We start from the raw sequence: 57,671 nt of genomic DNA on the forward strand, positions 1-57,671 counted from the left end.
TTCGCCCGTACCCACCGGCTGCGGCTGGTGGTCAAAGGCGGTGGGCACAGCTACCACGGCACGTCCTGCGCACCGGATTCGCTGCTGGTCTGGACCCGCGCGATGAACCAGGTCGAGCCGCATGACGCCTTTGTGGCCCACAACGCCCGCCCGGGCACGGCGCCGCAGCCGGCGGTCAGCGTGGGCGCCGGGGCCATGTGGATCGATGCCTACGATGCGGTCACCACCCACGGTGGCCGCTATGTCCAGGGCGGCGGCTGCACCTCGGTGGGGGTGACCGGCCTGGTCACCGGCGGCGGCTTCGGCAGCTTCTCCAAGGCGCATGGCACGGCGGCGGCCAGCCTGCTCGAGGCCGAGATCGTCACCGCCGACGGCCAGATCCGCATCGTCAACGCCGACAACGACCCGGAACTGTTCTGGGCCCTCAAGGGCGGCTGTGCGGCGAGCTTCGGGATCGTGACCCGGATGACGCTGCGCACCCATGCCCTGCCCGACACGTTCGGCGGCGTCTCCTGCCAGATCCAGGCCAGCGACGACGCCAGCTGGCAGGCCCTGGCGGCGGAGATGCTGCGCTTCTACCGCGACACGCTGTGCAACGCGCACTGGGGCGAGCAGATCACCTTCACCGACACGCGCCGGCTCTCGGTCTCGATGGTGTTCCAGGGGCTGTCGCGCGACGCGGCCGAAGCCACCTGGTCGCCGTTCCTGGCATGGGTGCGTGCAAGGCCGGCCTACACGATCACCGACCCCCTGCAGGCCCTGGCGATGCCGGCCCGCGATTTCTGGGATGCCGATTTCTTCCGCCAGCATGCCCCCGGGTTCATCGCCGAGGACACCCGCGCGGGTGCCTCGCCGCGGCACATGCTGTGGAAGGGCGATCAGGGTCAGGTCGGCTGGTTCCTGCACGGCTACGCCTCGGCCTGGCTGCCGTCAGGCTTGCTGGATGATGCGCGGCGTGAGCAGGCGGCGGCCGCGATCTGCGCTGCGGCCGAGCACATGGATGTCGGCCTGCACTGCAACAAGGGCCTGTTCGGCGCCCCGGCCGCTGCGCTGGCGGCCAGCCGTGACACCGCCACCCACCCTGCGGTGCTGGATGCCTTCGCGCTGGCCATCATCGGCAACGCCGGCGGACCGGTCTTCCCGGGCCTGGGCCTGAAGGTGGACGAGCCCCGTGCACGCCGGGGGGCCTTGAACGTGGCGCGGGCCTACCAGGCGCTGAGCGCGGTGGCCCCGTCCGCACCGGCCTACGTCTCCGAGAGCGACTACTTCCAGAAAGACTGGCAGCAGGCGTTCTGGGGACCGAACTATCCTCGCCTGCAGGCGGCCAAGCGCCGTTACGATCCGCAGGGGCTGTTCGTCATCCACCACGGGGTGGGCAGCGAGGACTGGAGCGCGGACGGCTTCGAGCGCATCCGCGGCTAGGCCAGCACGTGACGCAACGCCTGCTGCGCGCGCCGGTTCTCCGCCGGCGTGCCGATGGTGATCCGCACCCAGGTGTCATACGGAGCGAACACCCGCGCGATGCGCACGCCCTGCTGCAGCAACCCGGCTGCGACGGCTGCATGCGGGCGCCCGGTGTCGACGAACACGAAATTGCCGGCGGCCTCGGTAGAACGCAGGCCCAGCCCGGTCAGCACCTGCTGCCAGCGCTGCCGCTCCAGCGCAACGCTGCGCCGGACCTGGGCCACGTGGGCGGTATCGGCCAGCGCCGCCGCTGCCGCGGCGAGAGAGAGCTGGTTCTGCGCGTGCGCTCCCCCTACCCCGCGCTGGCGCAGCGCGCCGGCCAGCCCGGTCTGGGCCAGCGCATAGCCGACCTGCAGACCCGCCAGCGCGTGGATCTTGCCCAGCGTGCGGAACACCACCACGTTCTGGCCCTGCCGCAGCAGGCGCACCGCGCTCAACGCGGCCGCATCCTCTCGATAGTCCAGGTAGGCCTCATCGACGATCACCAGCGTGCGCGCCTGCGCGGCGCTCACGAAACGATCGAAGTCCGCGCCCGGGCTGAGCGTGCCCGAGGGATTGTGCGGATTGACCACGAACAGCGCGCGGGTGTCCGGCGCGATCGCCGCCAGCAATGCGGGCAGGTCATTCTCCAGCCGCGCGTTCAACGGCACTTCCACCGCCCGCCCGCCAAAGGGCCTGGCCGCGTCCACCAGCGCGCCATAGCCGGGCACCGAGTAGATGAAGCCACCGGCACCTTCGCTCAGCGCCAGGTGCTGGCCAAGTGCTTCCAGCACTTCACCGACGATGACCTGCTCCGGCGCGACCCCTTCCAGCGTGGCGATCTGCACCTGCAGGGCCTGCAACTGGGCGGCGCTCACGTAGCGCGGCGCTTCCACCAGCGCACGCTGCACGGCCGGCCCCACCTTCGGCGAGGGACCGTAGCTGCTTTCGTTGAGGTCCAGCCGCAGCACATCGATAGCGGTGTCGGCGGCGACGGACGGTGCGGCCGCAGCGGCCGATCCGGCCACCGGCGCCAGCGCGGCTACCGCCGCCGTGGTCAGGCCGGCACGCAGCCAGTGCCGGCGCTGCGGGTCGGCAGGTAGCGTGCCTGTCATCGTGGGACGGGTCATTGGAAACGGGCCTCCAGGCGGGCGTAGTAATACGTGCCACTCCAGCCGAACGGCGACAGTTCGCTGTACGGGAACACGCCAAAGGTATCCGCACCGGAGACCTGCGGGGTGGTGGCGATGTTGCGGGTGGGATAGGTATTGAACAGATTGTTCGCGCCCACCACCAAGGTGACGGTGTCGGTGGCGCGGAAGGCGATGTCCAGATCAGTGACCCAGCGCGCCTCCAGCGTCTGGATCACGTCGAGATTGCCGGCCGTGCCGGCTTCGGTCGGCAGCGTGCGGAAGCGGGTCGAGCCCTGCGCGAAGGCAGCGACGTTGGCCGCGCTCTGGTTGGTCGCCGCCACCCCTTCGATCTCACCGTAGCGGTGCGTGCCCAGGTGCAGGCCCCAGCGGCCGACGTCCCAGCCCAGCGCGAGCGTCAGGTTGTCGCGCGGCTGGCCCTTCTCCACGCGGGTGCGCTCGGTGACATCGAACAACGGCGTGCGCACGCCGAGCGCGGTGAGCTGCGCCGGGGTCGAGGCGACGTGGGTCAGCTCGGTCTTGTTGCGGTTGTAGGCGACGGTCGCGGTCAGCCGGCCATGATCGGCAAGGTCCCACAGGTAGCGCGCCGACGCATCCACGCCGGTGGTGCGGGTATCTGCGGCATTGCTGAAGTAGCGCACACTGGTCACCCCCGGTGAACCCAGCGCCGCGAGGTAGTCGCGGATCGCGGTGGAGCCGGCTGCATCGACGAAGTTGCTGGAAAGGAAGATGCGGTCATCGATATCGATCCGGTACACATCCAGTGATGCGCTGAGCCCGCCGATGCCCCAGGTGAGGCCGGCGGTGAGATTGGTGGCCTGTTCCGGCTCCAGCGACCGCGCGCCCAGCGCGCGGGCCTCCACGGTATCCACCGGCGCGGTGCGCACCAGCACGTACTCCGGCACCCCGGTGACGGCATTGTTGAGCGTGCGGCTGCTGGTGGAACTGAAGTACTGCTGGGCCAGTGCGGGCGCATGGAAGCCGCTGCTGACCGAGGCGCGCAGCGCGACCCCGCCATCGAGCTGGTAGCGCAGTGCGAGCTTGCCGTTGGTGGTGCTGCCGAAATCGCTGTAGTCCTCCCAGCGCCCTGCCAGCGAGACCAGGAAGCGGTCGGTGACGTCGGTCTCGGCCTCGGCATAGGCCGAGATGTTGTGCCGATGGTGGTTGCCCGCATCGGCCGGCTGGATGCCGGCAAAGCCCTGCGAGCCGATGGTCGGCACGCTGCCGGCGGACGGGCCGTCGAGCACGCGTGCCGGCCCCCACACATACGAGTTCAGTTCGCCCGGCGAAATGCCGTAGGTATCGCGGCGGAACTCCGCACCCAGCGCGAGTCGCAGCGGCGCATGCCAGCCCAGCTCGATACTGTTGCTGGCATCCAGGTTGGTGGTCCACTGCGAGGCCTCCAGCGCGCCGTTGTAGAACGCGGTCGGGCTGTCGGCACCCAGCGTGGCGTTGAGCGTGTTGCGGGTGCGGTAGACCAGCTTGTTGCGTCCGTAGACGCTGCTCAGGTCCCAGTGCCAGTCACCGAACAGGCCCTTGATGCCCGCACCAAGCGACGCATTGGTGCTCTGGGTATCGACCCACGGCAGGAATCCGTCCGGGTAGATCGCACGCACGTTCTCGACCTGGCCGGCGCGGCGCAATGACGCATTGGAGCTGCCTTCGCTCACCCCATAGCCGCCGAAGGCGTAGGCCTCCAGGCCCTCGGCCCAGGCCAGCGGCTTGCGCAGATTGCCGAACACGGTCTTCTCGACGGTGTCGGCCGAATCGGCGAAGCGCCACAGCGCATCGCGATCGATGGTGGCCTCACGTGGATCGGCGACCGCACCGGCGGCCGCACCGCCGATCGGGGCCAGGCCGGTGCCGGAGCCGAAGGTGCTTGATGGTGCCACCGGCACCCCGTTGCGGCCGATGCCGAAGTACTGCTGGCGGGTATCGGGCAGTGCGCGGTTGGCAGCCTTGCGGTCACGATAGTCCCAGGTCAGGTGCAGGCCACCGCCCTCGGCAAAGGCCACGCCGGTATCGAGCGCGACGGCCGTCGTACCACCGCCGCCATCGCGGGTGGTACCGCGGCTGACGCGACCTTCAAACCCGGCATCCTCGCGCAGCACGATGTTGATCACCCCGGCGATCGCATCGGACCCGTACTGGGCGGACGCCCCATCGCGCAGCACCTCCACCCGCTCGATCGCGCTGACCGGGATGGCATTCAGATCGGTGGAGACCGCGCCCTTGCCCACCGTACCGCCGGTATTGACCCAGGCACTGGCATGCCGGCGCTTGCCGTTGACCAGCACCAGGGTCTGATCCGGCGACAGCCCGCGCAGCGTTGCCGAGCGGATATGGGTGTTGCCGTCCGGCGTGGTCGGGTGCGGGAAGTTGAACGAGGGCAGCAGCGACTGCAGGATCTGGCTGATGTCGGTGTAGCCGCTGCTGCGGATGTCCTCGGCGCCGAGCACGTCGATCGGGACCGGGGACTCCAGCACGGTGCGTGCCTGGGTGCGGCTGCCGAGCACGGTGAGCTGGTCGAGCTGGGTGACCACCGGGGCGTCGCCGGGTGATTGGGCGTGGACCGGCAGGGTGGAGAGCAGGCTGGCAAACACGGCGACGGACAGACGGCGACGTCGCAGCACGGTGGCGCGAGGATTCATGGCAACTTCCGCAGAGATCGGGCGAGGCCCGCAAAAGACGATGGAGCGCGGCGCAGGTGGCACGTCAACGGCGACATCGCCGTGGCAGATGGAAGGCAGGCAAGACAGGCTCCCCCGGGTGACCTGCGGCCCATGTTGCAAACTTGCTGCAGAGCGTCAATCCACCCCGCCGGGCGTACCCTCGCGCGCCTGGACGCCTCCGCCATCGCCTTCGCTCAAGTCACTGATTTCACTCGATGGCGGTGGCGGCGCAGCGACCAACGCCCTTACCGATGGGCATATCCACATAGCCGACGGTGTTTGCCGCCCGACGGCCAGCGACCGCCCGATACCGCCGCCTGCGCGGCAATGACGATCCGCAGATGCAGGCACACACGCGCAGGCGTAGCCTTCGCGCCGCCTGCCCCCAACGGAGATCGCCCCGTGTTTCCGATCACGCCCGCCCGCGTTGCCCCTGCCCTGCTTGCCCTCGCCATCGCTGGCGCGGTGGCCCTTCCCGTCCCGGAGGCGCGTGCACAGACGCCTGCGAACTCACGTGCCGTTGCCCCCGCCTCGTTCAACGCACTGCTGGATGCGCAGACGATGGCCGCGATCAACGCCGATCCCGAACTGCGCACCATGCTGGGCATCAGCGGCGACGCAGCGGGTGATCTGTCCGACCAGTTGACCGACGTCTCGCTGGCGCGGCGCGAGGTCAACCGCCGCGCGATGGCCGACAACCTCGCCCAGATCAAGGCCTGGCACGGTGCGCCGCTGGATCCGCAGCAGCGTCTCAGCGACGGGCTCGCGCGCTGGTTCTACCAGGCCCAGATCGATCTGATGGCGGTGCCCTGGGCCGCGGCATGGTTGCCGGTTGGCGGCAGCACCTACGCGGTGGATCAACTGTTCAGCCTGCCGGTCAACCTGCCGCAGTTCATGGACAACCAGCACGCGGTGACCGATGACACCAGTGCACGCCACTACATCGCGCGGCTGCGGGCCATGGGGCCCAAGCTGGACCAGGTCCGGGCCAACATGGACATGCAGGCCCGCCAGGGTGTGGTGCCGCCTGAGGTCGCGCTGGAGGGGGCGGCCAACCAGTTCCGTACGCTGCTCGCGCCTGCACCGGAAAACAGCCTGTGGGTGCAGTCACTGCAGCGCAAACTGGACAAGGTCCCCGCCATCGCCGCCCCGCGCCGGGCAGAGCTGATCGCCGAGGCGACCACCGCCGTGCGCGACGCCGTCAATCCGGGGTACCAGCGCCTGCTCGATGACGTGCAGGCCAAGCTGGCCACCCATCCCGGCAACAAGGGGGTGTGGGCCCTGCCCGAGGGCAAGGCGTATTACGACGCGGCACTGCGCTGGTACACCAGCACCGATCTGGATGCCGATGCGATCCACCAGATCGGCCTGAGCGAAGTCGCGCGCCTGGACACGGCCATGGATGCACGCCTGAAGCAGCTGGGTCTGCGCGACGGCACGGTTGCCGCGCGGATCGAGACGCTGCGCAAGGATCCGCGCTACCTGTATCCGGACAGCGATGCCGGCCGCCAGGCGCTGATCGGCGACATCCAGCAGCGGCTGAGCGACCTGGGCCCGATCCTGCCCACCTACTTCGGCCACGTGCCGGCGCAGAAAGTGGTGGTGCAGCCAGTGCCCACACACATGCAGGCCACCTCGCCGGGCGGTTACTACTACCCCCCGGCGATGGACGGCTCGCGGCCGGGCACGTTCTTCATCAACCTCGGCGATATTACCTCCAATACGCGCTGGAGCATTCCCACCCTCACCTATCACGAGGGCTCGCCCGGCCATCACTTCCAGATCTCGATCGGCCAGACCCTCACCGACCTGCCGATGCTGCGCCGCAGCCTCAACCCGAGTGCGTTCAGCGAGGGCTGGGCGCTGTATGCCGAACAGTTGATGGCCGAGGCCGGCGTGTATCGGGACGACCCGGCCGGTGACCTCGGTCGGCTGCAGGCCGAAATGTTCCGCTCGGTACGGCTGGTGGTGGATACCGGCCTGCACCGCAAGCAGTGGACCCCCGAACAGGCGATGGCCTACATGCAGGCCAAGACCGGGATGACGCCGGGCGATGTCCGCATCGAGGTCTATCGCTACCTGGTGCAGCCCGGCCAGGCCTCGTCCTACAAGATGGGCCAGCTGCGCCTGCTGGAACTGCGCGAGCACGCCCGCAGGCAACTGGGCGACCGCTTCGACATCCGCGCCTTCCACGACCTGATCCTGGGCAATGGGGCGATGCCGATGACGGTGGTCAGCCAGGCGGTCGAGGACTGGATCGCCGCCGGCGGGCCACCCTCCGCCCGCGCCCCCTGAGCGCACCGCGCAGGCGCCGGTGTGCGGCCGGCGACTGCGTATAAATACCTAGCGGCTTACCGTGTAACTCCGGTTGTCCGCGGCGTGGGCGGTGCGCAGAGTGTCAACAGGGTCGGCCGGTCGCGCGGCCCATCGACGACACTCTGGAGACCGTCATGCCGCGCACCCCGTCGCGCCTGCTGTTGGCCCTGGTCCTGGCCGGACCGCTGCTGTTGTCACCGCCGCCGCTTGCCGCGCAGACCGCGCCGGCGACGATCGATGCCGAGGCGATCCAGGCCCTTGCCCGCATGGGCACCGCCCTGCGCGCCCTGCCGCACTTCTCACTCAGCGCCACGACCAGCACCGAGTATGTGCTCGATGATGGCCAGAAGATCGCGTTGCCTGGCACCGTCACGTATCGCGTGCTTGGACCGGACCACTTCTTCGCGGAAATCCAGAGCGACCAGCAGCACCGTCAGCTCTTCTACGACGGCAAGGCCCTGACGATCTACTCCCCGCGCCTGAAGTACTACGCCACGCTGGATGGATTGAACAAGAGCAGCCAGGCGCTGCTGGCCGAATCGGCCACCACCTATGGCATCGAACTGCCGCTGGCCGACCTGTTCCTGTGGGGCACACCGGCGTTCCCGACCGATCAGTTCCAGTCGGCACTGCTGGTCGGCAGTGCCCGCATCGGCGGCGAGGCCACGCACCATTACGCCTTCCGGCAGCCCGGCGTGGATTGGCAGGTCTGGATCTCCGATGCCACCCATCTGCCGCGGCAACTGGCCATCACCAGCCACAGCGATCCGGCGCTGCCCACCTACCAGGCCACGTTGAACTGGGACACGCGGCGCGCGGTGACCGCGAAGGAACTGGCCTTCGACCCCAAGGGGGCCACCAAGATCGTGTTCGTTCCGGTCGCGCTGGCCGCGCAGACCACGCCTGACGGGGAGAACTGAGCATGGACCGTTCCACCACGCTTCGCGCCGCACTGGCGCCCGCCTTGATCACCCTGCTGCTGGGCAGCGCGTTGCTGCCGGCCGATGCCCAGGCACGGCCGGGCCTGCGCGGCTTTGCCCATCCCTCGATCGCCCATGCCGGCGGTTTCGGTGGCGGAGGCTTCGCGCACGGCGGTGGCGGCTTCGCGCCGCATCCGCCGGGGCCAGGCCCTTCGCCACATCCCGGTCCTGGGCCCCGCCCCGAGCCGGGTCCGCATCCTGGTCCGGGTCCCGGTCCCCACCCTGCTCCGGGGCCGGGACCCGGGCCGGGACCTCATCCGCCAGGTCCGGGTCCGGGTCCGCATCCGCCTGGGCCTGGTCCAGGTCCTGGCCCGCACCCGCCGGGTCCCGGGCCGTACCCGCCGCCGCCTCCGCCGCCGTACTGGGACCACCCGTTCTGGGATGCCGCGGCATTCACCGCCGGCGTCGCGGTCACCTCGGCGGTGATCGGTTCGGTGGTGTACTCGCTGCCGGTGGACTGCAGCACCGTCATCGTCAACGGCCTGGGCTACCAGCGCTGTGACAATGCCTGGTACCAACCGCGCTACTCCGGCACCACCGTGCAGTACGTGGTCGTGGATGCACCGCAATGATCTGCCGCCGCCCAGCGCTGTCCCGGCTGGCGCTGCTCGCCGGCATCGCCTGCGCGGCGCCACTGGCCGCGCAGGACGCGCCGGCCGGCCCGGCGTCCTCCGATGACATCGCCCGCAAGCTCGCCGACCCCGGGGCGGCCCTGATCTCGGTGCCGTTCCAGTACAACTACCAGGGCTCGGTCGGGCCCGGGGGCGACGTCCACAATCAGCAGTTGAAGATCCAGCCGGTGATTCCCTTCGTCGGTGAGAACGGCAAGTTCATCCTGCGCCCGATCCTGCCGTTGAGCTGGAATCAGTTCCCGGAAGACAAGCACGGGACCGGCGATCTGTTCGTGCAGGGGTACTACATCCCCAAGACCGCCTCGGAGGCACATGGCACCGAGGTCGGCTTCGGCTTCGCCGCGCTGCTCGATACCGCCTCGCACGACAGCCTGGGCACGGGCAAATACTCGCTCGGCCCCGCCTTCATCGTGGTGCACAAAACGCAGAAGTGGACCGTCGGTGCACTGGCCAACCATGTCTGGTCGGTGGGCGGTGACAGCGACCGCGAGGATGTCAGCAGCACCAGCGTGCAGCCCTTCCTCACCCGCAACCTGCCCCAGGGCTGGTCGCTGAGCTTCACCTCCGAGACCAACTACAACTGGAAGGCCGACAGCGGCGACGCATGGACGGTGCCGCTGGGAGCGACCGTGTCCAAGGTGCTGCGGCTGGGCCACACGCCGGTGAGCATCGGAGTGGGCGGCTTCTACAACGTTGACCGCCCACAGTACGCCAGCCGCTGGACCGCGCGGATGATGGTGACCCTGGTCTTCCCCGAATGATGCCGACGCGCGCCACCTGGTGCGCGCACTGAAGAGGACATGAGCATGCGACTGCTGCGCACCGCCACCGCCCTGGCGATCGCCGGGGCGATCCTCGCCCTGGTCGCCGCCTGCAGGCCGGCGCCATCGAGCCAGGCCACGACCGCACCGAGTGAGCCGCCCGCGGACGCCGCCGCCGATACGCGCGCGATCGCCCGCGATGCGTATGTGTACGGCGTCCCGATGCTGGGCGAGTACCAGACGATGCACACCTTCAGCATCGACACCGCCAACCCGCAGTACAAGGGGCCGTTCAACACCATCCTCAACATCGCCCGCGTGTTTACCCCGGCCGACACCGCCTTCGTGACGCCCAACTCGGACACGCCCTACTCGTTCGCCGGGCTGGACCTGCGCGCCGAGCCGGTGGTGATCACCGTGCCGAAAATGGAAGCGGAGCGCTACTTCGTGTTCCAGCTGATGGACCTGTACACCTACAACTTCGCCTACATCGGCAGCCGCACGACCGGCAATGAGGGCGGGCACTATCTGATCGCCGGCCCGGACTGGCAGGGCGCCGTTCCCGATGGGATCACCCAGGTGATCCGTTCGGAAACCCAGCTGGTCAGCCTGGTCGGGCGCACGCAGCTGTTCAACCCCGCCGACCTGGACAACGTCAAACGCATCCAGGCCGGGTACAAGGTGCAACCGTTGTCGGCGTACCTGGGCACACCTGCGCCACCGGCGCCGGCCGCGGTGGACTGGCCCACGCCGCTGTCCGGCAGCGAGGCACGCACCTCGCCGGCCTTCTTCGGCCAGCTGGCGTTCCTGCTGCAGTTCGCCCCGCCGCATCCCAGTGAAGTGGACCTGCGCGCGCGCTTTGCCCGGGTCGGCATCGTGCCGGGGCAGCCCCTGGACGTGGCGGCGCTGCCGCCGCCGACGCTGCAGGCGTTGAAGGACGGGATGGCCGATGGGCAGCATGACATCGACGCGCGCCGCAGCGCGCTGGGCGGGAAGATGGACACGCTGTTCGGCACCCGCGAATTCCTCAAGAACGATTATGTCGCGCGCGCCACCGGCACCCAGATGGGCATCGGCGCCAACTCGCGCGACGAAGCGCTGTATCCCATCTACGAAAAGGATGCCGACGGCGCCCCGCTTGACGGCAGCCAGCACCGCTACGTGCTGCGCTTCGGCAAGGACGGCCTGCCGCCGGTGAACGCGTTCTGGTCGCTGACCATGTATGACCTGCCTGGCCAGCTGCTGGTGGCCAACCCGATCGACCGCTATCTGATCAATGCCGCGATGCTGCCCCAGCTCAAGAAAGACGCTGATGGTGGCGTCACGCTGTACCTGCAGCACGACTCGCCGGGGCCGGACAAACAGAGCAACTGGCTTCCGGCGCCCAACGGCCCGTTCATGGCCGCGATGCGCTACTACTGGCCCAAGCCTGCGCTGCTGCAGGGCCAGTGGACCTCGCCGCAGATCGAGCGGGTGCAGTGACCGCTGTTCCTTCCGGAGGTGCCGTGATGAAACTCTGCCTACCCGTGTTGGCGCTGGCCCTGGCCAGCGTTCTTGTTGTCGGCTGCAGTTCCAGCGCACCCGCGCGCAGTGATGCGCCGCCATCAACGGAAAAACGCGAGGCGCAGAACCAGGCGCGCACCGCCACCGCCGCCGTGTTGTCGCGGCTGTACGCGGCCCAGCCCGGCGCCCGCCAGGCGGTGGAACAGGCCGCCGGGTATGCGGTGTTCCGCAGCTTCGGGGTCAAGGTGCTGATCGCCGGCGGCGGTGGTGGGCATGGCGTGGCCATCGACAACCGCAGTGGACAGGAAACCTTCATGCGCATGGTCGAGATCCAGGCAGGCCTGGGATTCGGCGCCAAGACCTTCGATCTGGTCTGGGTGTTCAGGACACCCGAGGCATACCAGGACTTCATCACCCGCGGCATCGAGATCGGCGGCCAGGCCACGTTGGCCGCAAAGGTCGACAAGGCCGGCGGCGGCCTCACCGGCGCCGTGCAGGTCTCCGACAACGTGTGGGTCTACCAGATGACCGAGAGCGGCCTGGCCGCGGAACTCACGGTCAAGGGCACCCGCTACTACCCCGATAAAGCCCTGAACTGAGCCAACAGGCCAAGGAGCTTCCATGCACGGCCATCCGCTGGTCTGGATCGTCAGTCTGTTCGTGCTGCCGCTGGTGGCCGCGCTGGTGCTGAGCCTGTTCGTCCGCCACCGCGGCCTCAGTGCCAATGCGGTGCTGGCCTGGTTCGTGATCGTGTGCTGGTGCGGCGCGCTCGGGGTGATCCTCTCGCAGGTGTGGTGAGCAGTGACGGCCGCTGGCCGGCATCACAGTGACTGCCCGAGCTCGATGAACACCACGTTCTCGCCGCCCTCGCGGAAGCCCATGCCGAAGATCAACGGGCCGATCCACGAGTCGAAGCCGAGGAACACGCTGCCGTTCCATATCCCGTCGCTCAAGGACATGTCGCTGCGGCGCTGCCAGGCGTTGCCGTACTCCACCGTGCCACCCACCTGCGCCGAGCGGCCGAGCAGCTTGCCCAGCTCGTAGGTGTAGCCGGCAAAGCCGAGGGCGTAGTCCTGCCCGGTCAGCTGGTTGTGCTGGAAGCCGGCCAGCCGCCAGCGCCCGCCGAGCCGGTACAGGTTCTGCACCGGCGCCGTGCCGGAGGATGTCACGTGATAGCGCAGCCCCAGCTGCAGCGCGTGCCGGCCGAACGACCGGGCCGCCACCGCATCCAGGTCCAGCTGGCCAAAACGCGCATCGGCACCCAGGCTGGGGCTGGACTGGTACGTGCCGGCATTGACCAGGTAACCATCGCGCGGGAAGTAGACACTGTCGATGTCGTCCAGCGTCGCCTGCGCGATCCAGGCGCCCTCCTCGAAGTTCACGCGCGGAATGGCTGGATCACCGACCTCCACCTCGGCGTTGCCGGTATAGCGCTCCACCCCGACCGACAGCGCAAGCACATTGGACACATTGCGCACCAGCGCCAGCGTGCCGCCGGTACGGCGCACCCGGTAGCGCGCGATCTTGTCACCTTCTTCGTCATACAGATTGAAGCTGCGGGTCTGGAAGCCGCCGCCGGCCTGGAAGGCGTAGCGGTTGTGCAGATCGAAAGGACGGTAGTACTGCCCGGTCAGCCCCGGCTCGCTGCCGATCTGCAGGGCGATGCGCGCCTCGGCGCCATAGGGCGACAGCGGCGAGAACAGCAGTCCCGCGCGCAGGTTGCTTTCGTGGTTGCCCTCCAGATCGTTGCTCAGGCTCAACCCGGCCTCCAGGTAGATGGGGCCGTTCGGTTTGGGATAGGCCGATACGAACACACCCGTGCGGCCATCGCGCTCGCGCACGTCGTAGTTGATGCTGGCCAGGGTACCCATGCCGTAGGCGCGCAGGACACCGGCCTGCATGCCCTTGATGTCCAGCGGCTCGCCGATCTGGACCGGCAGGTAGCTCAGCAGCAGTGCATCGGCGTAGCCGGTGTGGTTCTCCACCTCGACGAACTCGATCCGGTCCGTGCCGACGGGACGTTCGCGCTGCACACGTTGCGCGGCCAGCTGCCCATATACCTGCGGGCTCTGCGCGAAGGCGCGCAGCGCCGGGGCGGCCTGTTCGGCAGCGAGCTGGCCGATCCGCAGCGCTTCGGGCGCCTTGTCGAAATCGCCGGTGGCAACCTTGCCGGTCAGGTCCGGCGAGATCAGCAGGTCCTGCGTGCCCAGGCTGTCCAGCTGGGTCTGGGCGCTGCGGGTGGTCAGGAAGCCGCTCAACTGGCTGATCACATCCACCAGGCTGGCATCGCGATCCAGCGGCTTGAGCGGCGTGCCCACGTCGACCGCGATCACCCGGTCGGCACCCATCGCGCGCACCACGTCGATCGGCACCTGGTTGGACAGTCCGCCATCGAGCAGCACGTGCCCGTCGATCACCACCGGCCGGAAGATGCCAGGCAGGGACATGCTGGCGCGCATCGCCATCGGCAGGTTGCCCTCGGACAACACCACCGGCTGCCCGGTGTTGATATCGGTGGCGACTGCGCGGAACGGGATGGGAAGATCGTCGAAGCGGCCGCTCACCCGGCTGCCGCCGGTGGCACGCTCGAACAGCGCGATCAGCTTCTCGCCCTCGGATACGCCGCCGGCCAGCGCCACCGCCTTGCCTTCGCCGCCCAGTCCGATGCCGATCGGGGCCAGCTGTGCGTAGTCGTCTGCCTTGCGCCGCAGGGACCGGTCGCGGCGCGGCAGGGTATCGGTGAACAGGCTCAACCACTCGGTGCTCAGCACCACCTGCTCGATCTGCTCGGGCGTGGAGCCGGAGGCATACAGCGCGCCGACCAGGGCGCCAGCGCTGGTGCCGGCGATGCAGTCCACCGGAATGTACAGCGCTTCGAGCTGTTTGAGGATGCGCACATGCGCAATGCCGCGCGCGCCACCGCCGCCCAGCGCCAACCCGATGCGCGGGCGGGTATCGCCGGGACCGCGTACGCCGCAGTGGCTGCCCTGGCCGGCCACCACGGCCGACGCGACCGGCTCGGCGGCCTGCAGTGGTGCAGGTGCACCGGCCGCACACGCCCCTGCAAGCAGCAGCGATGCTGCACGCGGAAATGTCTGGGGGTGGCCTATCAACGCCATGCGCTGCCGACCTGGATGTAGAACGTGTCGTCCTCCGGGCCCCACGCATAGTCCACGCCAACGTGCATCCCCAACTGGCGGGCGATCAGATAGCGCACGCCCGCGCCTTTGGAGACCTGGCTGGCGCCGTCGCTGAAACGGTTGTGCCGCCCCCAGGTGCGTCCCGCGCCGACGAACCCGATCAGCGCCCAGCGCTGGGTCATGTTCCAGCGCAGCTCGCTCTCCAGCACCGCCGCGCGCGTGTCCTGGTAACGGGCCGAGCCGATGCCGCGCAGGTCGATGTAGGGCAGCCGGTAAAACGGGATTTCACCGTTGGCCCAGCGCGCATCGGCGCGGCCGCCGAGCACGAAGTACCTGCCCATCGGCCAATAGCCGTAGGCGTGCCCGCGATAACTCTGGAAGGTGGCATCACTGCCGATGCCCGGCAGGTAGAAGTTGCCCTCGACCATGCCCAGCCAGCCCCTGGAGGGCGTGAACGGATTGTCGCGGGTGTCGTATTCCAGCGACAGGCCGAGGCCGGAGCTGCGCTTGGACAGCTCGTGCGGCTGGAACCGGTCACTGTCGGAGGCAACATCGAAGCCGATGTCCAGGTCCATGTAGACCCAGGCCAGGCCCAGGTACAGGTCGCGGTCGCCAAGGCGACGGAACCCCTGCTGGAACGACATCAGGCCATCCATGTTGTATTCGATCTTCTGCGCGGGCAGCAGCGTGCCCGGGGTGTAGAAGCCCAGGTTGAACGAGGTCTTGGCCACGCCGCCCCGGTAACGCCAGCGGTCATCGTCGAAATGCAGCGACGCGCCCACGCCGTAGGCTTCACTGCCGTTGGACGTGCGCATCGCCCCGCCGCCATAGATGTCCGGCGTCACCATCTTCGGTGCACCGCCTTCCCCTGGCGAGCCGGAAGCCGCAGGGCGATGGAAGAACGCCAGCGCCACACCGCCCCCGTTGCCGACCGCCGGGTCGGTCACGATGATCGGTACCGGCAGGAAGCCGCGGTGCTCGAGCAGCCAGCGCGACATGTCGAAATGGCCATCTTCGGCGTCACGGAACAACGAAGCCTTCGCGGTCGACGCCGGCGCGGGCACGGGGGTCTGGACCGGCGCCGCAACAGGCTGGGGCGCTGCCTGGGTGCCCTGCTGGGCAACGGCGCTCCAGGGCGCAAGGACGCCCAACAGCACTACCAGGCGTACGGCATGGCCGATCGACACGCGGCACCTCGAGGGATGGGAAGCAGGACGGCCGGTCAGTTCAAGTGCGTGGGCCCGTGCCGGTGGGAGGGGGACAGCCCGGCACGGGCCCGCGCGGTTGAACGCGTTTGCATCTTCGGCGCAGCACTCAGCGTGCGGCGGTCGCACCCGGCGGGAACGCAGCGAACAGTTTGTCCAGCCCTGCTTCCACCGCCGCATTGACCTTGTCCGGCGACGTCGGCACCGTGCCGCTGGCCGTACCGCGCCACACGGCCTGTTTGGTGCGGGCATCGAACATGTCCACCACCAGGGTGCCCACGTCATATGTATGCACCGTGGTCGTGGCGTTGCCCATGGCCATGCCGCCGCCCCAGCCACCGCCGCGCCAGCCCCACCCGCCCATGCCGGTGCCGCTGTAGAAGGTGTCCAGGGTCTGCTTCTGGCTGTTGGCGATGTGCGCGGCCAGCGCGATGTCGCCGTTGGGGGCTTCGCGCAGTCCCTTGGCCTGCAGGCGGGCGTTGATGCCGTCGATGATGCGTTGCTGCACCAGCGGCGAGCTTGCCTCGGGCTTCATCGCCCAGGTGTAGGTCTTGTAGGAGCTGAAGCTGGCCGACGGATCGAAGTCGGTCTTGACGGTCGGGGTGGAGGCGCAGGCGACCAGGGAGGTGGCCAGGACGGCGATGGCAAAAGCTTTCATGACGCGAGTCTCCAGGGGCAGGATGGAAAGACGCGCTGCGTGTGCAGCCGTCCTGTGGGCTGGCAGAACGACGAGGCGCGTTCAGCGCGGCGGGTTGATCACCACGTACTGCACGGTGGTGCCGGCATAGCGCGGCTCGTACCAGACATTGCCACACTGCTGGTAGGCCATGCCGTTGATCACGGTGGTCACGCAGCTGGGCGGCACCGAGTTGACGATCGAGCCGATCACCGCCGAGGTCACCGCCACACCGGCGGTCACCGCTGCGGCGGTCGCGAATGGATGGTCGTCCCAGTGGTTCCAGTGATCGTCGTGGTAATCCACGTTGACGTTGACCTTGCGATCGACATTCCGGTTGACGTTGCGATTGACGTTGCGGTTTGCATCGATGTTGCGATTGATGTTGCCGCCACCGCCGCGATTGATGTTGCCGCCCTGCGGGCGCTGCACGGGCCGGTTGATGCTGGTGTGGGCGCTGGCACGTGCACCACCATGGAAGCCGCCGCCGCGCTGGGCACTGGCTGGCGCGGATACCGTCAGCAGGAGTACCAGGAGCAGGCCGGCGGCCAGGGAGGTCACCACGAAGAAACGATTGATCACGGTCCGCATGTCAGTTCTCCTGCCCGGCAGCGTCGATCACCACCGCGACCGGGACCAGCTTGATCCGCGCCGCATCGGCCGGTGGCGTGAACTGGAATGCAGTGGCCGCGACCGGCGTGCGGGTATCCCAGCGAAGCTGGGCGCGATACTGCGGCAGCGCCGGATCATCCAGCGAGGTGATCACCAGCTTCCTGGGCAACGAAGTCGCCTTGCTGACCCACAGCTGCCAGTCCACCGCGTCCTGCTTGAACGCGTACTGCTCGATGGCCTCGCCATCGAGGGTGCCGCCGCCGATATGCAGCGCGCCGCGGATGGCGGTCTTCGGGGCTTTGTCGGTGCCCCAGAGGAACATGTCGGCCAGCGGCATGTCGATGCCGTAGCGGCTGGCGGCGTCTTCGACGAGCTCGCCGAGCGTGGCGCTCACGCCATCCACCTGGGCGTAGTACTTCAGGCGTGGGGAGTACAGCGACAGCGACTTGCCGTCGTAGAACAACTGGCGAAGCTGGCGATCGCTGCGCAGTTCCAGGAACAGCTGGTTCGGCGTCCTGACCTTGTAGGTGACCACGCCGTCCAGCTCGACCTTCTGGCCGTCATCCAGGACGATTTCCGTACTGGCCTGGGAGGTCAGCGAGAACTGCTTGAGGGCGCGCAGCGCCGCGCCCATGCGGTCCAGCGCGGCCAGCGCCTCTGGATCGCGCTCAAGGCGGTCGGCCGGCGCAGACGCCGGGGCGGCAGCCGCGGCGACGCGGGTGGCCGCGGCTGCCGCAGGCGCCAGCGCGGCCAGCAGCAGGCACGCCGACCATGCAACGGGGGGAATGGCAGAGGGCATGACCGTTACTCCACAGGACGGAAGACAGGCAGCCGCGCTTGCGCGGCCGGAATCAGAAGCCACCGCTGATCGAGAGGCTCCAGGGATCGCCCTCGAACCGGTTCTTGACGCTGAATTCGCCGACATAGCGGAAAGAAACATCCAGATGCTCGCCGCCGGACCACTTCCTGCCGTAGGTCAGCACCGGGCCGAGGCCGAACGAGCGCCCCTTGAATCCATCCAGGCGGTCTGCGGTGTCGCCCTTGTCGTCCTGCAGCTGCTGGATCCAGCCGCCGGCCGCGCCGAAGCCCCACCCGCTGGCGGTGCGCTTGACCAGCAGCACGTCCGCACGGGCGACCACGCCGTTCTTGTAGTCGGTGTCGTCGTTGCGGGTGTACCAGTCGGTGGCGCCCAGCACGCTGAATTCCAGCGTGCCCTTCTGGAACAGGTGCGTGTACCCCACGCTGGGCGAGAACGTCCAGATGTTCATGCCCGGGTTGGCCAGCCGGTTGGGGTCGTACTTGGCGGTGGGTGCATACACATACACGCCGAAGGACAGATGCTCCACCTCACTGATGTGGTACCCGGCGATCACCGGGGCGAAGTACACATCGAACAGGTTGGACGCGTGATCCTTGGCCTGGAAGCGGTTGCCGAGCGGCCCCGCGAGGTTGGCGGTGACGTCGGCGTCGATGTAGGGCACGGTCAGCATCGAGGCAAAGTTCCAGCGCCCGGCCTTGGTCGGCCAGACATACACGCCGGTGGCGGCAGTCAGACTGACGTCGGCTTCCAGGCCCAGAGAGATCTGGCCGGCGATCGGTGCCGGGCGGTTGCCGCTGATCTTGCCGTTGTACTGGATGTAGCTCAACGACCACTGCATGCCCGGCTCGGGCGGGATGACACCAGCGTAGGAGGTGATCTGCATGCCGGTGATCGAGCGACCCAGCGCGCCTTCAGTGGCTGCGGCGGGAGCGCTGCCCAGCGCCAGCAGTCCGCCCAGACACAGGGCCAGCGGGCCGCGCGGCCGGGACCGGGGCGTGGTGGGTGCAGGGGTGTTCATGGCATCGGCCTCCGGGGCGGAAGGGGAATCGCAGTGCGCGGGATCAGGACGGGTCCGGCGTGGGCCGCGGTGCGTGCTGCCGCTCGCGCACCTCCTCGATGTCGCGCTCCAGGAAATAGTTCAGGAAGGTCCGTATCACGGCGATCGCGGCCAGTTGACCGATCGCGTCCCAGTCGGTGTAGATCGAGGATTCGATGATGTCCGCCGCTAGCTGCATGGTCAGCCCGGCCACCAGCCAGCGGCCATACGCCAGCCACACCGCGCGCCGCTCCACGTTGGTGGGGTGACCGCGCAGCGCCAGCCGCAGCGCCTGCACGAACACCACCGCCGTGGCCAGCGCGATCAGCACCAGTGCCATTGCATCGATGATGACAACGACCGGCTCGGTGATGGCGATCAGCCATGCCTTCAGAGGCGTCATGCGGGATGCTCCGGTATCGCACCTGGCGGTGGCAGAGGCGGCTCATCCGCGCTCCACGCAACGAAAGCCAAGGTGGCAGGTGGAGGTGTCGATCGGCTGCGCCATCCGGGCCGCCGGCCGGTAGCGCCGGCAGTAGTTGGGCGCACACAGGTGCGAGCCGCCCTTCATGACCCGGCGCGGGATCGCACTGCGGTCGCGCGGGTCGTGGCTGCCTTCGCGCGCGCCGCCACGGGGGTTGTCGATCGCGCAGCACGGCTTGCTCTGCAGCTGGTCGTGCTGCTGGTACCAGTCGCCGGTCCATTCCCAGACATTGCCGATCATGTCGTACAGGCCGTAGCCGTTGGGCGGAAAGCTGCCCACTGGCGAGGTCCAGCGGTACCCGTCCTCGTCCAGGCTGTGCCACGGGAATTCACCCTGCCAGGTATTGGCCTGATGGCGGCCCCCCGGAACCAGGCTGTCGCCCCAGGCGAACTCACCGCCCTCCTGCCCGCCGCGCGCGGCGAACTCCCATTCGGCTTCGGTGGGCAGGTCCTTGTCCGCCCAGCGCGCATATGCCAGTGCATCGGCGACATTCACGTGCACCACCGGGTGATCGTCCAGGCCCTGCAGCGACGAGCCCGGGCCACGGGGATGCCGCCAGTCGGCGCCGGCCACGTAATGCCACCAGTTGTGCGTATTGGACAGATCGACCGGGTGCGCAGGCTGCACGAACACCACCGAGGACGGCACCAGCAGCGCCGGGTCCGCGCCGGGGTAATCGGCCGGGTCCGCCGGGCGCTCGGCAGCCGTCACGTAGCCCGTTTCGCGGATGAACCGTGCGAACTCCCGGTTGGTCACCGGGTAACGGTCGATCCGGAACGGTGCCACCCGCGCCTTGTGCGCCGGCCGTTCCTCGGGATAGTGATCGTTGGATCCCATCACGAAGACGCCGCCGGCGATATCGATCATGGTGTCGGCGACGACGCTCATCATTGATTGCCCGCGCAGGCTTCGCTGAGCTTGGCCAGCGCATCATCGATGGTGAAGGTGTTCGGCTTCTGGACCCGCGGGAAATCCTTGAAGGTAGCCGCGAACCTGTCGGCGATCGCATAGGCCCCGAACAGGATGTAGTCGTGGTGCAGGAACCAGTCGTAGTACGTATTCGAGGTGATGTCGGCGAACTCGTACGGGTCGGTCCTGAGGTTGTAGACCTTGGGCAGGCGCAACCGGATCAGCGGCTCGGACCAGACCTGCAGCGTGCCCTCGCAGCGCTGCTCCATGAACGAGACTTTCCAGTTGTCGTAGCGGATGGCCATCACATCACCGTCGTCGCTGAAATAGACGAACAGCTTGCGCGGGCTCTCCTTTTCCTTTCCGGTCAGGTAGCCGGTCAGGTTGACCCCGTCGATGTGGTTCTTGTACGTCCGCCCGATCGCCTTGTAGCCCTTCTTGAGTTTCTCGCTGACATCCGGGTCGCCGGCCATCGCCAGGAAGGTCGGCAGCCAGTCGTGATGCTGCACGATCCCGTTGGCAATGGTGCCCGCGGGAATGTGGCCAGGCCAGCGCACCACCATCGGAATGCGGAACGCGCCTTCCCAGTTGGTGTCCTTCTCGCTGCGGAACGGCGTGGTGCCGCCGTCCGGCCAGGAGTTCCGGTGCGGACCGTTGTCGGTGGAGTACATCACGAAGGTGTCCTCGGCGATGCCCAGCTCGTCGAGATAGTCCAGCAGTTCACCGACGTTGCGATCGTGGTCGATCATGGTGTCGTGGTACGGCGACTGCCAGCGCCCGGCCTGGCCGAGGCTTTCCTTCTTGGTGTGGGTGAACAGGTGCATGTGGGTGAAGTTCACCCAGACGAAGAACGGCGTGTCGGCGTCATGCTGGCGCTTGATGAAGTCCTTGGCGGTGGCCGCGAAATCCTCGTCGCAGGTCTCCATCCGCTCCGGCGTCAGCGGCCCGGTGTCTTCGATCTTCTGCTTGCCGATCCTGCCCCAGCGTTCCTGTTCGGTGGCATCGTCCTTGTCTGTCGCCCAGCTGCGGATGACCCCGCGCGGGCCCATGGTTTTCCGGAAGTTCGGGAAGTCCTCCTCCGGAAAGTAGTCGTACATGTCCGGCTCTTCCTCGGCATTGAGGTGGTACAGGTTGCCGTAGAACTCATCGAAGCCGTGGTTGGTCGGCAGCATGTGGTTCAGATCGCCGAGGTGGTTCTTGCCGAACTGGCCGGTGGCATAGCCCTGGTTCTTGAGCAGCGCGGCAATGGTCACCAGCTTCTCGTTCATGCCGGTCGGCGCGCCGGGGATGCCGACCTTGGACAGGCCGGTGCGGTACACGCTCTGGCCGGTGATGAACGACGAGCGGCCGGCAGTGCAGGACTGCTCGCCGTAGGAATCGGTGAACAGCGTGCCTTCGTTGGCGATGCGGTCGATATTGGGCGTCCGGTAGCCCATCAGGCCCTGGCTGTAGCAGCTCAGGTTGCTGATGCCGATGTCGTCGCCCCAGATCACCAGGATGTTCGGCCGCTTGCCGTTCTTGCCGGCCTTCGTGGTTGCGGACGTTTTGGGGGATGCTGCCGCTTTTGCTGTTGCCATGACACTCTCCAGGGGGATGCGTGTTGGGTTCCGGCGTCGTGCCGGCATGCGGGAACGGCCGTCAGGCGAATGGCGAGACGTTGAAGGTCATGCTGACGATCGCCAGCAGGCCGAGCAGCCACAGCAGCCCGGCGGTGATCAGGGTGAGGGAGATGGGATAGTGGCTTTCGCCATGGACCAGGCCTTCGCCGATCATGATCCGGCGCTCGGTGCGCAGGCCCTGCATGTAGCGCACGTGATAGACGATGCCCAGGGTCAGCAGCACCAGCCCGAGCCCCACCAGGGCGATGCCGAAGTTGCGCGGCGCATGCGGACGCAGCGCGGTGCCGGTCTCGAGCATGTGCCCGAAGAACTGATAGATGGTGAAGCCGAAGCCGATCAACGACAGCGCCGTGCGGATGATCGACATCAGCGTACGGTCCGCGCTCATGCGGGTCCGCTGGAACGACATCCCGGTCCGCCGCGAAGACAGCTCGATGGATGCCTCGTCGCTGCCGCCCAGCAGTTCCTTGGCGCGCGCGATGCTCAGGGCACGCTCGCTGAGTCGTTTGGTCGGGTCGGTGTCGTTCATGGAGGGCTCGTGGCGTGGAAGGATCGGGAGTCAGTGACGGCGGCGCAGCCAGTGCGATGCGATGCGGGCGATCGGTCCACGCAGGACCAGGTACGGCAGGAAGCCGAGCACCACCGCGATCACGAACGCTTCCAGCGGGTACTTGAAACCGCCGAACATGCGGAACTGGTAGATCACGTCCATGCCGACGCCCAGCAGCAGGATCCGCGTCGTGGCGGTGACGCCCTGCCGCCAGGCGACCTTGCGCTCGCCGGCCGAGCTGTGGGTCAGAAGCCACGCGTAAGGGGTCCTGCCCGCCTTGGCGTCCCTGATGCCGTCGATCAGGGCGGTGATCAGCGCCATCGTCGGCTGCAGGAAGAAGCGGAAGGTCATGGGACCGTCGGCGCGATCGATCATGTCCGTCCAGAAGCGCGTAAGGAAATCGATCACCAGGAGCATGGCGGGATCCTTGGGTCAGGGCTCCAGCTTGGGCGGACGGCGCAGGCCGCACAATCGAGTTAGTACTGCATGCACCACAGTATTTTTACTGCGCCCGCGGCCCACGGTGGCGGCGGTATGCTCCGTGCCAGCGCGCTGCGACGCTGTGCGCCCCCTCCTCCACTGCCCGGTCAGCCATCCGATGCGCAAGGACCAGGACCCCTATTCGCTGATGCGCGGCGGGCTGGTGCACCGGCTGCTGCATGCCAGCGGCGCGCTGCACGGCACCTCGCGGCTGTCGCTGTGGATCGCGCTGGGTATCGTCGTGGTCACGTTCGGGCCGATGCTGCTGCTGGCCGCCCGTGCCGGTACGCTGTGGCCCGCGCCGCCGTCGATGTCGCTGCTGGGCGACTACGCCACGCTGGCCCGCCTGCTGCTTGCCGTGCCATTGCTGGTGCTCGCCGCGCCCCGATCGGATGCACTGCTGCGCAATGCCCTGCGCCAGCTGACCCACGCCAGCCTGGTCCACCCGCGTCACCCACAATCGCTCGACGGGCTCTTGGCCAGGGTGCGGCGCTGGCGCGACAGTTGGCTGCCCGAAGCGCTGTGCGTGGTGATCGCCTGGGCGCCGCTGCTGTTCGGCAGCGATACGGTTAGCCTGCTTCCCGGCATCGCCGACTGGCGGCTGGACCAGGGCAGCCTGACCGCCGCCGGGCGCTGGTACGAATGGGTCGGTGTGCCGCTGTTCCGCCTGGTGGCACTGCTGTGGCTGTGGCGCTTCGTGCTGTGGACCTGCCTGCTGTGGCGGCTGCCACGCGCCGACCTGGTGTTGCATGCCGAGCATCCGGACGGCGCGGGCGGGCTGGGGTTCCTGGGCATGGCACAGGAGCGCTTCGCCATTCTTGCGCTGGCCGGCGGCGTGCTGCTGGCCGGCGCCTGCTTCAACCACATGCAGTATCTGGGCGGGAGCCTGTATGGCCTGCGTCATCTGCTGGCCGGGTATGTGATCGGCGCGACCCTCCTCCTGGCCGCGCCGCTGCTGCTGTTGATGCCGATGATGCTGCGCGCCAAACGCCACGCGCTGTATCGCTTCGATGCGCTGGGCAACCGGGCCGCGGCGGTCTTCGATCAGCGCTGGCAGCGCACGGTGCAGGACGCCACCGCCGCCGACACCCTGCTCGACCATGGCGATGCCTCGGCCTTCGCCGATTTCAGTGGCGTCTACAAAGGGCTGAGCAGCATGTCGGTGCTGCCGCTGACACGCTGGAACCTGCTCTGGATCGCGCTGCATGCCATCGTGCCGCTGCTGCCGCTGGTACTGCTGGCCATGTCCGTGGACGAGCTGGCACAGAAGCTGATCGGCATCCTGGTGTGATTCCCGGCCGAACTCAGCGGCCGTCGCGGCGCAGGCCGCGCAGGGAGCGCGAGACGAACCTATCGCCCTTCAGCGCAGCGCCCACCGCCGACACCAGATCGTCCCCTGCGTCGGATTTGAGCACATAGCTGCAGGGTCCCAGCGCCATCGCGCGGGTCACCATCTGCGGATCGGCATGCACGGTGATGAAGACCACGCCCAGTACCGGGCGCTGCAGGCGCAGACGACGGACCGCCTCCAGCCCATCCATCTCGGGCATGGCGATATCGGTCACCACGACATCAGGCAGCATGCTCTGCGCGGCCTGGACCAGCGAAGCCCCGTCCTGCACCAGGCCGATCACCTGGTATTGCTGGGACAGCAGCCCACGAAGCTGGCGCCCCATGGCACACCCGTCTTCGGCCAGCAACACACGAACCGGATTCATCGCACTCGCCCGTTGGACGCCTGTGCCATGGTGCGGGGGGGGTTGCGCGGGCGACAAGGGGAAAACAACCGTGGCCGGGCAAGTAAAACTACTTGCCCGACCACGCCCGCGTGTTCCTAGTGACGGATGAGGCCTTCCTGCTCGGCCTTGCGCACCAGCTCGAGCGTGCCGTGGACGCCCAGCTCCTGCATGATCGCGTACTTGTGCGACTCGATCGTGCGCACCGAGACGCCCAGCTCATAGGCGATCTGCTTGGAACGCAGGCCCCGCGCGACGTACTCCAGGATCCGCAGCTGTTTTTCGGTCAGCACATACTGGCACCGCCCGGCGCACAGGACCGCGCTGGCCGCCAGCGTGGGGGTCACGTAGGTCTGCCCGTCCATGACCCCATTGATGGCCCGCACCAGCTCATCGCCGGCCGAGCTTTTCAGGATGTACCCCTGTGCGCCGGCACGAATCGCCTCGGCCGCCATGCTCGATTCATCGTGCATGGTCAGGAACACGAACGGCGTCCTGCAGCCCTCGCTGCGCACCTGGCGCATCACGTCGATGCCACTGAGCCCGGGCATGCTGATGTCCGACACAACGACATCGGGTACTTCGCGGTGCAGCGAGTCCAGCAGCTCTTCGCCGGAGGACACCAGTTCGATCGACGCGAAGCACTCCATGAGCAGGCGTTCTATGCCCTGCGCGACCAGCATGTGGTCGTCGGCAACCACGACCTTCCGGAATGGAACCTCCATCAACTGCGCACACGAAATGCCCATTGCATTTTCTCCGTTGACATCAATCTTCCCCTGATTGAACTGCCGGTGCGGCCGCCTCACTGCTGAATCCATAACCGGATCGCGTTGATCACGCGATCAGCTTCCCCCTGCAGCGCGTTGAAAATGCGAGACGCCTTGTGATGGCATCGTGACGCGAACAAGTCTGAATCCGTCATGTTGGGCCATGCAGTGCGGCGTTTGCGCCGGCATCGCGATTCAGCCGCGCAGCGTGTCCTTGGGACATTCCCCTAAGACATGCCGGTACAGGATCGAGAACCGGCCGAGGTGGGAAAACCCGAAGCGCAAGGCGATGTCGGTCACCGTGCCGCGCTCGTCAGCGTGCAGCAGCGCCGTCCGCGCACGATTCAGGCGTGCCAGCTGATGCCAGTGGCAGGGACCGTGCCCGTATGCGTCACGAAACAACCGCTCGATCTGGCGTTCCCCTACCCCCAGCGCCAATGCCAGGGCGCGGCTGTCGAAGGGGCGCTCCAGGTGGGCCTTGAGGTAGTCCTCCGCGCGCCGTACCAGTGCATCGCGATGGCGGGCCGATCCCCAGCCATCCAGCCGCCGGGCCGGGCCCGCATCGCCGGCACTGACCGCCTCCACGAACGCCCCCAGCAACAGCGATGCCTGCGCGGCCATCTGCGCCGGCGTGATCACGCCTTCCCAGGCGGCCGCGGCTTCCAGTGCCTTGAACACCGCATGGCGCACTCCCTCAGCCGCTGGCGGCGGTGCGGGCCGCGTCTGCCAGCCCGTGCGTGGCAACCGCAGTTCCCGCCCGACCCGCAGCACCGCCTCACGCTGCAGGACCTCGCGCGGGATCAGCAGCACTGCCCATTGCCAGCCGCCAGGACTGGGGCGGACGTTGAGCTCGCTGTCTTCGGCAAACACCATGACCTGCCCGACCTCGACCAATCGCCCATTGGCCCACATCGGTCGCTCGCAGGAGATCGCCAGGGCCAGCGCGATCATGCCCTGCGCGAAGCTGCCGCTGGCGAAAATCGGCAGCGTGTACGCGCCGCTGTCCAGGCTGAATTCCGGAAACACCAGCCGCTGCAGGCACGCGCGGAAGTGCCCCGCCGCGAGCAGACGCTGCTCGAAGCGGGTATCGCGCACCACGCCAAGCAGCGCATCGGCGTCGAAGCCGTCGACCACGAAGCGGGTGTAAGGGGCCATCGGTTCGTCCATGCCAGCTCCCTCGGAACACGTCGGAATTCGGATAGCGCGCGAGTGGGCAACCTGCTTACATCGGCGCGATTGTGGGGTGGAAGCGACACATCGACAAGCGGTGATCGCTCAGGGGGCCCACAAGCGTGAAATGCATCACATCGAGGCCGGCGCACGTGTGCCACCGCCGCGCAGCGGTGCCAGCGAGGCCAACGAACCGAAGCCTGTTCACGCCTACCCGAGGTACCCGTGCCAGCGATTGCGAGCGTGAAACAACCCGTGTCCGTGTACCTCGACCCCGGCATCCCACCGGACGATCCCGCTCGCGCCTCGCCCTCCACGCCCCCGTCACGCGATCTTCGCGCATCGCTCACCCAGGTGCTGCCGCTGGCACTGGGTTGCCTGCTGGGGCAGCTGTTGCCGACGCTGGCCCAGATGCCGGGTTTCCGGTTGCATGTCCTCTGGATTCCCGGCCCGCTGCTGCTGGGCTGGTTGCTGTTCACCCCTCGCGCGGCGTGGCGGACCTGTGTGTTGTCGGCCTTGGCCGGTACCGTGCTGGCGTTTGTTCTGGTGCCGTTCGTGGTCTTGCCACGGCTGCTTGCCAGCGCGGCCGAATTCGCCTCGGTGGTTGCCGTGGCGTGGCTGCTGCTGCGCTGGCGGGGCGCCCGGGCACCGCTGGAGGGCTACCGGGAGATCGGCCTGTTCGTGCTGCTGGGTTGCGTGCTGCTGCCGATCGCGTGTGCATGGTGGCAGTCGCTGCTGTTCGCCGGCGGGCCGCAGGGCATGGCGCCGGGTGCACTGCTCACCCTGGTGTTGTGCAGCAGTGTCAGCTATCTGTTGATCGTGCCCCCCATCGTCAATCTGGCGCGCATCGTGCAGCGCCCGGAGCGCCGGCATGGGTGGCAGTGGCAGCCGGTGATCATCGCCATCACCCTGCTCGGCGGGCTCGGCATTGTCTGGGGCGTGAACTGGTCCGATGGCGTGATCACGCCGCTGCTGGTACTGGCACCCATCCCGCTGCTGGTCTGGGCGTTGATCGTGTTCGGCGTTGCCGGTGCCAGCATCGGCATGCTGATCGTGGCGCTGCTCGGCATGCAGCTGAGCATGGAAGGCGTGGGTCCGTTCGCGTACTGGACACCGGACCGCGACCTCATCACCGCACAGGTGTGGACGCTGTGCACCGGGTGCGCACTGTTGTTCCTGGGCGCGTTGTCCGAACAGAAACTCTCCAACCACCTCAACCTGCAGCAGGCCTATCGGCGGTTGGGCGAGCTGACCGGGCGGATGCTGGTGGTGCAGGAGGAAGAGCGCACCCGCATCGCGCGCGACCTGCACGACGACGTCAACCAGTCGCTGGCCGCGATTTCGATCTGCCTGAGCGCGCTGCGCAATCAGATTCCAGAGGCAGAACGCCACGCCGTGGTCGAACTGCAGGAGCAGCTGCTGATCGTCTCCAACGACATCCGATCGATCTCCCATGAGCTGCACCCGAGCATCCTGCGTTTCACCGGCCTGGCCAGCGCACTGGATGCGTTCTGCATCAAGCGCAACGCGCGCGGCGCCCTGCGGGTGCGTTGCCGCATCGAGAATCCTCCGCGTCTCAGCGATGACCACGAACTGAGCCTGTTCCGGATCGTGCAGGAGGCGGTCAACAACGTGGACAAGCATGCGCACGCGGCCAACGCGCATGTCCTGGTCGGCATCCGCGGCGGCCAGATGGTGTTGCAGGTGGACGACGATGGCGTCGGCATGGCGGGCCAGACGGTGCCATCCCCCTCCCCCGGCCTGGGCATGATCAGCATGGAAGAGCGGGCGCGCCTGCTGGGTGGCAGCCTGAAGGTCGGTCCGAGCCCACTCGGCGGTACCCGCATCGAGGTCCGCTTCCCGATGGGTGACGCCGCGCAGGACCTCGCGGCGGCACACGCCGGGCGCCCGTAGAACTACTGGCCGTGCGCGCGTAGAAAGGCGGTTGTGCCTTGCACGGCCGCCGTACACAGTGGCGCGACAGCCCCTGCGGAGAACGACATGCACAGGAAGGCCATGCTCCACCCGCGCCGTCAGGTCGCGTCCTTGTTGATCGTGGCGTCGCTGCTGACCGCCTGCAGCTCGGCGCCGCGGTCCACTGCGCCTGCACCGCCCCCTGCACCCGGCAGCGTCGTCGCGCCCGCGCCCGCGCCGGTGCCGGAACTGCGCCCCGGCGTGCCAGCGGGCTATCTGGGCCGGGCCCTGCCCGACAGCCTTGCCCTGCTGCCGCCGCCCCCGGCCAAGGGCTCGGCCGCCTTCGCGCAGGACCAGGCGATCCACCGCGCGGCGCAACAACTGCGTTCGAGCCCGCGCTATGCCCTGGCAACCACCGATTCGGACCTGCGCTTTCCGCAGGTCGCCAACACCTTCTCCTGCGCACTCGGGGTACCGGTCAGCCAGCAGGCGACGCCGACGCTGTACCTGCTGCTGCAGCGGACCCTGGTGGACGCCGGGCTGGCGACCTATGCGGCCAAGGATCACTACAAGCGGGTGCGGCCGTTCGTCTTCCACAAAGAAGGCACCTGCGCCCCGGCCGACGAGGCTGCGCTGCGCGGCGACGGCTCCTACCCGTCCGGACATACCGCGATCAGCTGGACCTGGGCACTGCTGCTGACCGAGCTCAACCCGGACCAGGCCGATGCGCTGCTCGCGCGCGGCCGTGCCTTTGGCGAGAACCGGCTGATCTGCAATGCGCACTGGCAGAGCGACGTGCTGGAAGGCCGTGCCATCGCCGCCGGTGCACTGGCCAAGCTGCACGCCAACGCCGACTTCAGCCGCGACATGGCAATGGCCCGCACGGAGATCCAGTCGCTTCGTGGCCACGGTGTGCAGCCCACGGGCTGTGAGGCCGAGAAGGCCGCGCTGGCCATCCGGATACCCGGGGTGCTGTAGGCCCCGACGAGGGCCACGCAGACGCGGCGACCGCAAGCCTTGCCAGCGTCACCTGGCCAGCCGCCTCGCATGGGCTGCACACGCCCGTCACGTAAGGCTTACGCCTGCAAAAAAGATGTCGTGGGACTGCATCCGCCCCGCCACTCCCGCCGTACCTGATGGTGCGTCACACCGGCGCATCCATTTGGGAGTTTGGTCATGAAGATCCAGTTCGCAGGCCTCGTACTGATCGGTTGTCTCGCTGCCACGTCTCCGCTCGTCTTCGCGCAGGCACCGGCCGCGCCCATGGCGGCACACAGCAATCCGATGGTGGGCGGCGCGGCGATGTATGCCAACAAGGACATCATCGACAACGCCGTCAATTCCAAGGACCACACCACCCTGGTGGCAGCGGTCAAAGCGGCAGGCCTGGTGGATACGCTGAAGGGCGCTGGCCCGTTCACCGTGTTCGCACCGACCAACGCGGCATTCTCGGCGCTGCCGAAGGGCACCGTGGAGGGGCTGCTCAAGCCCGAGAAGAAGGCAGACCTGACCCGGATCCTGACGTACCACGTGGTCCCGGGCGCGGTCACCAGCACCGACCTGATGGCCAGGATCAAACAGGGTGGCGGCAAGGCCAGCCTGACCACGGTTGAAGGCGAGGCACTGACGGCCCGCGTGGTCGGCAAGGGCATCACCGTGACCGACAGCAAGGGCCAGGTGGCCCATGTCACCATTGCCGACGTCAAGCAGAGCAATGGGGTGATCCACGTGATCGACAAGGTGCTGATGCCGTAACCGGACAAGGCGGCCGCAGTTCGCCTGCGGCCGCCCCGGGTGGCTGGAAGAGATGACCTGGCGCGGCGTCTTCAGAACGATGACGGGGGAGACATCACGCTGCGCGGACGGCGCGCCAGGTCAAGACGGTCCCTCACCGGCGCATGCGTGCGCCGGCGGGGTATGCGATTCAGCGCGATGCGACCTTGGCTGCTCAGCGTGGTAACGCTTTGCCGGACAGCTCGACGCGCCGGTTGGGCGCCAGGCATACGATCAACGCCTTGCGCTGCGCCTGCGCGCACTGAACGAGTGGATCGGCCTTGCCCCGCCCTTCGGCGATGATCGCGCCCGCCGGCACCCCGCCGGCAATCAGGGCATCGCGCACCGCCTCGGCGCGCCGCTGGGACAACACCAGGTTGTAGCGATCACTGCCGATCCGGTCCGTGTAGCCGATTACCTGGATGGTCTGCACCCGGCTGGCATCGCGGACCTGCTGCAGGAGGGTATCGACGTTGCGACGCCCTTCGGGTGTGAGCATGGCGCTGTCGAAGGCGAACATCGCATCGGCGGCCAGCCGCAGCGGTTCGCTCGGCATCGGCGCAGGCGCAGGTGCCGGCGGTGCCGGCGGACGCGGCGGATCAAGCACGGCCGCACAGGCCTGGGGCTTCCAGTGCGCCGCCTGGGCGATGCCCTTGCCGTCGAAGTCGACCTTGAACTGGCAGGTGAAGTAGTCGCCCCCCGGTGTACTGCGGAAGTTGAACAGGTAGTTCCATTCGTGCACGCCCCACATGCCCTCGCCGAAGTGCGGGGTGCCGAGCAGTGCATAGAGCTGACGTTTGCTCATGCCACGGGCGAACAGGCGCAGGTTGTCGACGTCCACGAACAGACCCTCCTTCAGCGTGGCTTTGCGGGGATCGGGAAAGTTCGTCGGCTCGGCGTCGGCGACGCTGTCCGGTGGCGTGGCGCGTTGCCCGCCGTGGCTGGCGCAGGCGCCCAGCAGCAGCGCTGCCAGGCTCAGGCCCAGCGAGCGCAGCAGCGGCAGTTGGGTAATGGATGTGGGCTGCATGGACATGGTGTTCCCCCTGTGTACGTTGTGTGCGGACCGATGGCCCGGTGCCGGTCGATGACCGGCACCGGACGCGGTCACCACTGGATGCCGGCACCTACCGCGACACCACCATCGCCGCGGCTGTTGGTCGAACCGCTGAACTTGTAGATCCAGCGGCCGCCCTCGGAGACCCCCGAGATGCCCACGGCCACGCCGGATTCACCGTTGAAGCTGCCTGCGGCCAGCGAAGCCATGCTGCGGCCGGCCTCATACGGCTGCGGCAGCGCCGCCACCGCCATCGCCGAGGCCACACCGGCCGAGGCACGGTTGTCGGTCTTCTGCAGATTGCGGTCGAACGAGTCCATGCGCTCGTCGGTATAGGCCTTGGACCAGTCCAGGGTCTGGGCCATGCCGCTGCGCAGCTGGTCCACGTTGACCGCGTCGGTCCCGGCGGTACCGGCGGCGACATTGCGCACCGTGGTCGGTCCGGTGGCGGTGCTGCCCAGGGTCACGCTGTTGAGGTTGGTGGTGCCGTTGACGTTGGAGTCGTAACGGATCGTGCCCTGCTGCGAGGCCTGCAGCTGGCGGACATTGACCGCGTCGGTGGCGTCGCTGCCGTCGGCGACGTTGGCGATCTGGCGCTCCGCCCCGCTGCTGCCCACCGAGACCGTGTTGGCGCGGTTGGCCACCGAGCCGGCACCCAGGGCGACACTGTTGCTGCCCTGCGCACTGGCCCCGTTGCCCAGCGCGGTGGCGTTGTCGCCCGCGGCAGCGGCGCCGGCACCACCGGCCACGGCGTTGTCGCCGGAGGCCGAGGGCGCAGCCAGGTTCTGCGAATTGTTGACCTGGAACATGCCGGAGGTACCGTTGTTGATGTTGTTGATCTGCGTATCCGTGTAGGCCTTGGACTCGTTGATCGCGTAGTTCACGCCGTTCTGCAGCTGGCCGACATTGACCGCGTCGTAGCGCTCGGAACCATCGGCCACATGGGTGACCTTGCGCTCGGCCCCGGTACTGCCGACGGCCACTTCGCCCACCGAACTGCTCGCCCCGGTCTGGCCGTAGGCACCGGTGTACCCCGCCTGTGCCCCCACGCTGGCGACCGAGCCGGCGCCGAGCGCAACGCTGTTGTCCGCACTGGCGCTGGCGCCGTCACCGATGGCCGCACTGCCGCTTCCGGCGGCGCTGGCCAGCGGCCCGATCGCGATGCTGTCGGCACCGCCCGCAGTGGCCGCGCCCTTGGTCGAGTTCACCTGCACGTACTGGCTGTTGCCACCCGGCTGGATCTGGTCGATGCGGGTGTTGAGGTTGGTCAGCGAGGCATCCACCGCCGAGAAGGCCACGGTGACATCGCTGTAATCGTTGGCGATGACACTGCCGTCGGTGGCGATGGAGGAGATGCGGAAGGTCGGTGCCGTCCAGATCCCGGTGTTGCCGTCGAAGTTGGTGGTGCCGCCGAAGTACCCCACCAGCGCATTGTTGGTCTGGAACAGCTGGTTGCCATTGACCGCATCCAGGCTGCCGGCCAGCACGCGACCCTCGGCCAGGTTGGTCAGTGCGACCGCCGCGCCACTGGCATCGCCGGCCAGGGTGATGGTGTTGGTGGCATTGCCGCTGGCATCGGCGTCGTACTTCACCGCCAGGCGGTCCACGGTGTCGGTCTGGTCGGCGACGTTGGCCAGCGAGGTGCTGACCGCATCGAAGGCACTGCCGACGTTGTCATAGCTGCCGGCGGTGACCTGGCCATCGCTGGCGACGTTGTTGATCGTGTAGGTCGGCGCGCTGACCATGCCGGTGCCGTCCAGCGCCGCCCCACCGCCGAGGTGGGTGGCCACGGCCTGGTTGGCGGCGAACAGTTGGGCCCCGTTTATTGCCTCGCTGCTGCCGGCCGTGACGCTGCCAGCGGCGAGGTTGCTCAGCGTGGTCGCACCGCCGCCGTTGCCCAGCGTGGCGCTGGCGTAGTTCACGCTGCCATCCGGGTTGAGGTCGTAACGCAGCGCGCCCTGTTCGGAGGCTTCCAGCTGGCCCAGATTGACGGCATCGGTGGCCTGGGTACCGGCCGCCACGTTCACCACCTGGCGCTCTGCGCCGGCTGCACCGACGGAGACCGTGTCCGCGCGGTCGGCCACCGCGCCGGCACCCACGGCGATGCTGTTGGCCGCCGTGGCCGAGGCCCCCATACCGACGGCGATGCTGTCCAGGCCGGCAGCGGCGGCCTCTGCACCGGTGGAATTGATCTTCAGGTAGCGGCTGCCGACCCCGTTGCGGATGTCGGTGATCTGCGTGTTGAGATTGACCAGCGAGCCATCGACGGCGGAGAAGGCGTCGCTGGCGTTGTCGTACACGCCCTGGGCCACTGCGCCGTCGCTGGAGATCGTGGAGATCTGGAAGCTCGGTGCGGTCCACGCACCGGTGGCGGGATCGAAGGCGGTGACGCCGCCGAAGTAGTCCACGATCGCACTGTTGGTGTCGAACAGCTGGGCGCCATTGACCGCCTCGGTGCTGGTCGCGTTCACCGCGCCATCGGCGAGGTTGGCAATGGTGCTGGTGCCGGTGCCGGCGCCCAGTGTGACGCGGCGGTAGTTGGCACCGCCTGCACCATCATCGTCGTAGGTCACCGCCAGCGTGCCGACCGCATCGATCTGCGAGATCGCGCCCTGCAGCTGGGCGACATTGACCGCATCGGTGGCGGCATTGCCGGCGGCCACGTTGCTGATCTGGCGCTCGCCACCGGCGAAGCCGACCGAGACTTCACCCGCCGATACCTGCGGCGCGCTCAGCCCGTAGGCACTGTAGCTGGCCTGCGCACCGCGGTTGGCGGCGGAGCGGTAGCCCAACGCAACGCTGTTGGCCTGGGTGGAGGTGGCCTCCGCACCGAGGATGGTCTGGCCGTTGGCCGTGCCCTTCGCACTGTCGCCGACGACCACCGAGTGGCCCATGCGCGCGGCGTAGTCGGCGGTCGGTACGCCGGTGGGGTCGGTCGGATCGTTGAGCCCGGCGCCCGGGAACGCGATGTTGGCGTCCTGCCGCGGCAGCTCATGGCGTGCGTTGGCGCCGATCACCACTTCCTTGGAGCCATTGGCAAACGCCCCATCGCCAACCAGCACCTGGTAATCCTGCGCGGCGTTGACCGCCCAGCAGTCCACGCTGGCCACCAGCAGGTTGAGGCACTTGTTCGACCATGCCGGCGACCCGTCCGGCAACACCAGGCCGAGCAGGCCATTGGGATCGCCGTTGTTGATGTTGTAGATGTAGCTGTCGGAGGTGACGCCGCCGATCAGGGTCAGGTGCGAGCTGCCCCCGGTGCTGGCGTTGCCCAGCCCATCGAGCAGCGTGCCGACCGGGCTCAGGTTGACCACCGGCAGGCCCAGCACGTTGGTGACCGAGTAGGTCTGCATCACGTTGGCGCTGCTGACCGCCAGGTTGCCATTGCGCACGTAGCCGTCGCCACCCAGCAGACCCTGCGCGGTGGGCCCGACCAGCTGCGAGAGCGAGCCGACCAGGCCACCGGTACCGATGATCAGGCCGGCGTTCGGATCGGCCGGGGCCGGTCCCTTCGGGCTGCCCGGCGGCAGCGACGTCGGTGCCGGGAACACGGTACCCAGTATCGGCGTGGTGACCGCGCCGACCGCACCGAGCACGGGCGTCGTGATCGCCCCCACCGTCGTGCCGACGCCATCAAGCAGGCCGCCGACCGCACCACCGACACCGTTCAACAACCCTCCCAGTGCGTTGCCCAGCCCGTTCGGTGCCAGCGCCATCGAACTGGTCTGCACGGCGCTGACGCCGGCATCGACCAGCTTGGGATTGCGATCGGCCGCATCGACCACGTGGCCCAGTGCATCCACGCGCACACCACCGGCGACATTGCTGGCCAGCGACGCCTGGACCGCATCCGGGGCATCAGGCGTGACCGTGGCCTCGGCGATCAATGCCGCCTTGGCCTGCACCTCGGCGGCCGCAAGGCGCGCCTGGGCAGCCGCATCGACCTTGGTTTCCAGCGCCGCCTTGAGCGGGGCCGGCGCAGCCGCAACGGCCATGTTCGCTGCCGCGTTTGCATCGGCCCTCACGGCCAACCTGCCCTCAGTGGCGGCAGTCAGTCGCGCATCCGCCTTGACCGGCACCTGCACCGCTGCTGCCGACGGTGCCAGCGTGGCCACGGCGTCGACGGCGGCGTGTGCATTCAGTGCTGCTCCGTTGCCGGTGCCGCCTGCAAGACCCAGGTCGGCCAACGCCGCCACCTGTGCGGTTGGCGCGGCGATGCGCCGGGGCAGCTCCGCACTCAACTGTGCGGCGGTCTGCACCTGCAGTGCCGGCCGACCGTGGGCCGCCTGTGCACCCAGGTTGAGGTTGACGTTGGCATCCACGCTCAACAGTGGCGTGGTGCCACGATCACGTGCGGCCGCCGCCAGCGCCACTTCTGCATCGAGCTTCACCGGCAACGGCGCGGTGTACTTGGCGGCCAGTGCCTGCAGGTCGGTGAGTGTCTGGTTCTCGCCTGCCCATGCACTGCCCGTGCACAGCGCCAGCGACAGACCCAGCGAGAGCACCGACATCGGCACCTTCAGGTGCACCACCACCGGTCCGGCGGCCAGGCTGCCGCGCGCAGTGGCGATTTCGGACACGACCACCAGGGCATTCAGCCGGTGGCTCCACACCAATCGAAAGATACGGTTCATCAGGTATTCCCCCGTGTACGGACGCGTTGAACATCACCGGTGCCTGACGGCACGTGGATGTCATTACAGTCGAGGGGTCAAACCGCGAGCACTTCATTCCGGCAGCGCAAGCGTGCGTTCCGGCAAGAAGACGGGGAAAACCGGCAGCGGCATGGACAATTTCGGCAGCTTGCCGAATATGTGCAGGGCAGACGGACGGATCGCGTTTCCGGTCAGGCCGGACTGCCCATCTGCGCCGGTGCGCGCATCAGCGTATCGCGGGGGAGCTCGCCGAATACCCGGCGATAATTATCGGCAAACCGCGACAGGTCCCATAGCCCGCAACTCAATGCGATCGCCTTGACCGACTTGCGGCTGGCATCGGCCATCGACAGGCCGCGGCATGCCGCGCAAAGGCGCAGCATCGAGAGATAACGGTTGGGCGAAGTACCGAACAGGTCTTCGAAGGCATACCGCAACGCGCGCTCGCTGACCCCGGCCGCGTCACAGATTTCATTCATATAGATATAACGACGCAGATTGAGCCGCATGAAATTCTCGGCGCGCTGGGCGATCAGATAATGCGTGCGCCGGCCCCGGCTGCAGGTGGGATGGTCATCGCTGCCCGCGCCCAGCAGCGCCTGGATATGGTCGTGCAGCAAGGTGTCCACGGCGTCCGCCGGCAGCGCCGCGCCCTGTCCAAGAAGTGTCTGCTGGACCTCACCGTAGCGTTGCACCAGTCGCGCTGCGTTGCTGCCCGCGCCGGCCTGGAACAGGGAAAGGGCCTGGCCCGAGGGCAAGGTGCTGCGCAGGCTCAGCTCGGTCAGCTTGCGCTGCACGCGCTGCATCGGCGCAAGCAGCAACGTCAGGTGGGTGCCGGCGCTGAGCGTGAACTCGCTGATGCCCTCCGGCAGCACGGTCAACGCCATCCCGGCGGCCAGCGGCATGCCATGGCACCAGCTGACGTTCTCATCGGTGGCGTGGATCAAGCCGAGCAGGCACCAGTCCTGGGGCAGCATGAAACGACCGCGGAAATGAAACCCGCTCACCGCGGTGCAGAACAATGCCTCGTCGTGCACCTGCGATTCGATCGCGGCACGCGGGCCGTTGCCATCGAGCAGCACCATCTCCAGATCGCACACGCGCAGCACACCGCTGAGCGAGGCCAGGTCGAATGCCCGCAGCCCGCTGTCGATCTGGTCTTCCGCCACACCATCTACCATGACAGTGATGCCCCCTTTGGCCTGGTTACCCGGTGCCTGCGCCGCATGGCCACCGGGTGCGCACTCCTGCGTTTGCTGCTGCGCATTCTGTTACGGCCAACCCGCCGTGGCGATGCCCGCCAGCCCGCCCAACCCATCGTTCGTGACTGCAGCTAAATCGTTCACTGATCGCAGCTAGATCATTCAGCCGATGCGGCAGCGATTGTCGGCGAAGCTTTCGATGCGCATTTTTGGCAAGTATGCCCGAACTGGACGCCAGGTAAACAGAATCATAATCGCCGTCACAAATGTGTCCGGATCCGTTGAAACCCAACGTTCAAGCGCGCTGGGATACTGTCAATTAATTGACATCACGTCGCCCTCACATAATCTCTACCCGCGCTTCACTTTGCCGCCATTACATCAGGCTCATGCACGGCGGTCTTGCAGTGCGAAGTTTCTAAAGTTGAAACCGCACCTGCCGATTTTGTGTATTGGATCCCACGTGATTCGTCGAGCATCGTATTCAGGACGCGCGGCGATACCGACGCGGCGATTGAAAGACAAGGGGAACGCCATGGACAGCAATCTTCGTACGCACTGCCCTCATTGCCGATGCCGCGTTTCGGCGGCAATGACCGCACTGTCCAGCGCGATCCGCCTCCAATGACGTCGCCGGGCTTGGCCCGGTCGATAGCGCAGGCCTGCAAGGGCCGCACCGCGCAGGACGCGCGGTCGGGATGGAGGTCCTGGCGGAGCCAGGCAACACCATCGGTACCAGGGGCTGTATCCGCCCGTTCGGGCTCTGATTGGGAAATGGAGAAACCGTCATGAATGCATCCGTTCGCAAGTTCCTCGTGGAAGAAGATGGCGTGACCGCGCTCGAGTACGGCCTGCTGGCTGCCGTGATCGCGGGCATCCTGGTGGCGGTGGGTAAAGACCAGATCACCGGATTCTTCGAGAATCTGTTCACCAAGCTGGGTGAAGTGGTCGACGACGCAACCGCAGCGGCGGCCTGATCGACTGTCGTTGACTGCCTGCGCTGTCGCCCGGCTCTCCCCGCGGCGACGGCATGGCACGCAAGTGCGTCGTACGATCGATTCGGGGGACATAACGCATATGGAACTCCTTCCCCTGGTGGCATTGCTGCTGGGCGTACAGGTCGCCATCCATGACCTGTACGCCCGACGGGTGTCCAATCGCGGGTTGCTGTTGGCCACGGGCGTGGCGCTGGTCGCGCTGGCGTGGCAGTGGTGGATGGCCGACCGCGGATTTCCGGGCACGCACCTGCTCGGCTTCGTACTGGGATTGCTGTCGCTGCTGCCGTTCTATGCCATCGGCTGGATGGGTGCCGGTGATGTGAAGTATTTCGCCGTGCTCGGCCTGCTGCTTGGCGCGGCTCCATTGCTTCCGATCTGGATCATCGCCAGCCTGCTCGCCGGTGCACATGCCACATGCGTGATCGTCGCGCGGCGCATCGCGCCTGCGTTGTCCCATTCCGGTCCGCGCCCCGAGACGGACAATGCGGTCTCGCGCCGCCTGCAGCCGGTGATCGCGCAGTGGCGGCAGGCGCGCCAGGGCCGGGTCGGCATTCCCTATGCGGCCTACCTGGCCTTCGCCAGTATGTGGTGGGTCCTGCAACAGCCATCCGGAGGTGCCGCATGAGCATCACCGCCGGCCACCTCGGCCGCCCGACGCGCCAACACGGCATCGCGACCCTCGAATTCGCGCTCATGCTGCTGTTCGGCCTGTTGCCGCTGCTGCTGGTCACCTATTCGGGCGTGATGATCATGGCCGCGCAGCAGACGCTGTCGGCAGCGTCTGCGGAAGGCGCACGCGCTGCGTTCCGCCATGCCACGCCAACCGAACGCCGTACCGCCGCCTGCGTGGCCGCGCGACGCTCCATGCAGTGGCTGCTCACGTACGCCAGGCAGACGCCCGATTGCGCTGCGGCTGGCGCGCCCCCGATCACCGTCTCCACGCCCGCGCCCTGCGCCGACCTGCCGGCCGCGCAATGCATCCGCGTGGAGGTGAGCTACGACTACCGCGCCCACCCCTTCCTGCCCGGCACGGGGCGCGTGTACGGCTGGGTAATGCCAAGGGCGCTGCGCAGCACCGCGGTCGCCCAACTCGACCTCGGCGGCAACTGATGACCCTCCGGAGAACCGCATGCTCAAGTTGACCCGCATCGCCGCGATCCTGTTGATCGGCCTGGCGGTGATCCTGGCCATTGTCGCCTTCGGCGTGAGCCGCCGCGCCAGCGAGGCGCCGCCGGGCACGCCGGCGACCGCCACTGCTCCCGCACAACCTGCCACCTGGCCGGTGGTCGAGGCGGCCGGCGCCTTGCCGGCCGGGCGACCGATCACGGCCGAGGACCTGCGCATCGCCGGCCATCCGCAACGCCCGGTGGGCGCCTACACCTCGATCAACGCACTGGTCGGCGCGGTACCGACCCAGGATATCCCGGCCGGCACCCAGATCCAGACCGCGCAGATCGCACAGGGCTTTTCGCTGCGCCTGAATCCCGGCGAGCGCGCACTCGCGGTGCCGGTGGACGAACTGGTGGCTGCAGGCAATCGCATCCAGCCGGGCGATTTCGTCGATGTGTTCCTCAACCTGCGCGCGTCGGGCGGGCTGCGTGACGACGGTGACGCGCAGACACGGCTGCTGTTGTCGCGGCTGCGCGTGCTCAGTTATGGCGCCGATGATCTGCAGAGCGTGGCCAGCGTGCCCGCCGATGGCAGCGCGCCTGCGCCCGCCGACAGCCGCGCACAGGACATCACTGGCGCAAACGCGTCGGCCGGCGCATCACGCAATGATGGAACCACGCCACCGGCACGCAGCGCGGTGCTGGCGGTGCCGGTCGCCGAGGCGAACCGGCTGCTGCTCGGCGCCCAACAGGGAAAGCTGTTCCTGGCGTTGCGCAACCCGGCCGACATCGCGCTGCCGGACCAGGCCTTGTTCCCGACGCCCGGCCGCGTGCTCAGCCCGCGCCGCGAGCTGTCCGCCGAGGAGCGCCTCGCCCTGCAGCGCCCGGAAAACGATGCCTACGCCGGCATCGACACCGACGCCCTTGCCGGACGCGGGCGCAGTTCCACCGCGGCACTGCCCGTTCCCGGCAGCGCACCGCGGCGTGCGGCACCGCGCCCGGACCGCGGGATTGAAATCATCCGTGGCGACATTTCCTCCCACAGCGGGTCGCGTTAAGCCCATGCCGAGACAGCCCATGACCGAACGCCCCACCCTCACGCGCCGCCTTTGCCACGCCCTGCCACGCTGCCTGCTGGCTGGCGTGCTGATCGGCAGCCCGTCGCGGGCCAGTGCCGACGCAGAGCTGGTACTGCAGACGCGTGAGCAGCGACCGTGGTCGTTGCCGGCCAACCTGGAACGGGTCGCCATCGCCGACCCCAGCGTGGCCGACGTGGTGATGCTGCGTGGCCGCGAGGCACTGCTGGTCGGCAAGGCACCCGGCAACACGACGCTGCTGCTGTGGCGCAACGGCAATCGCGAGCCGGAACGGCTGCAGGTGGAGGTGCGCAGTGCCGTGCAGGGTGCGTTGACCGCCCAGGGCGGTGGCACCGGGCTGGTCGTGCAGGACGGCCAGGGCCTGCTGCAGGGCCTGAGCCCTTCGTTGCTGGACCACCAGAACAGTGTCAAGGCCGCGGCGATGGCCGTGGGCAAAGAGGGCCAGCTGGCCGATATCTCCACCATCGCCACGGGTGGCGTGGTCCAGGTCGAGGTGAAGATCGTCGAGTTCAACAAGTCGGTGCTACGCCAGATCGGCATGAGCTTCGGCAACAAGAACTTCAACCGCAACAACGGCTTCTATTACGGCATCACGCGCCCCGGCGCGACCCTGCCCGGCGTGCTGCCGGCGGGCGAATCGGCGGGCCCCGACGACGTCATCATCACCAACCCGCTGTCGTCGGCCTTCGGGCTGGTGTTCAAATCCCTCACCCATGGCTGGGACGCCAACATCGACCTGCTGCAGAGCAACGGCATGGCCCGCGTCCTGGCCGAACCCACTCTCGTTGCGTTGTCCGGACAGAGCGCCAGCTTCCTGGCCGGCGGTGAGCTGCCGATCCTGGAACCACAGGGGCTGGGCACCACGACGGTCACCTTCAAGCCGTTCGGCATTGGCCTGACCGTCACCCCCACCGTGCTCGGCCCGAACCGCATCGCACTCAAGGTGGCGCCGGAAGCGAGCGACCTGAACTACGCCGCCGGCATCACCTACAACGATGTGCAGGTGCCGTCGATCACCACCCGCCGCGCCGACACCACGGTCGAGCTGGGTGACGGGGAAACCTTCGTGATCGGCGGGCTGGTCAGCAACAACGTCAGCTCCAACGTGGACAAGGTGCCCCTGCTCGGCGATCTGCCGATCATCGGGTCGTTCTTCCGCACCCTCAATTACAAGAAGGAAGAAAAGGAGCTGGTCATCATCGTCACCCCGCGGCTGGTGCAGCCGTTGGCCCAGGGCACCGAGGTGCCGCTGCCGGGCCAGCGCGAGGCATCGCCGAACCTGCCGGTCTGGGGCGCCTGGCTGTTGAGCCCGGCATCGTCGGACCAACTGCCCGGATTCTCGCGCTGAGCCCAATGCCAGGAACCTTCCCGCCATGTCCGCCACCCTGCAGCTGGTCCAACCACGGGATGCTTCAATGAAGCTCGTGCTGTTTGCGCCGGACCGCGAACTGGCCACCCTGCTGTCGGCCTTGTTGCCGTCGCTGGGCACGGTGCAGTGGCTGGACAGCGCAGCGCCGGCCTCGGCGCTGGAACCGCTGCGCGACACCGGCTGCGTGGTGCTGCTGGACTACCGGCATGAGAACGCCGCCTTCTCCGCGGCCCTGACCCGGCAGCTGCAGGCCCAGGCCCCGGAGCTGCCGCTGGTGGCGATCGGCTCCACCCACGCCGATCACATGGACGGCGTGGTCGCCGCGTTGCGCGCCGGCCTGCGCGATCTGCTCGACCTGGACAGCGCACCACAGGACATGGAAGCAGTGCTCCGTCGCGCTGCCGCGCTCGCCGCGCAGGGCCGCAGCAGCGTTGCGGTGGCGCCGCCGGCGCGCGCACGCATGGTGCTGCTGCTGGGCGTCCGCCCCGGCGTGGGCAGCAGTACCCTGGCCGCGCATCTGGGCGTCCTCGCCGGCCAGACCGCGCTGTCCAACCCGTCAGCGGCCGGCGATGCGGCACCGGCCGATGCCGGTACGCTGCTGCTGGACCTGGGCCAACCCACCGGCGACCTGTCGCTCTACCTCAACGTCGACCCCACCTTCCATTTCGACGATGCGCTGCGCAATGCCGCCCGCATCGATGCCACGCTGGCGCGCACCGCGATGGCCCACCATCCAGCCGGCGTCACCCTGCTCGGCCAGCCACCCGGCATGGAAGGCACCGCATTGCCCGACCCTGGCATGTTGATGCAGCGCCTGCGCAGCGTCTTCCACACCGTCCTGTGCGACCTGGGCGGCGTGCCGCTGCGCCAATTGCCGGTGTCCCTGCTCAACAGTGCCGACGAACTCTGGCTGATCGCCGATCAGTCCATAGGCACCCTGGTCTCGCTGGACCAGATGCTTCGCCACCTGGCCCAGGTGGGCGCGCGCGATGCCCGGCTGCAGCTGATCATCAACCGCCATGACGATACCAGCGGCTTGAGCCCGGCGCAGATCGCGGCACGCTTCGAACTGCCCCTGTTGGCAGTGCTGCCCGATCGGCCCACACTGCGTTCCAGTGCCAGCCATGGCCGCCTGCTGCTGCAGGACGCGCCGCGTGATCCGTATGTGCGTGCCCTTGCCCCGCTGTTGTCGCACCTGGATCCGACGGCCCCCGCGCCGGCCAGGGGCTGGCGGGAACACCTCGCCCTTCGCCTGAGTGGTTCCCCATGGAAGACAAAGTGACTCCGTTTCCGTCCACCACCGCCCGCGCCGAACCCGGTGCCGACGCCGAGCACGGCGTGCAGCCGTTCGAGCAGACCGAGCAGTACCAGAAGGTGCTGATCGCCGCGCACGAGCACCTGCTCAACAGCATCGAGGACGAGCGCATCGATATCGACGCGTGGGCACCGGACACCGTGTCGCGCTACGTGCACGCGCAGACCGCCGGCTTCGTGCACGAGTGGCGGATTCCGATCAACGAGGCCGAGAAGGACATCGTCGCCACTGCACTGGTGAAAGAGCTGACCGGCTTCGGCCCTCTTGACGATCTGCTGCATGACCCGGAGATCGAGGACATCCTGATCAACGGCTACAAGGACATCCACGTCTCCCAGGGCGGCATGCTCAAGCGGGCGCCGCAGCGCTTCAGCGATGACAGCCACCTGCTGCGCATCCTGCGCCGGATCCTGGCGCCGCTTGGCCGCCGCCTGGATGAATCCAACCCGATGGTGGATGCGCGGCTGCCCAACGGCGGGCGCCTCAACGCCATCATCTCGCCGTTGGCCGTGGATGGGCCGATGGTCTCGATCCGGAAGTTCCGCAAGGATCCGTTCACCCCGGACGAGCTGCTGCGCATGGGCACGTTCGATCGGCCGATGCAGGCGCTGCTGCATGCGATGGTGCTGGGCCGCTGCAACATCCTGGTCTCCGGCGGCACCAGCTCGGGCAAGACCTCGCTGCTCAATGCCCTGGCCAACTACATTCCCGCCAACGAGCGCGTGATCACCGTCGAAGACACCGCCGAGCTCTCGCTCAACCACCCGCATGTCGTGCGTCTGGAAAGCCGTATCGGCGGTGCGGACGGCAACGGCGCGATCAGCATCCGCGACCTGGTCCGCAACAGCCTGCGCATGCGCCCGGACCGCATCGTGGTTGGCGAAGTACGTGGCGCCGAAGTGCTGGAAATGCTGCAGGCGATGAACACCGGCCATGACGGCTCGATGGCCACCATCCACGCCAACTCGCCGCGCGATTGCCTGTACCGCATCGAGATGCTGGCGGGTTTTGCCGGGTTCCAGGGCAGCGAAGACAGCCTGCGCCGGCAGATCGCCAGCGCCATCGACTTCATCGTGCAGATCTCGCGGCTGGGCAGCGGCCGTCGCGTGCTGGTCTCGATGACGGAAATCACCGGCGTCACCGACAACATGATCGCCACCCAGGAGATGTTCCGCCACGAGGTGCAGATCGATGGCGACGGCAAGGAGTACGACCGCTGGGTCGGGCTCGGCTTCCAGCCCCATTCGCACAAGCTCGAACCGTTCCGGCGGCAGCTGCGCGAAGCACTGGGCGGAGGCTTCTGAGGATGGCCTTCGTCCTGCTCCTGTGCAGTGCGGCGCTGATACTGGTGGCGCTGGCCGTAGAGCTGTGGGGCGGCGCGGCCGCGCGCGAGCAGCGCCGGCTGTCACTGCAGCACGCCGAACAGCGGCTGGCGCGACCGGACGCCGCCCCGCGCCTGGCCGGCATCAGCGACGCCCCGCCCCCGCCGATGCCGGTCACCAGTGCCCCCGCCGGCCTGCCCTGGGACGCGCTGATGCGGCGCGCCGCGCTTCCCACCGGCTGGCGGGTGCCACTGATGATCATCGCCGCTGCGGCACTGCTGGCCTGGATCGCCACTGCGCGGCTTGGCACGGTGTGGGCCGCGCCGATCGTACTGGTGCTCAGTGCGCTGGCGGCCTGGTTCTGGGTATCACGGCGGATCACCCGGCTGCAGGCCAAGCTGCTGCGCCAACTGCCGGACTTCCTCGACAATCTGGTGCGCCTGGCCGGCCTCGGCAACAGCTTGCAGATGGCCTTCCAGACCTCGGCCGCGCAGATGCCGATGCCGCTGCGGGGCCTGCTCGACGCCACTGTGTCCTATACCCGCAGCGGCCTGGACCTGGACCGCGCCCTGGCACAGGCCGCCCAGCCCTATCGGCTGGAAGCCCTGAACGTGCTGTCGGTGGTGCTCGGCGTGAGTGTCCGCATCGGCGGCCGCGCCGACCAGATCCTGCAGCGCATGGCCGACTTCATGCGCGACCTGGACCAGGCGCAGCAGGAGCTGATGGCCACCACCTCCGAGACCCGCATGTCGGCCTGGGTGCTCGGCCTGCTGCCGCCGATCAGCGCGGTGCTGATGGCGATCACCAGTCCGGACTTCTTCCAGCCGATCATCCAGGAGCCGCTCGGCCACAAGCTGCTGCTGTGGGCGCTGGGGCTGGAACTGATCGGTGGCTTCCTGCTGTACCGGCTGGCCAAGTCGATATGAGCGCCCGCCCTTCTTCCACCGGGAGTCCGCATGAGCAGTAACGGCTGGTGGATCGCTACGTTGTTGGTCCTCGCCGCCGGCGTGGGCCTGCTCGGGCTACGCGGCTGGGTGCTGAGCGGGCGCGAGCAACGCCACCAGGACGCCCTGCAGGCCGCCCTGCGGCCGCGCGATGCCGCCGGCGCCCCTGCCCCGGCCCAGCAGCCGCCGGTCAGCCTGCGCCAGCGCTGGCTCGCTGCGGTCGCCGCGCTCGGCCAGCGTTTCAACGGCGGCCGCATCGAAGCCGCCCTGCTGGCACCGGAAGACCGGTTGCTGCTCGACCAGGCCGGCTGGAACACCAACGCCGGCACCGCGATCTTCCTTGCCCTTCGGCTGCTGATCGCCGTGGCCACGCTGGTCCTGGTGCTGGCCTTCAACCACAGCACCGGCTTCAGCCGCGCGATGGTGATCTTCGGCGCGCTGGCCTTCGGCATCCTGTTGCCGAAGTTCGCCCTGCGTGCGTGGGCGATGCGCCTGCGCAAGCAGGTCTCGGCGGAATTGCCGCTGCTGATCGACCTGCTGCGCCTGCTGCAGGGCGTCGGCTTCAGCATGGACCAGAGCCTGCAGACCCTGGGCGACAAACTGCGCAACGCGATCCCGGTCCTCGGCCGCGAGATCCACCAGGCCAACATCGCCTACATGCACGGGCGCAGCCGCGAGCAGTCGCTGCGCCGGCTGGGCGAGTCGTTCGACGACGAAGACCTGCGCAGCCTGGTGCAGCTGATCCTGCAGGTCCACGCACATGGCGGAGCGGTGCAGGAGCCGCTGCGCCAGTTCAGCATCCGCCTGCGCGAACAGCGCCGTTCCACCCTCAAGGAGAAGGTCGGCAAGCTCTCGGTAAAGATGACCGTGGTGATGATGTTGACGTTGTTGCCGGCGCTGATGCTGGTGCTGGCCGGCCCGGCCATCATCGCCCTCGCCTCCGCCCTGACCAAACTGGATTGAACGCCATGCACCACGCCGTGCTTTCCCGCCTTTGCCTGCTGCTCGCCGCAACTGCCCTCTGCGCGGCCTGTTCGAACGTGCGCAACGGTTACCGACAGGATCCGATGGCACTGGCCTCGCCCGAGGTGGCCCCGCAGGACGACAAACAGCTTTACCTCGAGCTGATCTCCAAGATGCAGCAGCAGGGCGCGTACTACGCCTCGCTGGCGCACGTGGAGGCGTATCGCCAACGCTATGGCGACAGTCCCCAACTGCGCCTGTTGAATGCCGATGCACTGCGCGAAACCGGCCAGCGCGAGGCGGCACTGGCCATGTACGGCAGCCTGACCAGCGGCCCGCAGGCGGCCGCGGCGTGGCACGGACTCGGCCTGATCGCCGCCCGCGATGGCGACGCGGCACGTGCCGAGCAGGCATTGGCGAAGGCCGTGCAGTTGCAGCCGTTGAACACCGGCTACCTCGGCGATCTGGGCTTCGCCCGGTTGCGCGCCGGCGACTGGACCCGCGCGCAGGAGCCGCTGGCCAAGGCCGCCGAACTATCGCCCGGCAGTGCCAAGGCCAACGCCAACCTGGCGGTCTGGGCGCTGCTGCGCGGCCAGAACGACATGGCCGACACCATCATGCGCAACGCGCGCCTGACCGACAGCGCGCAGGCCGAAGTCCGCCGGCTGGCGGACCAGCTGCGCCAGCAGGCGGCGCCGGCGCCGTCGGTGCAGCGTGCACCCGCCAGCGTCGCCACGGCGGCCGCCGCGCCCGGCAGCGGCGCCACGCCTGCACCACGCGCCGCTGCCGGGCGCCCGGCGCAGCGCAGGGTCGCCATCGATACCGATCACCGCACGCGTGCCGATGCGCGCTTGGCGCCGTCGATGCTCGAACGCTTCAGCACGCCCACTCCTGCCAGCGAGACCACGCCATGAATCAGTTGCGTCGCCTGCCCGTTACGTTCCTGCACGCTGGCCTGCCGTGGCTGCTGATGGTGGCAGCGCTGCCCGCGATGGCGCAGCAGGCACCGCTCACCGGGCAGATGCTTGGCGGACAGCAGGCCCCGCCGGTCGCCACCGCGACGCTGCCGGCGCCAGAGACCCCGGCGCTTGTGCCGACCTACGTCGATCGCGCGCCGGCTTACACCGACGCCGCGCCCGGGCGCTACATGCCTCCCGCACCCGCGCCGCGCAGCGAGATAGGCCAGACCACCCGTGATCTGCTGCGGATGCAGGCCCAGGGAACCCACGCGGGGGCGCGCCTGCCGATCCTGGGTGACCAGGCCGCGGCCAGCTATGCGCGCTACCTCAAGAGCTTCGAGCACGAGATTCCCGAGTTCCTCAAGACCAGTGTGAAAAAGGACGTAGGCGGTTCCAACGACGGAGGTTGATGCCATGCACCAGTCCAGCGTTCGTGCGCCCCGGCCGTTCCGGCGGCGGCTGCGCGGCGGGATGTCGGTCACCATGATGCTGGTCCTGCTCGGTCTGGTCGGGATGCTCGGCCTGGTGGAAGTGGGCTATCTGTACTGGGCCAAGCGCGATGCGCAGAAGGTGGTCGACCTGGCCGCCGTCGCCGGTGCGCAGCGCCTGGACCTGTGCCGCGCGGACCTCAAGGACAACGGGGCTGCCCGCAGCAATGCAGAGCGGGACAACGGCTTTTCCGGCGCCCTGGTGATCCACTGCGGCAACTGGAACCCTGCACGCGGCGCGGGGGATCATTTCAGCGTGACGCCCGACGCGGCCAACCCGCTCAATGCGGTCAAAGTGGTCGCCACCCGTTCGGTGGTGCCGTTCTTCGGCCAGAACACGCGCCTGCCCACGATCCGTGCGCAGGCGGTGGCCACGCGTGCGCCGCCGATCGCGGTGTTCTCGGTGGGCTCGCAGTTGCTGCGGGTCAATGGCAATACGCCGCTGGGCAACGTGCTCGACCTGGTGGGCGTCAACCTGGACCGCACCACCCTGCTTGGCTATGACGGCCTGGCCCAGGCGAAGGTCACCCCGGGCGGCCTGCTGCAGGCGCTGGGCATTCCGGTCCAGGCCAACATCGGTATCGCCGAGTTCAACGCCCTGCTGGCCGCCAACCGGGTCTCGCTTGGCCAGCTGCTCGATGCCACGGCCACGGTGCTCACCAACAGCGGCGTCACCCATGTGGATCTGACGGCACTGCGCAATGCGCTCGCGGCAAAGGTCGATCTGAACCAGCTCAACGTGCAGCTCGGCAGCACCGACAGCACCGGCGGGTTGTTCGCACGCATCGTCGCGCCCGAAGGCCCCGCTTCGCCAGCGCTGCAGGCCGACATCAGCGCGTTGGACCTGATCACCACCAGCATCAGCATCGCCAGCGGTGGCAACGGCGTGGCGGTCAACAACCTCAACATCCTGGGCCTGGTGCAGACCCGCGCGGCGATCATCGAACCGCCCTCGATCGCGATCGGCGGCGTCGGCACCCGTGCCTACAACGCGCAGGTGCGGCTCAAGATCAACATCGATACCGGCGGGCTGGCGCTGCTCGGCCCCGTGCTGAGCGGGCTGGGGATCCGCCTCAACCTGCCGATCTATGCCGATGTGACCAACGCGATGGGCACACTGGACGCGCTCAACTGCGGCGCGACCCCGCCAACGGCCACGGTGCGGGTGCAGTCCTCGCTGCTGCGCGCCTGCGTCGGCCGCGTGGCCGCCGCCAACGAATTTTCGCAGCGCAATGTGTGCGATGCCGGGCTGCAGAACGAGCAGTTGCTGACCCTGCTGGGCGCACCGCTGGTCACCGACAAGATTTCCCTCAATGCGCTGACCCGCGATGAGAGCGTCACCCTTGCGGCCGGAGAGACCGCCTCCACTTACTTCAACCAGGCCCAGGTCGGCACAGCCATCTCCGGCCTGGTGAGCGAACTGCTGCGCGTGCTGAGCAACGTGGTCACCCCGGGCAAGCAGGGCAGCACCGATGCCGCCACCGCCAATCGTTTGGCGGATCAGTATCTGAAGGCCGCCAATCCGGGCAACGTTTTCTACGACGCCGAGAAGACCATTGCCCTGCTGCGACACGGTGACCCGGCACGCGGCATCGGCGCCCTCGGCGACTGGGACGTCGTGGGCGGCGTACCGCACGCGTGTGGCGCGCTGAATCTTGGCACCTGTTTTGAAACCGGCTCGGTCTGGGACGGCTACAACGCCACCGTTACCGGAAAGGGAATGGGCGGGCTCAGTGGCCTGCTCGGCTCCCTGCTCGGTGGGCTGGTGATCAACCGCTGCAACAGCCTGCTCAGTACCCTGCTCAACTACAACAACTGCGTCAAATCCAATCTGGCCTCTTACCTGCAGACCCGGCCGGGCGGCCTGGAGGACCTCGCCGGCGGAACCGGAGTCACCGACCCGGGCACTGACCAGGTCCGCTGCAGCGGCCTGCTGTGCCTGGCGCTGACCCCGGTGCTGGAAACCCTCAAGCCGCTGCTCAACGGCGTCGGCACCCTGCTCTCGCAGACGCTGGCCCAGGTGCTCGGGCTGGAGCTGGGGCGGACCGACGTGCACATGCAGTCCATCCAGTGCACCCCGGCACAGTTGGTTTATTGACGCTGCGGCAAAGTGCAGGCCACGCGATTGTGCGTGCTAGACTCCGGCGGGGACTTTACTTCACTGATAATCCACTCGTGGATGGCCTGAATATGCGAGAGAGAAAAGGGGTTGGTTCCATCGTCGCGCACGCGCTGACCGGTGGGATTGTGTTGCTGCTGTCGTTGAGCGTCATTCCGCAGGCCCTGGCCGCGCGCGCGCCGCGTGCCGAGCCGGCCGTGGAGACCGCCGTTCGCCCGGCGCCGGTGGTCCGCAATACCGTGGACGAACTGCGCCAGCTGGTCGACTCCAAGCAGCTCACCGAGCTGCGCACCACCTATAACGGCAGTTACGGTGCCAGCCTGCTGTTCAATACCAGCACGCTGAATTACTACGTGGCGCTGTTCCACGAGAAGGACTTCTGGCGCGTGATCAAGACCGATTCGGTCGACAACGCCGAGAAGGTCTACCGCACCTTCGTCGAACAGACCGAACAGCTGGCCCAGGTGTATATCGATACCACCCGCCTGCAGGCCGGCAAGCGCTATACCGAAAACCTGGTCGCCTACAACGAAGAGCGGCTGCGCAGCCTGCAGCAGGAAGCCGATCTCCAGCGCCAGCAGTCGCTGCAGGTCAGCGCCTCGCTGGAACAGGCCAAGCAGCAGGCGGTCAGCCTGAGCACCGACCTGCGCAGCAGCCACAGCGAACTGGACGCGCTCAACCAGCGCATCCAGATGCTGCAGGCCCAGCAGCTGAACCCGGCGCTGTCGCTGCCGTCAGCCGAGTCGGCCACGCCGGCACCGGCGCCGCAGGGCAACCCCGGCAACCCGTAACGGCATCGCGCGCCCTGCCCCGGCAGGGCACGTCACGGACGGCGCCGATGGCGCCGTCTTTCATTCCGGTGCAGTACCCTTGGTGGCACAGACGTCCTGCGCATCAGCAAGGAGTGCCCCATGCCCGTTCCGCGCCCCCACATCGCCCTGACCCGCGTGCGCGCCGCCTTGGCGTCATCCCGCGCCCGGCTGGCCGCGGCCCTGGTCGCGGTGCTCGCCCTGCCGGGCGCCGCCACTGCCGCTCCGGCCTCGCCCACCTCGCCGCCGCTGTCGGCCGAAGCGTCCGATCCCAGGCTGCTCGGCTGGATGCAGGGCGCGCCGCCGCCGGAAGACAAGCGCATCCGTTACACGGATGACGATTATTTCAGTTTCCCCAAGCTGCGCTGGACGGCCTGCCATTTCCGCCAGTTGATGCCCACCGTGGGCGTCAGCCGGGGCCCCGGCGCGGCCCGTGACCTGCCGCGCCGGCTGGATGCCGCGATCGACGCGCTGTCGTTCACGCCCACCGGCACCCACCGTCAGATGACCTGGGCACAGTCACTGTCGGCCAACTACACCGACGGCATCGTGGTGCTGCACGACGGGGTGGTGGTCTACGAGCGCTACAGCGGCTGCCTGGACGAGCACGGCCAGCACGGCGCGATGTCCGTCAGCAAATCGATGACCGGCCTGCTCGGCGAGATGCTGGTCGCCGAGGGGGTGATCGATGAAACCCAGCGCGTCAGCGCGATTGTTCCCGAGCTGAAGGACAGCGCGTTCGGCGATGCCACGGTCAGGCAGGTGCTAGAGATGACCACGGCACTGCGCTACAGCGAGGACTACGCCGACCCCAACGCCGAGGTCTGGGCATTTTCCGCCGCGGGCAGCACCCTGCCCCCGGCCCCCGGCTACACCGGGCCACGCAGCTATTACGATTACCTGCAGACCGTGCAGAAGCAGGGCCGCCACGGCGAGGCGTTCGGCTACAAGACGATCAACACGGACGCGCTGGGCTGGATCATCGCCCGGCGCACGGGGCAGTCGGTTGCACAGCTGCTGCAGTCGCGCATCTGGCAACGCCTGGGCGCCGAGCAGGACGCGTACTACACCGTTGATTCCACCGGCACGCCGTTTGCGGGCGGCGGCTTCAATGCCGGCCTGCGGGATCTGGCCCGCGTCGGCCAACTGCTGCTCGACGACGGCAAGGTCGACGGCCAGCCCATCGTGCCCGCCGCCGCGATCGCCCGTATCCGGGCCGGCGGCAGCAAACAGGCCTTTGCCAAGGCCGGTTACGCGCAGCTGCCGGGCTGGAGCTATCGCGGCATGTGGTGGATCTCCCACAACGACCATGGCGCCTACATGGCGCGCGGCGTGCATGGCCAGGCGCTGTACATCGACCCCACCGCACGGGTGGTGATCGCGCGCTTCGGCTCGCATCCGGTCGCAGCCAACAGCGCCAACGACCCGACCACCCTGCCCGCCTTTGATGCCGTGGCGCGGTATCTGATGGCGCAGCCATGAGCGTGCGTGCCGTCTGACTACCGGCACGCATCGTGCACCAGGTCATCCATTCGCCGGCTGAGCGCCAGGCTCGGCCGGCCGCCCGCTTTCCGGTAGGCCGTCTCGCGCTGGCGTCGCGCGGCGGTGCAATGGACAGGATCGGCATGCACGGAGATGACCGCCCCCCGGATCGCGGGCGTCGGGCGGACACTGCGTCGCGGCGGGCGCTTCTGTCGCGCGGGCGCAGCCTCCGCACGCCGCTTGGCCTGGAGTTCCTGCCGCACGGACTCGATATGGATCTCATTGGCCCAGGTATCGGCGGACGGCGGCATCTCGCGGATGCGTTCGGTGCGTCCCTCGCACGGGGTGGACTGATAATGACGCGCGCCGTCGACCAGGCAGGTATGCACCTGTCGCGGCGGCAGATCCACCGCTGTGGCGCTCATCATCAGGGTCAGCCACCACGCAGGCATCGCATCGCTCCGTCCAGATGCGCCCAGCATGTTTCAGCGGCGGATCACCGAGCCGTGACCGGCTGCACAGTGAGCGGGCGATGCGCATGCCCCTGACACGCCATCACTGCCATGCCCTACCCAGGTGCTATGGCCTGGCGCCCACGTGCAGTTCCAGCACTTCGTCACCCAGGGCGTCGATCTCGCCGGTCGGCCGCCAGCCCAGGTAGCGATAGAAGCCATGCGAGCGCACCGCAGGGTCCGCCGCACACCCCAGGATCAGCCGCGAATGCCCGGCCTCGACTAGATCGGCGATGGACATATCCAGCAGCCGCCGACCGATGCCCTGCCCTTCATGGGACGGCAGCATTGCCAGCACCACGATCTCGCCGCCGTCGCGATCGCCGAAGCAGTAGCCGACCATGTGCTCGCCTTCCAGCGCGATATGCCCCGGCAGTACATCGTCACGGATACCGGCCGCCCAGCTGTCTTCGGTGATGCCGAGTCCGGCAAGCTCGGCCGCGGAAAATGCATTTTCGCGGGTGCGCCCACGCAGATCGATGCAGGCAGCGGCATCGCCCGACACGGCGCGACGGTAATGAATCGGGTGGGTCATGCGTGCTTCCTGCAACCGCCGGAACACTCGGCGGCGCGCAGTATACCGTCGCATGCGCTGTAGACCCAAACGCAGCGGGCCCGGCATTGCCGGGCCCGCGAGGGACTTACAGGAAGCGGTAATCGAACTCCAGCCACAGCTGGCGGCCGTAGGGGTCGTAGTTGCCGACCGGATAGAACGGCCAGCCGCCGCCGTCCTTGTCCGCCGGCGGGCGGCTGTCGCGCAGGTTGTTGACGATCAGGCCGAGCGTGGCGTTGTCGTTGAGCTTGCGATACAGGCTGGCGTTGTAGGTCATGTACGGCGCGATGCGACCACTGCCGTCGGTCTTCGGCAACGAGCCGTAACGCATGCCGTACAGGGTGGCGGTCCAGTCGTTGATCGCCCAGGTCACGCTGCCGTTGACCTTGCTGCGCCACTGGTAGGAATCCAGCGAGTTGCGCTGGTCCTGCACGTCATCGCCGGCGAACTGGCGGTAGCTGTGATCGATCACCAGCGAGTACGCGACGCGGGCGGAGAAACGACCATAGCGGCCCGCGTCCCAGCGCAGGTTCGACTTCAGGTCGATGCCGCGCACGGTTTCGGAGGCGGCGTTGATCGGGTTGATCAGCACGCGCACGACCTGGTTCGGCTGCACTGCCGCGTCGGCCGGGTTGCGGATCACGCGACGCAGCGCGTCCTGGCATTGTGCCGAGCCGATATCGCGTGCGTCGCCACCCACGGTCTGGCCGAGGCGGCAATCGGCTTCATCCTTGAGGATGCGGGTGGCATCCAGGTTGGTGACCTCATCGTCGATGCGGATGTCGTAGTAATCGGCCGTGAAGTCCAGATTGGCCGACGGCGACCACACGAAGCCCAGTCCATACGATTTGGCGGTTTCCGGCTGCAGCTGCGGATTGGCACCACTGGTGTAGTCGATCGCCAGGCCGCTGAAATCGCAGTCGTCGTACGCCTGGCCGGCACTGCGGCAGCGCCAGTAATCGGTCATGCCGGGGTTGTAGCCACGCGTTTCGGTGGCGAACACGTAGTTCATGTCCGGCGCACGGAAGCTGGTTGCTGCACTAGCGCGCAGCAGCAGCGTATCGAACGGACGGAACTCCAGGCCGGTGCTCCAGGTGGCCTTGCCCAGATGATCACCGGCAGCACGATACTGGTCGTAGCGACCGGCCACGGTCGCGGTCAGGCGCTCCAGCAAGGGCAGCTGCAGCTCCACCCCGGCGGCATAGCGGTCGCGCTCGCCACCGGCCGGGATGCCGGCGTTGAGGTTCCAGAACACGCCCTGTCCCAAGGCCGGGTCCGGGCGGTTGCGGTAGCCCTGGCTGCCGGCTTCGACCACGGCGGCCAGCGCTGCACGGCCGCCGGGCAGATCGAACAGCTGGCCGTTGACGCTGACGCTGGCGGTCTGCAGCCACGCAGCGTTGCGGCTCTCGTAGCGGTCCGACAGCCCCTCGTACTCGCCCGGGGTCAGCGGCTGGTACAGGCGCGACGGATCCGGCGCATACACTTCAACGCCATCGCGGGTGCCCAGTTGTGGGCCCAGCAGGTACGCATTGATGCCGGCCAGCAGGCCCGGGCGCTGCGTCCTGTTCTCGTAGCGCGAGCGGCTGTAGGCCGCTTCGTAATCCCAGTCCGAGCCGCCGATGCTGCCACGGGCGCCGACGTTGAACGACCACGACTGCTCCAGGAAGCGGTTGGCATTGCGCTGCACGCCACCGATCTCTTCGGGCGCGAAACGCCGGTACCAGCTTTCCAGCTGACCGCTGTTCTGGTTGTAGAAATAATTGCGCGAAGAGGTCCAGCTCGGTGCGCGGGTGTTGTTGTAGATGCGCGCAGTGCCGATCGCCGCATCGGCGAACAGTTCCTGACGGTCATTCAAGCGCCAGGTCACCGCGCTGTACGCATCGATGTTGCGCTTCTCGGTCTGCACGGTCCAGAACGTGGGCGCGGCTTCATTGCTGCCGCAGTACCAGCCCTGGCGGGGATTCTGCGCGCGGAAGACGCTGCCGCCGTACAACGTGCTGGCGGCATCGCAGCCATCGGCACCGGGATCGATGTAGTTGTTGGTGGAGGCGTTGCGGCGATACGCCACGGCCGTCGCGAGCGGTGCCACGCCGCGCGGATCGTCGGTGAGCGAATCCATGAAGTCGCGCTGCGAACCGTAGATCGCTTTGCGGTTGGCGATCTCCAGGCCGAAGATCGCGTCCCAGTTCTCACCCGAACCGCCACCGACCGCCTGCAGGCGCTGGTTGTCGCCGCCACCCTGTTCGGTGGTGCCGGCGCGGACATTGATCCCGACGCCGTCATAGGTTTTCTTCAGGATGATGTTGACCACGCCGGCGATCGCATCGGAGCCGTACACCGCCGAGGCGCCCCCGGCCAGCACTTCGATCCGGTCGATCAGCGCGCTGGGGATGTTGGCCAGGTTGACCACGTTGACCGAGCCTTCGTAGGCCAGCGGGTAGTCCGACTGCCGGCGGCCGTTGACCAGCACCAGGGTACGGTTGGGGCCGAGGCCGCGCAGGTTGATGGTGTTGGCAGCCGGGGTGAAGGTGTTGCCGAAATCCTCGCCCTGCACGTTGCCGGTGTTCTCGGTCAGCGCGCTGAGTGCCTCGAACGCACTGCGGTAGCCCTGCGCCTCGATCTGTTCCTGGGTGATCACGGTAACCGGGGATGGGCCTTCCACGCTGGCGCGGGGGATGCGCGAGCCGGTGACGGTGACGGCCTCCAGCTGGGTGGGTGCATCGGCCGCGTGGACCAGCGATACCGCACCAAGCAAAGGCAACAACGACACAACCAGGGCCCGCCGACGCAGCGGGCGATACAGCACAGACATGCAGATTTCCGGTAAAGACGTACGTGCCGGCGGGGTCGGGCCCGTGCCGGAGCGTAGTGAGGGAGGGGCCGTGATTCTGCTGAACAGGCGGAGAAGGAGGAAATGACCGCCCGCGATATGCTTATCGATATTTTGCCTAAGCAACGAAAAACGGCGGCCCTGCGGCCGCCGTTTCCGTGACACGCCGTGCGCCCGGACTCAGGCGTCGGCAGGCAGCGCGCTCTGGCGGTTCACCAGCGCGCTGAAACGTGCCAGCGAGCTCAGGTGGTGGTGCACCAGCGCCAGCCAGCCACTGCGGTGCCAGGCCACGACGGTGGCGTCCGGCAACGCGGCGAACTTTTCCACATCCACGACCTGGAAACCGTTGACCGACATCTGCCGGCCGTCAGCGAGGGTGACGTCGATGTTGCGGTCGATCAGCAATTCGTTTTCGATCAGGGCGGCAGTGAAGCGGCGGGTCTGGTCATGCTCGCGGGTGTAATCCCCGCAGAAGCGCATGGCGTTGTCGACGATCTCGGTGGCCTTTCCATCCTGGAACAGCGGCACGCCGTCTTCGCTCTGGCCCTGGTTGACCTGCCTGGCGGCCGAATCCAGCGCGAGCACGTACTCGTCCTGATCACCGGCCTGCATGAACACGAACGGATAGCGGCGCACGTAGGCCGGCACGTAGCTCTGCTCGTCCCACACGCCATCGGTGACGAACAGGTTGCGCTGTGCCAGGCCGACGGCGACCAGCGGCATCGCGTCCTTGCCGGTGAAAATGATCGGGTAATGCTGGGCCAGCGAACCGAATTCGCCGATCACGGCGGGGATCGCGTTGGTTTCCCCGGCAAAATGCGCGGTGTCCGGCACCAGGCGCCAGGCGGCGTGCAGATCCGAGCGCAGCGGAACGGGCGCCTGGTAGAACAGCGGACCGGTGGCCTGGGACGGCGCAGCGGCGGGCGGAGTCGTGGTTTCAGCAGTCATGGATTAAGTCGGATACGTCGCGCCAGTCAGCCCGGGCGCGAAAGCGGGAACCGCATTGAACGGCCACTATAACGTGCCACGTCCGTGGTTTTTATTTCAATCGCGCTGGATTCCCCGCGCCCCGCGATCGTCCGGTGATTCCACGGTAGCCCGGCACTGCCTCTGATCGGCGATACAGGCGTCGTCCGGGAAGCGAGATACACCCCGCCAGGAGCAGGCCGGATCCAACACGGTGCGCAGGTGCGACGTTTTTACCCGGCCATGCGCAAGCCGATGCTGCGCGCCCTGCCCTGGCACCGCCTCACAGCACACCGTCCAGCGGGCCGGCGGCACCGGTCAATACGGCGCAGGCGTGATCCTGCAGCTCCTCACCGCTGGCCTTGTTGCCCGCCGCCAGGTCCAATCGGGTGGCCAGCAACACGAAACCGGGCGCACCGGAGGGGCCGGTCTGCCCGGCGACCACCAGCGACCAGTTGCCGATATCGGCCGGATCGGACAGATGGGCGGCCAGCAGACGCACCGGGTTCGCGGTGAGCTCGGCACCGGGCAACTGGCGGGCGAGATAGGCATGCCCGCGCAACGGCTCCGGCA

Annotated in this window: 50 protein-coding genes (2 of these 50 running past the window's edge); 26 read left to right on the forward strand and 24 right to left on the reverse strand. The window is 67.9% G+C overall.

The genetic code is table 11. The features are described from left to right. Positions 1 to 1,422 carry the 3' portion of an FAD-binding protein gene (locus OC373_RS00565; RefSeq protein ID WP_261996764.1) on the forward strand. The gene continues 366 nt to the left of window position 1, outside the view, so the window shows 1,422 of its 1,788 coding nt (coding positions 367-1,788); its start codon lies beyond the left edge, outside the window; the stop codon is at positions 1,420 to 1,422. On the opposite strand, the gene OC373_RS00570 is transcribed toward OC373_RS00565, so the two are convergent. Then, positions 1,419 to 2,573 (reverse strand): histidinol-phosphate transaminase, encoded by a 1,155-nt coding sequence (locus OC373_RS00570; protein ID WP_261996765.1) that lies wholly within the window; start codon positions 2,571 to 2,573, stop codon positions 1,419 to 1,421. The genes OC373_RS00565 and OC373_RS00570 overlap by 4 nt on opposite strands. Next, positions 2,570 to 5,245: a TonB-dependent receptor gene (locus tag OC373_RS00575; protein ID WP_261996766.1), complete on the reverse strand. Its 2,676-nt coding sequence runs from the start codon at positions 5,243 to 5,245 to the stop codon at positions 2,570 to 2,572. Before OC373_RS00575 ends, OC373_RS00570 begins: the two co-directional genes overlap by 4 nt. Before the next feature lie 423 nt (positions 5,246 to 5,668). Here OC373_RS00575 and OC373_RS00580 point away from each other — a divergent pair, with 423 nt between their 5' ends. The 7 genes from OC373_RS00580 (at position 5,669) to OC373_RS00610 (ending at position 12,256) form a co-directional block, all read left to right on the forward strand. After that, entirely contained in the window at positions 5,669 to 7,561 is a 1,893-nt protein-coding gene (locus OC373_RS00580; protein WP_261996767.1) for a DUF885 domain-containing protein, read from the forward strand. 155 nt (positions 7,562 to 7,716) lie between these two features. Further along, positions 7,717 to 8,502 carry a DUF2092 domain-containing protein gene (locus tag OC373_RS00585; protein ID WP_261996768.1) on the forward strand — a complete coding sequence of 262 codons (786 nt, stop codon included), beginning with the start codon at positions 7,717 to 7,719 and terminating at the stop codon, positions 8,500 to 8,502. A gap of 482 nt (positions 8,503 to 8,984) precedes the next feature. Next, positions 8,985 to 9,134, forward strand: a complete 150-nt coding sequence (locus OC373_RS00590; RefSeq protein WP_261996769.1) for a hypothetical protein — start codon at positions 8,985 to 8,987, stop codon at positions 9,132 to 9,134. Continuing rightward, entirely contained in the window at positions 9,131 to 9,955 is an 825-nt protein-coding gene (locus OC373_RS00595) for a hypothetical protein (RefSeq protein ID WP_019184667.1), read from the forward strand. The genes OC373_RS00590 and OC373_RS00595 overlap by 4 nt, the downstream gene beginning before the upstream one ends. A gap of 39 nt (positions 9,956 to 9,994) precedes the next feature. Then, positions 9,995 to 11,437 (forward strand): DUF1254 domain-containing protein, encoded by a 1,443-nt coding sequence (locus OC373_RS00600; RefSeq protein WP_261996770.1) that lies wholly within the window; start codon positions 9,995 to 9,997, stop codon positions 11,435 to 11,437. Between the two features lie 26 nt (positions 11,438 to 11,463). Further along, positions 11,464 to 12,057, forward strand: coding sequence for a YSC84-related protein (locus OC373_RS00605; RefSeq protein WP_070425269.1), 594 nt, complete (start codon positions 11,464 to 11,466; stop codon positions 12,055 to 12,057). Between the two features lie 22 nt (positions 12,058 to 12,079). Beyond that, positions 12,080 to 12,256 carry a hypothetical protein gene (locus OC373_RS00610; RefSeq protein WP_019184670.1) on the forward strand — a complete coding sequence of 59 codons (177 nt, stop codon included), beginning with the start codon at positions 12,080 to 12,082 and terminating at the stop codon, positions 12,254 to 12,256. A gap of 23 nt (positions 12,257 to 12,279) precedes the next feature. Here OC373_RS00610 and OC373_RS00615 read toward each other — a convergent pair whose 3' ends face one another. The 11 genes from OC373_RS00615 to OC373_RS00665 all read right to left on the reverse strand — a co-directional run bounded on the left by OC373_RS00615 (position 12,280) and on the right by OC373_RS00665 (position 22,926). Further along, complete coding sequence (locus OC373_RS00615) at positions 12,280 to 14,577, reverse strand: patatin-like phospholipase family protein (RefSeq protein ID WP_261996771.1); 2,298 nt, start codon at positions 14,575 to 14,577, stop codon at positions 12,280 to 12,282. Further along, positions 14,568 to 15,785, reverse strand: a complete 1,218-nt coding sequence (locus tag OC373_RS00620; RefSeq protein ID WP_261996772.1) for an outer membrane protein assembly factor — start codon at positions 15,783 to 15,785, stop codon at positions 14,568 to 14,570. The genes OC373_RS00615 and OC373_RS00620 overlap by 10 nt, the downstream gene beginning before the upstream one ends. 127 nt (positions 15,786 to 15,912) lie before the next feature. After that, the gene (locus OC373_RS00625) at positions 15,913 to 16,461 is read right to left on the reverse strand and encodes a DUF4136 domain-containing protein (protein ID WP_261996773.1); all 549 of its coding nucleotides are present in this window, start codon (positions 16,459 to 16,461) and stop codon (positions 15,913 to 15,915) included. Positions 16,462 to 16,542: 81 nt separating this feature from the next. After that, positions 16,543 to 17,070, reverse strand: coding sequence for a hypothetical protein (locus tag OC373_RS00630; protein ID WP_261996774.1), 528 nt, complete (start codon positions 17,068 to 17,070; stop codon positions 16,543 to 16,545). Between the two features lies 1 nt (position 17,071). After that, positions 17,072 to 17,890, reverse strand: a complete 819-nt coding sequence (locus OC373_RS00635; protein ID WP_261996775.1) for a DUF2092 domain-containing protein — start codon at positions 17,888 to 17,890, stop codon at positions 17,072 to 17,074. 52 nt (positions 17,891 to 17,942) lie between these two features. Beyond that, entirely contained in the window at positions 17,943 to 18,929 is a 987-nt protein-coding gene (locus OC373_RS00640) for a transporter (RefSeq protein ID WP_070425274.1), read from the reverse strand. Between the two features lie 43 nt (positions 18,930 to 18,972). Further along, positions 18,973 to 19,350, reverse strand: a complete 378-nt coding sequence (locus OC373_RS00645; RefSeq protein ID WP_261996776.1) for a DUF1622 domain-containing protein — start codon at positions 19,348 to 19,350, stop codon at positions 18,973 to 18,975. 42 nt (positions 19,351 to 19,392) lie between these two features. Beyond that, positions 19,393 to 20,319 (reverse strand): formylglycine-generating enzyme family protein, encoded by a 927-nt coding sequence (locus tag OC373_RS00650; protein ID WP_261996777.1) that lies wholly within the window; start codon positions 20,317 to 20,319, stop codon positions 19,393 to 19,395. Then, positions 20,319 to 21,917 carry an arylsulfatase gene (locus OC373_RS00655; RefSeq protein WP_261996778.1) on the reverse strand — a complete coding sequence of 533 codons (1,599 nt, stop codon included), beginning with the start codon at positions 21,915 to 21,917 and terminating at the stop codon, positions 20,319 to 20,321. The genes OC373_RS00650 and OC373_RS00655 overlap by 1 nt, the downstream gene beginning before the upstream one ends. Positions 21,918 to 21,978: 61 nt before the next feature. Continuing rightward, positions 21,979 to 22,488 (reverse strand): DUF202 domain-containing protein, encoded by a 510-nt coding sequence (locus OC373_RS00660; protein WP_261996779.1) that lies wholly within the window; start codon positions 22,486 to 22,488, stop codon positions 21,979 to 21,981. Between the two features lie 30 nt (positions 22,489 to 22,518). Further along, on the reverse strand, positions 22,519 to 22,926 hold the full coding sequence (locus OC373_RS00665) for a hypothetical protein (RefSeq protein WP_261996780.1): 408 nt from the start codon (positions 22,924 to 22,926) through the stop codon (positions 22,519 to 22,521). Between the two features lie 181 nt (positions 22,927 to 23,107). On the opposite strand from OC373_RS00665, the gene OC373_RS00670 reads away from it, so the two are divergent. Further along, positions 23,108 to 24,280, forward strand: coding sequence for a hypothetical protein (locus OC373_RS00670; RefSeq protein WP_261996781.1), 1,173 nt, complete (start codon positions 23,108 to 23,110; stop codon positions 24,278 to 24,280). A gap of 13 nt (positions 24,281 to 24,293) precedes the next feature. On the opposite strand, the gene OC373_RS00675 is transcribed toward OC373_RS00670, so the two are convergent. The 3 genes from OC373_RS00675 to OC373_RS00685 form a co-directional block, all read right to left on the reverse strand. Next, on the reverse strand, positions 24,294 to 24,707 hold the full coding sequence (locus OC373_RS00675) for a response regulator transcription factor (protein WP_070425279.1): 414 nt from the start codon (positions 24,705 to 24,707) through the stop codon (positions 24,294 to 24,296). 116 nt (positions 24,708 to 24,823) lie between these two features. After that, positions 24,824 to 25,474 carry a response regulator transcription factor gene (locus OC373_RS00680; RefSeq protein ID WP_261996782.1) on the reverse strand — a complete coding sequence of 217 codons (651 nt, stop codon included), beginning with the start codon at positions 25,472 to 25,474 and terminating at the stop codon, positions 24,824 to 24,826. Between the two features lie 216 nt (positions 25,475 to 25,690). Beyond that, the gene (locus OC373_RS00685; protein WP_261996783.1) at positions 25,691 to 26,662 is read right to left on the reverse strand and encodes an AraC family transcriptional regulator; all 972 of its coding nucleotides are present in this window, start codon (positions 26,660 to 26,662) and stop codon (positions 25,691 to 25,693) included. Positions 26,663 to 26,920: 258 nt separating this feature from the next. On the opposite strand from OC373_RS00685, the gene OC373_RS00690 reads away from it, so the two are divergent. The 3 genes from OC373_RS00690 (at position 26,921) to OC373_RS00700 (ending at position 30,334) form a co-directional block, all read left to right on the forward strand. Beyond that, complete coding sequence (locus OC373_RS00690; RefSeq protein ID WP_156785662.1) at positions 26,921 to 28,579, forward strand: ATP-binding protein; 1,659 nt, start codon at positions 26,921 to 26,923, stop codon at positions 28,577 to 28,579. Positions 28,580 to 28,681: 102 nt separating this feature from the next. Next, positions 28,682 to 29,557 carry a phosphatase PAP2 family protein gene (locus OC373_RS00695; RefSeq protein ID WP_261996784.1) on the forward strand — a complete coding sequence of 292 codons (876 nt, stop codon included), beginning with the start codon at positions 28,682 to 28,684 and terminating at the stop codon, positions 29,555 to 29,557. A gap of 198 nt (positions 29,558 to 29,755) precedes the next feature. Beyond that, complete coding sequence (locus OC373_RS00700) at positions 29,756 to 30,334, forward strand: fasciclin domain-containing protein (RefSeq protein WP_019184689.1); 579 nt, start codon at positions 29,756 to 29,758, stop codon at positions 30,332 to 30,334. Positions 30,335 to 30,527: 193 nt separating this feature from the next. Here OC373_RS00700 and OC373_RS00705 read toward each other — a convergent pair whose 3' ends face one another. From OC373_RS00705 to OC373_RS00715, 3 genes are all read right to left on the reverse strand, one after another. Then, positions 30,528 to 31,379: an OmpA family protein gene (locus OC373_RS00705; RefSeq protein ID WP_070427405.1), complete on the reverse strand. Its 852-nt coding sequence runs from the start codon at positions 31,377 to 31,379 to the stop codon at positions 30,528 to 30,530. Positions 31,380 to 31,456: 77 nt separating this feature from the next. Next, positions 31,457 to 36,040, reverse strand: coding sequence for a YadA-like family protein (locus tag OC373_RS00710; protein WP_261996785.1), 4,584 nt, complete (start codon positions 36,038 to 36,040; stop codon positions 31,457 to 31,459). A 212-nt stretch (positions 36,041 to 36,252) separates the two neighbouring features. Then, positions 36,253 to 37,242, reverse strand: coding sequence for a helix-turn-helix domain-containing protein (locus OC373_RS00715; protein WP_070425284.1), 990 nt, complete (start codon positions 37,240 to 37,242; stop codon positions 36,253 to 36,255). 809 nt (positions 37,243 to 38,051) lie between these two features. On the opposite strand from OC373_RS00715, the gene OC373_RS00720 reads away from it, so the two are divergent. From OC373_RS00720 to OC373_RS00785, 14 genes are all read left to right on the forward strand, one after another. Continuing rightward, positions 38,052 to 38,240, forward strand: a complete 189-nt coding sequence (locus OC373_RS00720) for a Flp family type IVb pilin (protein WP_019184693.1) — start codon at positions 38,052 to 38,054, stop codon at positions 38,238 to 38,240. 100 nt (positions 38,241 to 38,340) lie between these two features. Further along, on the forward strand, positions 38,341 to 38,886 hold the full coding sequence (locus OC373_RS00725) for an A24 family peptidase (RefSeq protein WP_070425285.1): 546 nt from the start codon (positions 38,341 to 38,343) through the stop codon (positions 38,884 to 38,886). Then, positions 38,883 to 39,371, forward strand: coding sequence for a pilus assembly protein (locus OC373_RS00730; RefSeq protein ID WP_261996787.1), 489 nt, complete (start codon positions 38,883 to 38,885; stop codon positions 39,369 to 39,371). Before OC373_RS00725 ends, OC373_RS00730 begins: the two co-directional genes overlap by 4 nt. Positions 39,372 to 39,390: 19 nt before the next feature. Beyond that, a complete protein-coding gene (gene cpaB / locus OC373_RS00735) occupies positions 39,391 to 40,428 on the forward strand; it encodes a Flp pilus assembly protein CpaB (protein ID WP_261996788.1) in 1,038 nt (345 codons plus the stop codon). Positions 40,429 to 40,447: 19 nt separating this feature from the next. Continuing rightward, the gene (locus tag OC373_RS00740; RefSeq protein WP_261996789.1) at positions 40,448 to 41,815 is read left to right on the forward strand and encodes a type II and III secretion system protein family protein; all 1,368 of its coding nucleotides are present in this window, start codon (positions 40,448 to 40,450) and stop codon (positions 41,813 to 41,815) included. A gap of 67 nt (positions 41,816 to 41,882) precedes the next feature. Continuing rightward, positions 41,883 to 43,118 (forward strand): fimbrial protein, encoded by a 1,236-nt coding sequence (locus tag OC373_RS00745; protein ID WP_261996790.1) that lies wholly within the window; start codon positions 41,883 to 41,885, stop codon positions 43,116 to 43,118. Then, complete coding sequence (locus OC373_RS00750; RefSeq protein WP_261996791.1) at positions 43,103 to 44,455, forward strand: CpaF family protein; 1,353 nt, start codon at positions 43,103 to 43,105, stop codon at positions 44,453 to 44,455. The genes OC373_RS00745 and OC373_RS00750 overlap by 16 nt, the downstream gene beginning before the upstream one ends. Before the next feature lie 2 nt (positions 44,456 to 44,457). After that, on the forward strand, positions 44,458 to 45,399 hold the full coding sequence (locus OC373_RS00755) for a type II secretion system F family protein (protein WP_261996792.1): 942 nt from the start codon (positions 44,458 to 44,460) through the stop codon (positions 45,397 to 45,399). A gap of 30 nt (positions 45,400 to 45,429) precedes the next feature. After that, a complete protein-coding gene (locus OC373_RS00760) occupies positions 45,430 to 46,380 on the forward strand; it encodes a type II secretion system F family protein (protein WP_261996793.1) in 951 nt (316 codons plus the stop codon). A gap of 5 nt (positions 46,381 to 46,385) precedes the next feature. Further along, positions 46,386 to 47,294 (forward strand): Flp pilus assembly protein TadD, encoded by a 909-nt coding sequence (locus OC373_RS00765; RefSeq protein WP_261996794.1) that lies wholly within the window; start codon positions 46,386 to 46,388, stop codon positions 47,292 to 47,294. Continuing rightward, positions 47,291 to 47,749 (forward strand): DUF3613 domain-containing protein, encoded by a 459-nt coding sequence (locus OC373_RS00770; protein ID WP_261996795.1) that lies wholly within the window; start codon positions 47,291 to 47,293, stop codon positions 47,747 to 47,749. The genes OC373_RS00765 and OC373_RS00770 overlap by 4 nt, the downstream gene beginning before the upstream one ends. 4 nt (positions 47,750 to 47,753) lie before the next feature. After that, positions 47,754 to 49,925 carry a TadG family pilus assembly protein gene (locus tag OC373_RS00775; RefSeq protein ID WP_261996796.1) on the forward strand — a complete coding sequence of 724 codons (2,172 nt, stop codon included), beginning with the start codon at positions 47,754 to 47,756 and terminating at the stop codon, positions 49,923 to 49,925. Positions 49,926 to 50,017: 92 nt separating this feature from the next. After that, positions 50,018 to 50,737: a DUF2968 domain-containing protein gene (locus tag OC373_RS00780; protein WP_026070082.1), complete on the forward strand. Its 720-nt coding sequence runs from the start codon at positions 50,018 to 50,020 to the stop codon at positions 50,735 to 50,737. A gap of 120 nt (positions 50,738 to 50,857) precedes the next feature. Then, positions 50,858 to 52,237, forward strand: a complete 1,380-nt coding sequence (locus tag OC373_RS00785) for a serine hydrolase (RefSeq protein ID WP_102789615.1) — start codon at positions 50,858 to 50,860, stop codon at positions 52,235 to 52,237. A gap of 17 nt (positions 52,238 to 52,254) precedes the next feature. Here the strand turns inward: OC373_RS00785 and OC373_RS00790 are convergent, their stop codons facing one another. The 5 genes from OC373_RS00790 to OC373_RS00810 all read right to left on the reverse strand — a co-directional run. Continuing rightward, positions 52,255 to 52,689: a hypothetical protein gene (locus OC373_RS00790; RefSeq protein ID WP_261996797.1), complete on the reverse strand. Its 435-nt coding sequence runs from the start codon at positions 52,687 to 52,689 to the stop codon at positions 52,255 to 52,257. A 127-nt stretch (positions 52,690 to 52,816) separates the two neighbouring features. Next, positions 52,817 to 53,284, reverse strand: coding sequence for a GNAT family N-acetyltransferase (locus OC373_RS00795; RefSeq protein WP_261996798.1), 468 nt, complete (start codon positions 53,282 to 53,284; stop codon positions 52,817 to 52,819). A 106-nt stretch (positions 53,285 to 53,390) separates the two neighbouring features. Then, positions 53,391 to 56,114: a TonB-dependent receptor gene (locus OC373_RS00800; RefSeq protein WP_261996799.1), complete on the reverse strand. Its 2,724-nt coding sequence runs from the start codon at positions 56,112 to 56,114 to the stop codon at positions 53,391 to 53,393. A gap of 198 nt (positions 56,115 to 56,312) precedes the next feature. Then, positions 56,313 to 57,080, reverse strand: a complete 768-nt coding sequence (locus tag OC373_RS00805; protein WP_019185088.1) for a SapC family protein — start codon at positions 57,078 to 57,080, stop codon at positions 56,313 to 56,315. A 301-nt stretch (positions 57,081 to 57,381) separates the two neighbouring features. After that, positions 57,382 to 57,671, reverse strand: partial view of a CDP-diacylglycerol diphosphatase gene (locus OC373_RS00810; protein WP_237393545.1) — the end only. 499 nt of this gene lie beyond the right edge of the window; the window shows 290 of its 789 coding nt (coding positions 500-789); the start codon falls outside the window, past its right edge; the stop codon is at positions 57,382 to 57,384.

Source organism: Stenotrophomonas sp. Ste96 (assembly GCF_024519495.1).
In the GTDB taxonomy this organism is placed as follows: Bacteria; Pseudomonadota; Gammaproteobacteria; order Xanthomonadales; family Xanthomonadaceae; genus Stenotrophomonas; species Stenotrophomonas bentonitica_A.

Bases quoted from the DNA above. Each gene is read 5' to 3' on its own strand.
- OC373_RS00570 (WP_261996765.1), bottom strand. From the start codon at position 2,573: ATGACCCGTCCCACGATGACAGGCACGCTACCTGCCGACCCGCAGCGC.
- OC373_RS00575 (WP_261996766.1), bottom strand. From the start codon at position 5,245: ATGAATCCTCGCGCCACCGTGCTGCGACGTCGCCGTCTGTCCGTCGCC.
- OC373_RS00585 (WP_261996768.1), top strand. From the start codon at position 7,717: ATGCCGCGCACCCCGTCGCGCCTGCTGTTGGCCCTGGTCCTGGCCGGA.
- OC373_RS00595 (WP_019184667.1), top strand. From the start codon at position 9,131: ATGATCTGCCGCCGCCCAGCGCTGTCCCGGCTGGCGCTGCTCGCCGGC.
- OC373_RS00600 (WP_261996770.1), top strand. From the start codon at position 9,995: ATGAGCATGCGACTGCTGCGCACCGCCACCGCCCTGGCGATCGCCGGG.
- OC373_RS00605 (WP_070425269.1), top strand. From the start codon at position 11,464: ATGAAACTCTGCCTACCCGTGTTGGCGCTGGCCCTGGCCAGCGTTCTT.
- OC373_RS00610 (WP_019184670.1), top strand. From the start codon at position 12,080: ATGCACGGCCATCCGCTGGTCTGGATCGTCAGTCTGTTCGTGCTGCCG.
- OC373_RS00615 (WP_261996771.1), bottom strand. From the start codon at position 14,577: ATGGCGTTGATAGGCCACCCCCAGACATTTCCGCGTGCAGCATCGCTG.
- OC373_RS00625 (WP_261996773.1), bottom strand. From the start codon at position 16,461: ATGAAAGCTTTTGCCATCGCCGTCCTGGCCACCTCCCTGGTCGCCTGC.
- OC373_RS00630 (WP_261996774.1), bottom strand. From the start codon at position 17,070: ATGCGGACCGTGATCAATCGTTTCTTCGTGGTGACCTCCCTGGCCGCC.
- OC373_RS00635 (WP_261996775.1), bottom strand. From the start codon at position 17,890: ATGCCCTCTGCCATTCCCCCCGTTGCATGGTCGGCGTGCCTGCTGCTG.
- OC373_RS00640 (WP_070425274.1), bottom strand. From the start codon at position 18,929: ATGAACACCCCTGCACCCACCACGCCCCGGTCCCGGCCGCGCGGCCCG.
- OC373_RS00645 (WP_261996776.1), bottom strand. From the start codon at position 19,350: ATGACGCCTCTGAAGGCATGGCTGATCGCCATCACCGAGCCGGTCGTT.
- OC373_RS00650 (WP_261996777.1), bottom strand. From the start codon at position 20,319: ATGAGCGTCGTCGCCGACACCATGATCGATATCGCCGGCGGCGTCTTC.
- OC373_RS00655 (WP_261996778.1), bottom strand. From the start codon at position 21,917: ATGGCAACAGCAAAAGCGGCAGCATCCCCCAAAACGTCCGCAACCACG.
- OC373_RS00660 (WP_261996779.1), bottom strand. From the start codon at position 22,488: ATGAACGACACCGACCCGACCAAACGACTCAGCGAGCGTGCCCTGAGC.
- OC373_RS00665 (WP_261996780.1), bottom strand. From the start codon at position 22,926: ATGCTCCTGGTGATCGATTTCCTTACGCGCTTCTGGACGGACATGATC.
- OC373_RS00670 (WP_261996781.1), top strand. From the start codon at position 23,108: ATGCGCAAGGACCAGGACCCCTATTCGCTGATGCGCGGCGGGCTGGTG.
- OC373_RS00675 (WP_070425279.1), bottom strand. From the start codon at position 24,707: ATGAATCCGGTTCGTGTGTTGCTGGCCGAAGACGGGTGTGCCATGGGG.
- OC373_RS00680 (WP_261996782.1), bottom strand. From the start codon at position 25,474: ATGGGCATTTCGTGTGCGCAGTTGATGGAGGTTCCATTCCGGAAGGTC.
- OC373_RS00685 (WP_261996783.1), bottom strand. From the start codon at position 26,662: ATGGACGAACCGATGGCCCCTTACACCCGCTTCGTGGTCGACGGCTTC.
- OC373_RS00695 (WP_261996784.1), top strand. From the start codon at position 28,682: ATGCTCCACCCGCGCCGTCAGGTCGCGTCCTTGTTGATCGTGGCGTCG.
- OC373_RS00700 (WP_019184689.1), top strand. From the start codon at position 29,756: ATGAAGATCCAGTTCGCAGGCCTCGTACTGATCGGTTGTCTCGCTGCC.
- OC373_RS00705 (WP_070427405.1), bottom strand. From the start codon at position 31,379: ATGCAGCCCACATCCATTACCCAACTGCCGCTGCTGCGCTCGCTGGGC.
- OC373_RS00710 (WP_261996785.1), bottom strand. From the start codon at position 36,040: ATGAACCGTATCTTTCGATTGGTGTGGAGCCACCGGCTGAATGCCCTG.
- OC373_RS00715 (WP_070425284.1), bottom strand. From the start codon at position 37,242: ATGGTAGATGGTGTGGCGGAAGACCAGATCGACAGCGGGCTGCGGGCA.
- OC373_RS00720 (WP_019184693.1), top strand. From the start codon at position 38,052: ATGAATGCATCCGTTCGCAAGTTCCTCGTGGAAGAAGATGGCGTGACC.
- OC373_RS00725 (WP_070425285.1), top strand. From the start codon at position 38,341: ATGGAACTCCTTCCCCTGGTGGCATTGCTGCTGGGCGTACAGGTCGCC.
- OC373_RS00730 (WP_261996787.1), top strand. From the start codon at position 38,883: ATGAGCATCACCGCCGGCCACCTCGGCCGCCCGACGCGCCAACACGGC.
- cpaB (WP_261996788.1), top strand. From the start codon at position 39,391: ATGCTCAAGTTGACCCGCATCGCCGCGATCCTGTTGATCGGCCTGGCG.
- OC373_RS00740 (WP_261996789.1), top strand. From the start codon at position 40,448: ATGACCGAACGCCCCACCCTCACGCGCCGCCTTTGCCACGCCCTGCCA.
- OC373_RS00745 (WP_261996790.1), top strand. From the start codon at position 41,883: ATGAAGCTCGTGCTGTTTGCGCCGGACCGCGAACTGGCCACCCTGCTG.
- OC373_RS00750 (WP_261996791.1), top strand. From the start codon at position 43,103: ATGGAAGACAAAGTGACTCCGTTTCCGTCCACCACCGCCCGCGCCGAA.
- OC373_RS00755 (WP_261996792.1), top strand. From the start codon at position 44,458: ATGGCCTTCGTCCTGCTCCTGTGCAGTGCGGCGCTGATACTGGTGGCG.
- OC373_RS00760 (WP_261996793.1), top strand. From the start codon at position 45,430: ATGAGCAGTAACGGCTGGTGGATCGCTACGTTGTTGGTCCTCGCCGCC.
- OC373_RS00765 (WP_261996794.1), top strand. From the start codon at position 46,386: ATGCACCACGCCGTGCTTTCCCGCCTTTGCCTGCTGCTCGCCGCAACT.
- OC373_RS00770 (WP_261996795.1), top strand. From the start codon at position 47,291: ATGAATCAGTTGCGTCGCCTGCCCGTTACGTTCCTGCACGCTGGCCTG.
- OC373_RS00775 (WP_261996796.1), top strand. From the start codon at position 47,754: ATGCACCAGTCCAGCGTTCGTGCGCCCCGGCCGTTCCGGCGGCGGCTG.
- OC373_RS00780 (WP_026070082.1), top strand. From the start codon at position 50,018: ATGCGAGAGAGAAAAGGGGTTGGTTCCATCGTCGCGCACGCGCTGACC.
- OC373_RS00785 (WP_102789615.1), top strand. From the start codon at position 50,858: ATGCCCGTTCCGCGCCCCCACATCGCCCTGACCCGCGTGCGCGCCGCC.
- OC373_RS00790 (WP_261996797.1), bottom strand. From the start codon at position 52,689: ATGCCTGCGTGGTGGCTGACCCTGATGATGAGCGCCACAGCGGTGGAT.
- OC373_RS00795 (WP_261996798.1), bottom strand. From the start codon at position 53,284: ATGACCCACCCGATTCATTACCGTCGCGCCGTGTCGGGCGATGCCGCT.
- OC373_RS00800 (WP_261996799.1), bottom strand. From the start codon at position 56,114: ATGTCTGTGCTGTATCGCCCGCTGCGTCGGCGGGCCCTGGTTGTGTCG.
- OC373_RS00805 (WP_019185088.1), bottom strand. From the start codon at position 57,080: ATGACTGCTGAAACCACGACTCCGCCCGCCGCTGCGCCGTCCCAGGCC.